General features: G+C 46.3%; 46 protein-coding genes and 1 riboswitch (1 of these 47 running past the window's edge). Of the genes, 14 read left to right on the top strand and 32 right to left on the bottom strand.

From position 1 onward, the window contains the following. The 3 genes from IRJ16_RS22040 to IRJ16_RS22030 all read right to left on the bottom strand — a co-directional run. A protein-coding gene (locus tag IRJ16_RS22040) for an ArnT family glycosyltransferase (protein WP_194114025.1) crosses the window boundary here: on the bottom strand, nucleotides 1-126 show its 5' end (the start). The gene continues 1,353 nt to the left of window position 1, outside the view; 126 of the gene's 1,479 nt are visible here — the first part of the coding sequence; the start codon lies at nucleotides 124-126; its stop codon lies off the left edge, out of view. A 158-nt stretch (nucleotides 127-284) separates the two neighbouring features. Then, entirely contained in the window at nucleotides 285-1,760 is a 1,476-nt protein-coding gene (locus IRJ16_RS22035; RefSeq protein WP_194114022.1) for an ATP-binding cassette domain-containing protein, read from the bottom strand. 50 nt (nucleotides 1,761-1,810) lie between these two features. Continuing rightward, on the bottom strand, nucleotides 1,811-2,035 hold the full coding sequence (locus IRJ16_RS22030) for a hypothetical protein (RefSeq protein WP_194114011.1): 225 nt from the start codon (nucleotides 2,033-2,035) through the stop codon (nucleotides 1,811-1,813). 587 nt (nucleotides 2,036-2,622) lie between these two features. On the opposite strand from IRJ16_RS22030, the gene IRJ16_RS22025 reads away from it, so the two are divergent. Continuing rightward, on the top strand, nucleotides 2,623-3,075 hold the full coding sequence (locus IRJ16_RS22025; RefSeq protein WP_194114009.1) for a PA2169 family four-helix-bundle protein: 453 nt from the start codon (nucleotides 2,623-2,625) through the stop codon (nucleotides 3,073-3,075). A 283-nt stretch (nucleotides 3,076-3,358) separates the two neighbouring features. Next, nucleotides 3,359-4,711 carry a GH1 family beta-glucosidase gene (locus tag IRJ16_RS22020; RefSeq protein ID WP_194114007.1) on the top strand — a complete coding sequence of 451 codons (1,353 nt, stop codon included), beginning with the start codon at nucleotides 3,359-3,361 and terminating at the stop codon, nucleotides 4,709-4,711. Between the two features lie 6 nt (nucleotides 4,712-4,717). Here the strand turns inward: IRJ16_RS22020 and IRJ16_RS22015 are convergent, their stop codons facing one another. Both IRJ16_RS22015 and IRJ16_RS22010 read right to left on the bottom strand, forming a co-directional pair. Then, the gene (locus IRJ16_RS22015; protein WP_194114005.1) at nucleotides 4,718-6,826 is read right to left on the bottom strand and encodes a tetratricopeptide repeat-containing sensor histidine kinase; all 2,109 of its coding nucleotides are present in this window, start codon (nucleotides 6,824-6,826) and stop codon (nucleotides 4,718-4,720) included. A 123-nt stretch (nucleotides 6,827-6,949) separates the two neighbouring features. Next, entirely contained in the window at nucleotides 6,950-8,131 is a 1,182-nt protein-coding gene (locus tag IRJ16_RS22010) for an acyl-CoA dehydrogenase family protein (RefSeq protein WP_194114003.1), read from the bottom strand. Nucleotides 8,132-8,309: 178 nt separating this feature from the next. Here IRJ16_RS22010 and folB point away from each other — a divergent pair, with 178 nt between their 5' ends. Both folB and IRJ16_RS22000 read left to right on the top strand, forming a co-directional pair. Continuing rightward, nucleotides 8,310-8,660: a dihydroneopterin aldolase gene (folB, locus tag IRJ16_RS22005; RefSeq protein ID WP_194114001.1), complete on the top strand. Its 351-nt coding sequence runs from the start codon at nucleotides 8,310-8,312 to the stop codon at nucleotides 8,658-8,660. 11 nt (nucleotides 8,661-8,671) lie between these two features. Continuing rightward, nucleotides 8,672-10,069, top strand: coding sequence for an FAD-binding oxidoreductase (locus IRJ16_RS22000; protein ID WP_194113999.1), 1,398 nt, complete (start codon nucleotides 8,672-8,674; stop codon nucleotides 10,067-10,069). A 96-nt stretch (nucleotides 10,070-10,165) separates the two neighbouring features. Here the strand turns inward: IRJ16_RS22000 and IRJ16_RS21995 are convergent, their stop codons facing one another. Further along, nucleotides 10,166-10,612: an acyl-CoA thioesterase gene (locus IRJ16_RS21995; protein WP_194113997.1), complete on the bottom strand. Its 447-nt coding sequence runs from the start codon at nucleotides 10,610-10,612 to the stop codon at nucleotides 10,166-10,168. Nucleotides 10,613-10,751: 139 nt separating this feature from the next. On the opposite strand from IRJ16_RS21995, the gene IRJ16_RS21990 reads away from it, so the two are divergent. After that, nucleotides 10,752-11,192: an Hsp20/alpha crystallin family protein gene (locus IRJ16_RS21990; RefSeq protein WP_194113995.1), complete on the top strand. Its 441-nt coding sequence runs from the start codon at nucleotides 10,752-10,754 to the stop codon at nucleotides 11,190-11,192. 274 nt (nucleotides 11,193-11,466) lie between these two features. Here IRJ16_RS21990 and IRJ16_RS21985 read toward each other — a convergent pair whose 3' ends face one another. The 5 genes from IRJ16_RS21985 to IRJ16_RS21965 all read right to left on the bottom strand — a co-directional run bounded on the left by IRJ16_RS21985 (nucleotide 11,467) and on the right by IRJ16_RS21965 (nucleotide 17,853). Further along, nucleotides 11,467-12,279 carry an enoyl-ACP reductase FabI gene (locus tag IRJ16_RS21985; protein ID WP_194113993.1) on the bottom strand — a complete coding sequence of 271 codons (813 nt, stop codon included), beginning with the start codon at nucleotides 12,277-12,279 and terminating at the stop codon, nucleotides 11,467-11,469. 307 nt (nucleotides 12,280-12,586) lie between these two features. Further along, nucleotides 12,587-13,345, bottom strand: a complete 759-nt coding sequence (locus tag IRJ16_RS21980; protein ID WP_194113992.1) for an energy transducer TonB — start codon at nucleotides 13,343-13,345, stop codon at nucleotides 12,587-12,589. A gap of 141 nt (nucleotides 13,346-13,486) precedes the next feature. Further along, nucleotides 13,487-15,142, bottom strand: coding sequence for a DNA repair protein RecN (gene recN, locus IRJ16_RS21975; RefSeq protein WP_194113991.1), 1,656 nt, complete (start codon nucleotides 15,140-15,142; stop codon nucleotides 13,487-13,489). A 157-nt stretch (nucleotides 15,143-15,299) separates the two neighbouring features. Continuing rightward, nucleotides 15,300-17,366, bottom strand: coding sequence for a M56 family metallopeptidase (locus IRJ16_RS21970; RefSeq protein WP_194113990.1), 2,067 nt, complete (start codon nucleotides 17,364-17,366; stop codon nucleotides 15,300-15,302). Between the two features lie 118 nt (nucleotides 17,367-17,484). After that, nucleotides 17,485-17,853 carry a BlaI/MecI/CopY family transcriptional regulator gene (locus tag IRJ16_RS21965; protein WP_194113989.1) on the bottom strand — a complete coding sequence of 123 codons (369 nt, stop codon included), beginning with the start codon at nucleotides 17,851-17,853 and terminating at the stop codon, nucleotides 17,485-17,487. A 204-nt stretch (nucleotides 17,854-18,057) separates the two neighbouring features. Here IRJ16_RS21965 and IRJ16_RS21960 point away from each other — a divergent pair, with 204 nt between their 5' ends. Further along, nucleotides 18,058-18,843 (top strand): TlpA family protein disulfide reductase, encoded by a 786-nt coding sequence (locus tag IRJ16_RS21960; RefSeq protein WP_194113988.1) that lies wholly within the window; start codon nucleotides 18,058-18,060, stop codon nucleotides 18,841-18,843. Here IRJ16_RS21960 and porD read toward each other — a convergent pair whose 3' ends face one another. The 4 genes from porD to IRJ16_RS21940 form a co-directional block, all read right to left on the bottom strand. Further along, the gene (gene porD, locus IRJ16_RS21955) at nucleotides 18,844-19,737 is read right to left on the bottom strand and encodes a type IX secretion system protein PorD (RefSeq protein ID WP_194113987.1); all 894 of its coding nucleotides are present in this window, start codon (nucleotides 19,735-19,737) and stop codon (nucleotides 18,844-18,846) included. Then, entirely contained in the window at nucleotides 19,734-20,933 is a 1,200-nt protein-coding gene (coaBC, locus tag IRJ16_RS21950; protein ID WP_194113986.1) for a bifunctional phosphopantothenoylcysteine decarboxylase/phosphopantothenate--cysteine ligase CoaBC, read from the bottom strand. The genes porD and coaBC overlap by 4 nt, the downstream gene beginning before the upstream one ends. A gap of 69 nt (nucleotides 20,934-21,002) precedes the next feature. Next, nucleotides 21,003-21,707 carry an NUDIX hydrolase gene (locus IRJ16_RS21945; RefSeq protein WP_194113985.1) on the bottom strand — a complete coding sequence of 235 codons (705 nt, stop codon included), beginning with the start codon at nucleotides 21,705-21,707 and terminating at the stop codon, nucleotides 21,003-21,005. Between the two features lie 64 nt (nucleotides 21,708-21,771). Beyond that, complete coding sequence (locus tag IRJ16_RS21940) at nucleotides 21,772-23,415, bottom strand: M28 family peptidase (protein ID WP_194113984.1); 1,644 nt, start codon at nucleotides 23,413-23,415, stop codon at nucleotides 21,772-21,774. Nucleotides 23,416-23,640: 225 nt separating this feature from the next. Between IRJ16_RS21940 and IRJ16_RS21935 the strand changes: the two genes are divergently transcribed. The 4 genes from IRJ16_RS21935 (at nucleotide 23,641) to IRJ16_RS21920 (ending at nucleotide 28,270) form a co-directional block, all read left to right on the top strand. Next, nucleotides 23,641-24,504 (top strand): pepsin/retropepsin-like aspartic protease family protein, encoded by an 864-nt coding sequence (locus IRJ16_RS21935; protein ID WP_194113983.1) that lies wholly within the window; start codon nucleotides 23,641-23,643, stop codon nucleotides 24,502-24,504. A gap of 105 nt (nucleotides 24,505-24,609) precedes the next feature. Further along, nucleotides 24,610-24,803, top strand: a riboswitch (cobalamin riboswitch). 181 nt (nucleotides 24,804-24,984) lie between these two features. Next, nucleotides 24,985-27,303: a 5-methyltetrahydropteroyltriglutamate--homocysteine S-methyltransferase gene (metE, locus tag IRJ16_RS21930; protein ID WP_194113982.1), complete on the top strand. Its 2,319-nt coding sequence runs from the start codon at nucleotides 24,985-24,987 to the stop codon at nucleotides 27,301-27,303. Between the two features lie 48 nt (nucleotides 27,304-27,351). After that, nucleotides 27,352-27,738 (top strand): acyl-CoA thioesterase, encoded by a 387-nt coding sequence (locus IRJ16_RS21925; RefSeq protein WP_194113980.1) that lies wholly within the window; start codon nucleotides 27,352-27,354, stop codon nucleotides 27,736-27,738. A 10-nt stretch (nucleotides 27,739-27,748) separates the two neighbouring features. Further along, the gene (locus IRJ16_RS21920; RefSeq protein WP_194113978.1) at nucleotides 27,749-28,270 is read left to right on the top strand and encodes a DUF4269 domain-containing protein; all 522 of its coding nucleotides are present in this window, start codon (nucleotides 27,749-27,751) and stop codon (nucleotides 28,268-28,270) included. Nucleotides 28,271-28,276: 6 nt separating this feature from the next. On the opposite strand, the gene IRJ16_RS21915 is transcribed toward IRJ16_RS21920, so the two are convergent. The 8 genes from IRJ16_RS21915 to IRJ16_RS21880 form a co-directional block, all read right to left on the bottom strand. Then, on the bottom strand, nucleotides 28,277-28,615 hold the full coding sequence (locus tag IRJ16_RS21915; protein WP_194113976.1) for a hypothetical protein: 339 nt from the start codon (nucleotides 28,613-28,615) through the stop codon (nucleotides 28,277-28,279). Nucleotides 28,616-28,676: 61 nt separating this feature from the next. Beyond that, the gene (locus IRJ16_RS21910; protein WP_194113974.1) at nucleotides 28,677-29,153 is read right to left on the bottom strand and encodes a very short patch repair endonuclease; all 477 of its coding nucleotides are present in this window, start codon (nucleotides 29,151-29,153) and stop codon (nucleotides 28,677-28,679) included. 843 nt (nucleotides 29,154-29,996) lie between these two features. Continuing rightward, entirely contained in the window at nucleotides 29,997-32,225 is a 2,229-nt protein-coding gene (locus IRJ16_RS21905; protein ID WP_194113972.1) for a DUF7133 domain-containing protein, read from the bottom strand. Between the two features lie 20 nt (nucleotides 32,226-32,245). Then, entirely contained in the window at nucleotides 32,246-33,025 is a 780-nt protein-coding gene (locus IRJ16_RS21900) for a ThuA domain-containing protein (protein WP_228080412.1), read from the bottom strand. 284 nt (nucleotides 33,026-33,309) lie between these two features. Beyond that, nucleotides 33,310-34,284 carry a polyprenyl synthetase family protein gene (locus tag IRJ16_RS21895; protein WP_194113970.1) on the bottom strand — a complete coding sequence of 325 codons (975 nt, stop codon included), beginning with the start codon at nucleotides 34,282-34,284 and terminating at the stop codon, nucleotides 33,310-33,312. Between the two features lie 145 nt (nucleotides 34,285-34,429). Continuing rightward, nucleotides 34,430-36,565, bottom strand: coding sequence for a ribonuclease R (gene rnr / locus IRJ16_RS21890; protein ID WP_194113968.1), 2,136 nt, complete (start codon nucleotides 36,563-36,565; stop codon nucleotides 34,430-34,432). A 256-nt stretch (nucleotides 36,566-36,821) separates the two neighbouring features. After that, nucleotides 36,822-37,736, bottom strand: coding sequence for a methionyl-tRNA formyltransferase (fmt, locus tag IRJ16_RS21885; RefSeq protein ID WP_194113966.1), 915 nt, complete (start codon nucleotides 37,734-37,736; stop codon nucleotides 36,822-36,824). Between the two features lie 89 nt (nucleotides 37,737-37,825). Then, on the bottom strand, nucleotides 37,826-39,124 hold the full coding sequence (locus tag IRJ16_RS21880) for an exo-beta-N-acetylmuramidase NamZ family protein (RefSeq protein ID WP_228080410.1): 1,299 nt from the start codon (nucleotides 39,122-39,124) through the stop codon (nucleotides 37,826-37,828). Nucleotides 39,125-39,222: 98 nt separating this feature from the next. Here IRJ16_RS21880 and IRJ16_RS21875 point away from each other — a divergent pair, with 98 nt between their 5' ends. Further along, the gene (locus tag IRJ16_RS21875) at nucleotides 39,223-40,443 is read left to right on the top strand and encodes an ABC transporter permease (RefSeq protein ID WP_194113964.1); all 1,221 of its coding nucleotides are present in this window, start codon (nucleotides 39,223-39,225) and stop codon (nucleotides 40,441-40,443) included. 162 nt (nucleotides 40,444-40,605) lie between these two features. On the opposite strand, the gene IRJ16_RS21870 is transcribed toward IRJ16_RS21875, so the two are convergent. The 6 genes from IRJ16_RS21870 to IRJ16_RS21845 all read right to left on the bottom strand — a co-directional run bounded on the left by IRJ16_RS21870 (nucleotide 40,606) and on the right by IRJ16_RS21845 (nucleotide 46,233). Beyond that, nucleotides 40,606-42,009 carry a porin family protein gene (locus IRJ16_RS21870; RefSeq protein ID WP_194113963.1) on the bottom strand — a complete coding sequence of 468 codons (1,404 nt, stop codon included), beginning with the start codon at nucleotides 42,007-42,009 and terminating at the stop codon, nucleotides 40,606-40,608. Between the two features lies 1 nt (nucleotide 42,010). Continuing rightward, nucleotides 42,011-42,550, bottom strand: coding sequence for an RNA polymerase sigma factor (locus tag IRJ16_RS21865; protein WP_194113961.1), 540 nt, complete (start codon nucleotides 42,548-42,550; stop codon nucleotides 42,011-42,013). Nucleotides 42,551-42,683: 133 nt separating this feature from the next. After that, on the bottom strand, nucleotides 42,684-43,127 hold the full coding sequence (locus tag IRJ16_RS21860) for a hypothetical protein (RefSeq protein ID WP_194113959.1): 444 nt from the start codon (nucleotides 43,125-43,127) through the stop codon (nucleotides 42,684-42,686). Nucleotides 43,128-43,190: 63 nt separating this feature from the next. Next, entirely contained in the window at nucleotides 43,191-43,994 is an 804-nt protein-coding gene (gene mazG / locus IRJ16_RS21855; RefSeq protein ID WP_194113957.1) for a nucleoside triphosphate pyrophosphohydrolase, read from the bottom strand. Nucleotides 43,995-44,144: 150 nt separating this feature from the next. Next, a complete protein-coding gene (gene mnmD, locus IRJ16_RS21850) occupies nucleotides 44,145-44,855 on the bottom strand; it encodes a tRNA (5-methylaminomethyl-2-thiouridine)(34)-methyltransferase MnmD (RefSeq protein WP_194113955.1) in 711 nt (236 codons plus the stop codon). A gap of 34 nt (nucleotides 44,856-44,889) precedes the next feature. After that, nucleotides 44,890-46,233 carry an MBL fold metallo-hydrolase gene (locus IRJ16_RS21845; RefSeq protein ID WP_194113953.1) on the bottom strand — a complete coding sequence of 448 codons (1,344 nt, stop codon included), beginning with the start codon at nucleotides 46,231-46,233 and terminating at the stop codon, nucleotides 44,890-44,892. A gap of 240 nt (nucleotides 46,234-46,473) precedes the next feature. On the opposite strand from IRJ16_RS21845, the gene IRJ16_RS21840 reads away from it, so the two are divergent. Continuing rightward, nucleotides 46,474-46,851, top strand: coding sequence for a hypothetical protein (locus IRJ16_RS21840; RefSeq protein WP_194113951.1), 378 nt, complete (start codon nucleotides 46,474-46,476; stop codon nucleotides 46,849-46,851). 66 nt (nucleotides 46,852-46,917) lie between these two features. Here IRJ16_RS21840 and IRJ16_RS21835 read toward each other — a convergent pair whose 3' ends face one another. Both IRJ16_RS21835 and lpdA read right to left on the bottom strand, forming a co-directional pair. Next, entirely contained in the window at nucleotides 46,918-48,981 is a 2,064-nt protein-coding gene (locus IRJ16_RS21835; protein ID WP_228080408.1) for a M13 family metallopeptidase, read from the bottom strand. A gap of 669 nt (nucleotides 48,982-49,650) precedes the next feature. Further along, nucleotides 49,651-51,036 carry a dihydrolipoyl dehydrogenase gene (lpdA, locus tag IRJ16_RS21830; protein ID WP_194113949.1) on the bottom strand — a complete coding sequence of 462 codons (1,386 nt, stop codon included), beginning with the start codon at nucleotides 51,034-51,036 and terminating at the stop codon, nucleotides 49,651-49,653. A 322-nt stretch (nucleotides 51,037-51,358) separates the two neighbouring features. On the opposite strand from lpdA, the gene IRJ16_RS21825 reads away from it, so the two are divergent. Continuing rightward, nucleotides 51,359-54,697, top strand: a complete 3,339-nt coding sequence (locus IRJ16_RS21825; protein WP_194113947.1) for a TonB-dependent receptor — start codon at nucleotides 51,359-51,361, stop codon at nucleotides 54,695-54,697. Nucleotides 54,698-54,732: 35 nt separating this feature from the next. Further along, a complete protein-coding gene (locus IRJ16_RS21820) occupies nucleotides 54,733-55,776 on the top strand; it encodes a DUF4394 domain-containing protein (RefSeq protein ID WP_194113945.1) in 1,044 nt (347 codons plus the stop codon). Nucleotides 55,777-55,959: 183 nt separating this feature from the next. On the opposite strand, the gene IRJ16_RS21815 is transcribed toward IRJ16_RS21820, so the two are convergent. Continuing rightward, a complete protein-coding gene (locus IRJ16_RS21815) occupies nucleotides 55,960-57,141 on the bottom strand; it encodes an AIR synthase related protein (protein WP_194113943.1) in 1,182 nt (393 codons plus the stop codon). Nucleotides 57,142-57,671: the final 530 nt, after the last annotated feature.

The following is a 57,671-nucleotide window of genomic DNA, read 5'->3' as shown; positions in this document are numbered from 1 at the left end:
AAAGGCGAGTACCGCGATGAACGGCGGCACCTCTTTATAGCCCCAATCCAAATGATCGGCCAAAACCAAGTGCAATAATTCATCGCGATGGAAACCGAAATGCGGCATCGCGAAAAGGTTCAGCACGATCTTTATCGTGCAAAAACATAATATTAGCCAGTTATAGTTAGTTCGGTTCCCGGATATCATGAGAAATGTATCGTCGTTAAATATAACGAATTACCGCTCAGATAATGCTACCAACAAAAACAAACAGATCTCCGCCAGTTACCCTTAGTGCGGCACTAATGGCATTCGATCACTTTGCCTTCTGCGAGTTTTAAAATATGATCAATGCTGTCGGGCAGATGCTCCTGATAATGTGTTACGTAGACAATTGTGATATTTGTGTCGCGGCAAATAGTATCGATCAAGCCTTTAAAATGAGCTACCTGGGTTGCATCCATGCCTTGGGTAGGTTCGTCAAGTATTAAAAGGGTAGGGCATTTGATCATCGCCCGGGCCAAAAGGCACAACCTTTGCGCACTTGTTGGAATGTTCTTTAAGAGATGTCGGGCATATTTTTCTATGCCTAATAATCTCATCCAAGCTAACGCCTGTATTACTTTTTTAGGGTCTGACGGGCGGAACAGCCCCATGGTATCATAATATCCCGATTCGATCGTGTGCAAGCAACTACTATCTCCCGGAAAATACTGAAATAGCTCAGGCGATATAAAACCCGTGCGTTTTTTAATATCCCAGATACTTTCTCCGGTTCCGCGTTTTCTGTCGAAAAGTATCATATCGTTAGCGTAGGCTTGCGGGTTGTCTCCATTGATCAAGCTAAGCAAAGTTGATTTGCCTGCGCCGTTAGGGCCAAGCAAAGCCCAGCGTTGCCCCTGTCTAACTTCCCAGTTGATGTTGCTTAATACCTGTTTTTCGCCATATTTAATGTTAACGTTTTGCATGTTAACGATGTGCTGATAAGGATCGACAGGGTATTTGTCTAACAAGCCGCTCAGGTCGGTCCGCTGTATCGGTAGTGGATCGGTTATTGATCGATTGGCATTAAAGTCAACACTGTTATAAAGTGTAATGCTGTTATTGGCAAGTAGCGCGACTTTTGAAACGATGGTAGGTATCTCGCTACTACTTGTGCTTATCACTATCGTTATCCCGGTGGCGGCTATCTGAGTTAAGATCTGGTCGAAATTTGCCCGGGTATCTGCATCCAATCCATTCAATGGTGCATCTAAAAGCAATAGCTGAGGTCCATTTAAAAGCGCTGATGCTAACATCAGCCGCTTGGCCTCTCCGTTAGAAAGTTTAATGAGATGTTTTTGGGTTAAGCATCTTAGGTTTAGCAGGTCAATGGTTCGTTCAAATGTCCAGTAGGTATCTAAGGGCGCAGATCGGGCTATGGTTTGCAAATGATCCTCAACAGTAAGCGCATCTTCAGAGTCGGCTGAATTGTAGCGTTGCTGATAATACAGATCTGTAGTATTAGACAGGTTGCGAAAATGGTGGGTAGCAGCAACCAAAGCAGTAAAGGTCTTGTTGCCGTTTGCCGGGATGTCGGCAAAATTACGAAGGATATATCCTTTACTTGGCTGAATATCGCCTGCAATTGCGTTGAGTAAAGTTGTTTTACCAGAACCTGCTGCGCCAACAATGGCTAAATGTTGACTTTGAAAGATCTTAAGATCAACATTATTTAAGACCGGATCATTGGATCGACCCAAATCAACCTGGGAGAATGTTAGAAGGAGGTTTGACATATACTTGCAACTCGTAAAAGTAAGTTACTCATATATGCCAAACAAGCTTTTTAAGCTGTACGTTTTAACGCTTGTGTTTCAGCGGCGATAGTAATGTTCTTTTTGTTCAAACGATTCCAGCCTTCAAAATCAAGAAGTGGGCCTGCTACCACATTTTTGCAAGTTTTATTAGGGCATTTTATCTCCCAACCTTTCTTGCCCTGATCAACAACAGGTCTTTCATTGCATTTTATGCAATTTTCACAAAAAATATTGGGTTGTATTTCGTAACTCATAATTTATTAGTATATGTCTTTCGAATGCCTTAATATTGGTAGATATTGCAAAGGTATTAAAAGTTTAGTTTGATGGATGGACACAATTTTAAAAACTGACGCTAAAGTCTTTTTTACAACAGTCTTGTTGCTGGTTTTCAACTGGTCATGCTAGTTTGATATACGCAATTTCCGTGCCTGTGGTTTCCCGTCGTGTTAAATTAAGGAATGGTTGTTGTCTTTAAGTTAATATTAAATTAAACACGATAATATTATGGGTGCAATTCGTTATACAATTTTATTATTGATCATTAGTATGTTAAGCAGCTGTCAGTTGATTGGCGACATATTTAAGGCAGGGTTTGCGGTAGGCATCATCGTGGTGCTGGTCATTATATTCATTGCTATTTGGTTAATATCTGCTTTTAAAAAGTAACCTTCGTTCTCCATTTTACTGTCTGTTTTGTCGCACAATTTTGTCGAAGTGTTGCTATTTCAGGTCGCTAGATTGTTTTCGGGTCAATAGTTTATTGAGTTTAATATTTTTCATTTAAATTAAACACTTCTACGGGGTCGATGTTGTTCAGGTGTACCAACATCAACATTTTATGGAAAATACCACCAATACAACTATCGAAGACCTGAACGATCTTATCCAGATCCACAACGACAGGATAAAAGGATATGAGAATGCTATGGCCGACCTTAAAGAGAGCGACGGTCAACTAAAAAGTATCTTTGTCGAATGCATCAGCGAAAGCCATCAGTTTAAATTGGCATTAGCTACAGAGGTTGCCGCCCTGGGTGGTGATATCGAAACAGGGACAACCTTGTCCGGTAAATTGTATCGCACCTGGATGAGTGTTAGAGATGCATTCGGAAAGACGAATAAGTCGGTTTTGGCCAGTTGTGAGTTTGGAGAGGATGCTGCACAGAAAGCTTACCTCACCGTTCTTCAGGACGAAGGGCTTCCTTCTTATTTACAGTCCATTATCATTAACCAGCAAAGCCAGCTCAAAGTAACGCACGACAAGATCAAAGCTTTACGCGATATGGAATAACATCAAGCCGCTCCCTAATACGGAGCGGCTTTTATATTTATAGAGTTAACATAAACATTACACGCTGGTTATTTGCAGTTAATGGCATCTGCTTAACTTAGTGATTAATAAATTATGAATGGTATGAAACTAATAGCTAAGATCATAAGCCTTATAGGTATCCTGCGTGAGCGCTTAGTATTGAATAGCATGCGTTCATCATTTATGCATTGATGTTTTGCCGGGTAGTGAGCACTATCCCGATAAAGATCAGTAATTTAGCACCGGCTTGCGGGCGCTGTAAATGGAAGATATATATATTAATAAAGCGTCTTTTGGCGACGATTTTTCATGGGGTGTTTCCACTGCCGCTTTCCAAACCGAAGGGGCGTGTAGTGAAGATGGTAAAGGCGCCTCTATTTGGGACGAATTTACCCATCGTAAGGGAAAGATCTTAAAAGGCGAAAGCGCCGATACAGCCTGCGAATTCTATCTTAACTATCAACGGGACATTGATCTGGTAAAACAGATGAACATCCCTAACTTTCGTTTTTCTATCGCCTGGTCGCGTATTCTTCCGCAAGGTGATGGCGAGGTCAATCAAGCCGGGATAGATCATTACAACAACGTTATCAATTACTGTCTGCAGCAAGGGGTCGAGCCATGGCTCACCATCTATCATTGGGATCTGCCCCTGGCACTCGAAAAGCAGGGCGGTTGGACAAACCGTAATATAATTGAATGGTTCATTAATTACGTAACTATATGCGCCAACAGTTTTGGCGACAGGGTTAAGCATTGGATGGTGATGAACGAACCCGCTGTGTTTACCGGTGCCGGTTACTTTTTAGGCGTACATGCGCCGGGCCGAACAGGGGTGAAGAATTTTTTACCTGCAGTCCTTTATGCGTCATTATGTTTAGCGGCCGGCGGTAAAAAGCTGAAAGAGATATTGCCTGGATCCGTAGTTGGTACTACATTTTCTTGCTCAGCAGTTGAACCTTACACTAGTAAACAGCGGGATATCAACGCCACCAAACGTGCCGATGCCATCATTAACCGTTTGTTTATAGAGCCGGTGATGGGCTTAGGTTACCCAATGGCAGATGTGCCTGTGCTTGAAGGTATAAAGAAACTTATGCAGCCCGGCGATGCGGATGCGCTTAAATTCGACTTTGATTTTATTGGCTTGCAATGTTACACTCGCGAGATGGTCCGCTTCTCGCTGTTCACCCCTTACATATATGCCACTTTGGTAAAGGCCGAAAAACGTAACGTGCCGCTAACGCAAATGGGGTGGGAGGTTTATCCGCCATCGATATATCAAGTGTTGAAACGTTTTTCTGCATATGCTCCAGCCAAAGCATTTTATATTACGGAGAACGGGGTAGCTTTTGAAGACCAATTGATAGACGGCGAAGTGAACGATACCCAACGTGTAGATTATCTGCAAAAACACATTGGCCAGGTTTTAAAGGCAAAGAATGAAGGCGTAAATGTTAAAGGATACTTTGTGTGGACGCTGACCGATAACTTTGAGTGGGCCGAGGGCTATCATCCGCGCTTTGGTTTGGTGCACGTAGACTTTAAAACCCAGCAACGCACTATTAAAGCTGCAGGTAAGTGGTACGCCAATTTTTTGGCCGGAAATGAGTAAGATATTTTAGGCTGATGCCTGAACTATCGGTGATACCACATTCTTTTTTAATCGCACAAAAAAAGTCGCGCCGCCATCGGGGTTATTCTCGAACCATAATTTACCCTGATGTTTTTCTACGATCTGGCGACAGATAGATAAACCCAATCCGAAAGACTTTTCACCCAAAGTACCCGGGCGTTTGGCATGCGTGAACATGTTAAATACTGAATCCTTAATTTCGACCGGAATGCCTATTCCCCGGTCGGCTACAGCTACTTGTATCTCTTTATCCTCGTCGGTAATTGTTACCCTGATATCCGAACTTACCGGGCTGAATTTGATGGCATTACTGATAAGATTACTCATTACCCGCCATATCTTGCCCCTGGTGATCAGTAATAATTCCGGGGTAGGCAAAGTGGTCAGGATGATCTTTTGATTTTTTTCGGCGGCTTTAAAACGCATCAACTCCACGCTGTTGCTGATCAATGAATTGATATCGACCGGCTGTGTTGGTAGTTCGCCCTCTGTAGTACTCGTAGTTGCTTCCAGTATCTCGTTGATCAGTTCTAATGAGTCGTGAGCCGTCTCTTTAATAACATCCAGAAACTCTTGCTGCTCATCGGTGTGTCCGCCCTCGTCAGACAGGGCATTGGTAAGCGAAGCGATACCACCTAAAGGGTTTCTAAGGTCGTGCGCCACGGTGCGTAGAATGCGGTCCTTCTCTTGTATGCTGCTTTCCAGATCGGTCAGGGTACGTTCCAAGTCAGTTTTTTGGATCAGGATCTGTTTGTTAAGCGAACTTACCATCAACATTTCCTGACGCGAACGTTTCCAGTTGCGATAAACCAAAAGGATGATCACCAGCGACATGGAAATAAATATGATGCCGGCATATTTGTAAATGCGTTGAGTGTTTTGCAGTGCTAATATCTGGGTCTGCTTTTGCATGCTGGCCAGCTGCTCATTCACGTTGGCTTCCTTCAGCGTGCGCCCTTTGATCAGCAACGAATCCTTTATCCGGTGGAATACCTTAGCATAAGGATAAGCTTTGCCCAGATCATTCTTCTTTTCATAATACCTGGTCATCAGCATATTCCACATACCCTCGCCATCTGCCGATGGTAAGCTGTCCAGTTGGGTACGGATAACTTTCAGCAGGTCAAAAGCCACATCGTCTTTCCCTTGGCCCATGTATAGCTGCACCATTTGTAATTCGGATAAATGGGCATCGTGGTTGTCATTCCCTTTTTTAAGGTTAGTAACTACTCCTTTTTTTAATAGCTCAATGGCCTTGTCTATTTCACCTTTGTTTTCGTAAATATCGGCCATGTTGCCATAAACTACAGCCCGGGCAACTTCTATAATATTAGCCCTGCCTTTGTATTTATCCGCATTTGTATCCAGATATTTAAGGGTCTCCTTGAAATAAAAGTCGGCACTGTCCAGCTTTTCCTGATTACGGTAGCTGAGCGCGATATTATCTAAAACCTCCTGCTGACGAAAGAACGATATAAATTCCTCTTTGCAGGCCTTGTTCTGCTCAAAACTTTGCTTAAAATAAGTGACCGCGAATTTATAGTTAGCTTGCTTGTAGGTGATCATACCCATGCGATAGGTGTATGATGACAGCGTGCAATTGTCCAAATTGTCATGAGCCAACAGATAGCCCTGATAATAAGCGGTGTACGAGTCGGAATGTCTCCCTAATTCGAACAACGCATCACCACGAGCGAAGTTGCCATCGGCCATAAAACTGATATAACTTTTTTTGTTAGTCATTTTACTTGCAGTGGCCAGCATGCTGTCGGCATACTTTAAGGCTTGCTCATAGTCGTGCGTGCCACGGTTATGATACATAAAATGAAAGCCGTAAATGCGATATTGATCGGTAAGGGTAAGGTTTGACAGCCCATTGGTGGCCGAATCAACATAAACGATGGCCTGTTTATCTTTGCCTAATTCAAGCAGGCGATTAGTAGAATCATAGATGGGTTTGAACGCTTTAGAGTGCTCAACGTCATCTTTTTGATCACTGTGGCACTGCGAAAAAAAGCCTATTGCGATAAGCGACCAAAGTATGGGGCGAAGCGAATAATTGAGATAAGCAAGTCTAAATGTGCGGAAGGGCATCCAGTGTAATAGTTATAACAAATATACCCCAATTACCTGTGACAAGCAAGATTTAACTCAAAAAATATTCTTTATAGTTGTGGTATTAAGCTGACCGTCCGATCTTTCTTTTAAGTAGATAGATCACTTAAAAGCGTCCAGTCCGGTAACATCATGCCCGGTAATGAGTAAGTGTATATCATGCGTTCCTTCATAAGTAACTACCGATTCCAGATTCATCATGTGGCGCATGATAGAGAACTCGCCGGTGATGCCCATCCCGCCCAGCATTTGGCGAGCGTTGCGGGCTACGCTCAATGCTGTCTCCACACTGTTGCGCTTGGCCATAGATATTTGGGCAGCGGTGGCGCGACCGTCGCTTTTAAGTACCCCTAACCGCCAATTGAGTAATTGGGCTTTGGTAATCTCGGTGATCATCTCAGCTAATTTCTTCTGTTGCAATTGAAACCCGCCAATAGGTTTGCCAAACTGCACACGCTCTTTTGCATAACGTAAAGCCGTATCATAGCAATCCATAGCAGCGCCGATAGCACCCCAGGCAATACCAAAGCGAGCCTGGTTCAAGCAACCGAGCGGCCCTTTAATTCCGGCCGCTCCGGGTAAAAGGTTTTCTTTAGGTACCTTTACATTATCAAACACCAATTCGCCGGTTGCCGACGCCCTTAAACTCCATTTGTTATGGGTCTCAGGCGTGCTGAAGCCCTCCATGCCGCGCTCAACGATCAGTCCGCGGATCTTGCCCAACTCATCTTTGGCCCATACCACCGCTATATCGGCAAAAGGCGCATTGGATATCCACATTTTAGCACCGTTAAGTATGTAGTGATCACCTGCATCTTTAATATTGGTGACCATGCCGCCCGGGTTAGATCCATGGTCAGGTTCGGTCAGGCCAAAGCAGCCCATTAGCTCGCCGTTGGCTAATTTTGGTAGATACTTTTGTTTCTGCTCTTCAGATCCGTAAGCATAGATCGGGTACATCACCAGCGAGCCTTGTACGGATGCAGTAGATCTTATGCCCGAATCGCCCCGCTCTATCTCTTGCATAATGATGCCGTAAGCGGTATAGTCTAATCCTGCGCCGCCGTACTCAACAGGGATGGTTGGCCCAAAAGCGCCGACGCCTGCTAAACCCGGTATCAAATGCTTAGGGAATTCGGCCCGTTGTGCATGATCTTCGATAATAGGAGAAACCTCCTTCTTTACCCAGTCTCGTACCGATTGCCGAATGAGTTTATGCTCATCGGTCAGCAATTCATCCATCAGATAATAATCAGGCGATTCAAAAAGATCTGCTTTAGGCATAGTTGGGTGGCGTTAATAAGCAAATCTAATAATTAACCGCAAAGTTTAAGTTTTCTTCTGTAGAGACACGATACCTCGTGTCTTCCGTTTGCGAGATCCATTAGCGTGGTTTGACATGCATAGGCTGAGACACGAGGTGTCGTTTCTCTACAAAAACAATTATTACCTTTGGAAATACATGATCACAGTCAGTTTACACGGTGCGGAGTTTTTCGCGTATCACGGTTTCTATCCTGAAGAGCAATTGTTAGGTAATAAGTTCATTATCGATATCTATGTCGACTTTGAAACAGATGCCGACCTGTCGGCTGATGAATTAAGTGATACGGTAAACTATGAGCAGTTATACAATATCGCTAAAGAGGAAATGGCCAAAACAGCCAAGCTTTTAGAGACCGTTGCACACAACATCACCAAGCGTATCCGGGACGAGCATCCCTATCTGCTAAGCATCCGTGTAGCACTAAAAAAACTGAACCCACCATTACAAGGCCGTGTAGCACACTCGGCCGTTACCATAACCGTATAACAAATAGACCTATGGGATATAATAAGATAACGCCCGAATTATTGGCAGCATTTACCGAAATAGTTGGCGATAAATTTATCATCACCTCCGGCGAGGAAATGGAACGCTACTGCCATGACGAGACCGAAGATCTCCGTTATTATCCCGAGGTAGTTGCCAAGCCTAACACGCCCGAGCAGGTATCGACGTTATTAAAACTCTGTAACGATAACCTGATCCCGGTAACCCCGCGCGGAGCAGGAACGGGTTTGAGTGGCGGCGCATTACCTATCTTAGGCGGATTACTCATCAGCATGGAGCGTTTTAACAACATCATCCAAATTGACGAAGACAATCTGCAGGCTACGGTAGAGCCCGGCGTGATCACCGAGGTGTTTATAGACGCTGCGGCCGAGAAAGGCCTGCTTTATCCTGTGGATCCTGCAAGTAAGGGAAGTTGTTTTATCGGCGGCAACGTATCTCATGGATCGGGTGGACCAAGGGTGGTTAAGTACGGCACCATTCGCGAATACATCCTTAACCTGCAAGTAGTATTACCTAACGGCGAGATCCTGTGGACCGGCGCTAATACATTGAAATATGCTTCGGGTTATAATCTTACACAATTGTTTATAGGATCAGAAGGGACTTTCGGTATCGTCACCAAGATCGTAGTGAAGCTTGTACCTAAGCCGGATCATAATGTATTAATGTTAGCCTCATTCGGTACTAATGAAGCAGCTTGTGGTGCAGTCTCAGCGATATTTAGAGCGGGTGTTGTGCCGTCGGCTTTAGAGTTTATGGAGCGTAGAGGAGTTGAATGGGTGATCGAGCACGATGGCATAGTATTCGATTTAAAGGATGACATCAAAGCATTCCTGCTCATCGAGATAGACGGTAATAATATGGACACCATATTTGATGCCGCCGAAAAAGTGAACGCAGTGCTGGAGGAATTCGAATGTAAAGACGTCCTCTTTGCTGATACATCCGCCCAAAAAGAAGAGCTATGGAAGATGCGCCGCACCATGGCGGAGTCTGTGAAATCGAACTCAGTTTATAAAGAAGAGGATACCGTAGTTCCGCGTGCGGCTTTGCCTAAGCTGATAAACGGTATTAAAGAAGTAGGCAGCCGTTATGGCTTCCAGTCCGTTTGTTATGGCCACGCCGGCGACGGCAACCTGCACGTAAATATTATTAAAGGCGACATGAGCGACGAGGATTGGAATACTAAACTAAAAGGCGGCATCCGAGAGATATTTGAACTGACCGTAGCCTTAGGCGGCACCATTAGTGGTGAGCATGGCATTGGTCTGGTACAAAAAGAATTTATGCCGCTGAAGTATTCGGAAGTTCACTTGAACCTGATGCGTGGCATCAAAGCAGTATTTGACCCCAACGGTATTATGAATCCGGGGAAGATATTCTAAGGTCAGTGGAACCGTGATCGGTTGATCAGTGACCAGTAATTACGCTTTTTAACTAATCACTGATTGACTGGTCACTATTCACTACGCCGCAGGTGGCTAATTCGTATTCGTTATCAACCCCGGCTCGTCATACTCTATCATCCGTTGGCGTTCGGCAGTCGGTATCCCGATTGGTTTCTTAGCGGTATAATCATAGCTCACACACAAGCTTTTGCCGGTGGTGCAGATCTCTTCGCCATGTTCGGTCACCTTTACTAACACGTGCATTACGTCAAAGCTACTGTTGCCGATACGTGATGTGCGGATGTAGCATTTGATCTGGTGGGTAATGGTGAGGGGTTTCAGGTAGTTGATCTCGGCTTTGCCTAAGATCACCCCCGACTTGCCCATGTCCCATTGAATGATCTCTTTCCAATAAGCCTGACGAGCTATCTCAAAATAAGTAAGGTATATGGTATTGCTTACATTCCCAAAGGCATCGATATCCGAAAAGCGGATGGGGATGGGGGTGCTATATCTGTAATCAGCTAAATTTTCAGCCATTTTATGTCTTTTTGTCGGTAGATGTTGGTTTGTGCAGACAAAGTGTCTGCTGTTTTGATGGAAAAACGCCTTGGTACGTGCGTTGATATATCAGCTACGAAAATAATAATAAGTATTATAACATTTAGGAGGATATAACATGACCTTAGTAAAATTTAACAACGGACACAAACAACATCCAGTAAATCCATGGTTCAGCGACGTTTTTAACGCTATCGCTAACGATTCTTTTATTAACGACAGACTTTTAACTAAAGTACCTGCCGTAAATATTGCCGAGACCGAGAACGAATTCCATATCGAATTAGCGGTTCCTGGTTTAAAGAAAGAAGACTTTAAAATCAGCCTGGATAAGGATGTGTTGAGCGTATCGGTAGAAAAGAAAGCTGAAACTACCGACGAGACCAAGAAATACAGCAAGAAAGAGTATAGCTACAAGTCTTTCGTTAGGTCATTCACCTTGCCTGAAACTGTCGATCATGCTAACATCAATGCTGAATACACTGACGGTATCTTAAAATTGATCGTAGCTAAAAAAGAAGAAGCTAAGATCCAGTCGAGAGAGATATCTGTAAAGTAAGGTGAAAGGAAAAAGGTTAAAGCCGAAAGGTTTAGAAACCTTAAGCCCGAGGCAACGCAAGGCTTAAAAAGAGCGTTTTTATAATAAGTTGAGTTTTTAGAGAGTGGTTGATGAGTGATGGAAAAGGCCGGCCTGCGCAAGCAGCCGGCCTTTGTGTTAATCCTCCCAACCCTCCCTAAAGGGAGGGCGTAAAAAGCAAAGGAGCATACTCGATATCGAATATGCTCCTTTGCTCTTTCGGACTTTCGGTCTTTCCGACTTCCGGACTCACAAACTACTTCTCCATCTGAGCGATAACATCAGCTGTTACGCCGGTGTGCGAGAAACCACCATCGTGGAAGAGGTTCTGCATAGTTACCATTTTGGTCAGATCGCTGAACAAGCTTACGCAGTAATCAGCGCACTGATCTGCACTCGCATTACCAAGCGGACTCATTTTCTCGGCATAATTAATAAAGCCGTCGAAACCTTTAACGCCTGAGCCTGCTGTGGTGCGGGTAGGTGATTGCGATACGGTATTGATACGCACATTCTTTTTAACACCATATTGGTAACCGAAGTTACGGGCAATGCTCTCCAGATAAGCCTTGTTATCGGCCATATCGTTGTAGTCAGGGAATACACGTTGGGCAGCGATGTAGCTTAGCGCTACTACCGAACCCCACTCATTGATCGCGTCCAGCTTCATGGCGGTAGCCAATACGCGGTGTAAGCTCAATGCTGATATATCGAAACCCTTGTGGGTAAAATCGTAGTTATTTTCGGTGTAGTGGATGCCTTTACGCACGTTCACACTCATACCGATCGAGTGTAGCACAAAGTCAACACCGCCGTTAAAATGTTCCTGCGTTTTGGTGAACAGGTTTACAAGGTCGTCGTTATTGGTCACGTCGGCACCAATAATTGGGGCATTGCATTCTTCGGCCAATTTGTTCAGCTCGCCCATACGCAAAGCGATAGGAGCGTTAGATAGCACGATCTGTGCACCTTCCTGAACTGCACGTTGTGCAACCTTCCATGCGATCGACTGCTCGTTAAGCGCGCCGAAAATAATGCCCTTTTTACCTTCTAATAAATTATAAGCCATACTCTGTTGTTGTTTTATAAAGCGGTGTAAAGTTATAATTAATTGAGAAATTGGGAATTGTTAATTTTTTGTTTCGTTTGACGAGTCTGACCAGATGCTGTAGAGCTTACACACAGATGTTCAGAGCGTTCATGTTCACGCGTGAACACGGGGTAGGCAATGTATGTAACTTGTTGATATTCAGTATAGAAAATTTGAGCCGTGAACACAGGTTTGATGAACATTTTTTATAACTAACTGATAGTCAACTATTAGTGGTGTTAACGGTAGGGCTTTTCCCGTGAACGATCGTGAACAAGCTTCTTAACTACTTTCCAACCAATTTAAATTCGAACGCTACCAACTTTGTGGTCTTTAAATATCTGCCATTCAAAATGCCCGGTTTCCATTTCTTTGCCCGTTTTATTGCGGCGATTACCCTGTCCTCGCATCCATAACCAGTGCCCTTAACGATCTTGAAGTTTTGCGGCGAGCCGTCTTTAGCTATCTCGAATTCTATTTCGACACCACCTTCAATGCCATTATTCGCAGCTTTTTCGGGATAACTAACGCTATGTTTGATGAATTCAATTAGTTTATCGATGCCTCCGGGGTATTCCGAGTCATGCTTATATATACCCGGCCCGCAATCAAAACAGGCCTCGTTACTGATCTCGTACTTGACCGGGAATTTTTTGCGATCACCTATTTTTGATGAGGTGATGAGGATAGGTTCTCCCTCATTGATATTTTTCGGCTGCTCCGCAGGTAAGGTGATAGAAATGAAACGACTCCCCTTATTATAAACCCAAGTCCCGTTCTGCACACCAATAACCAAAATGCTGTCCTGCCATCTTGCTCCCTTAAGTTGGAAGCGGCCATCTTTATCGCTCCTGGTAAAAAGTTCCAAGCCATCTAAATTCCTATTACGAGATAACAAAAGAACATTTGGTGCAGGTGCGCTATCGTTGTTGTAAACTATACCTCTCAAATGAATGGTATCTTGAAGTACGGTTATGAATTTCTTTTGAGCAAGACCATTCTTGCCCAAGATCATAATGAATATTAGGAGTAGGTTGTATTTCATTCTTCTATTATTTCATACTACCGGTGCACGCGTAACGTTGCATGAATATTGTCTGAGCTCAAATTTGTCGAATCGATTAATTGTTCGGAATTCTGCTTATTCTTAAATTCCGTAAATTATGGTTCAGACAAAATTCACCGATCACTGACCCAACAACTCCCTCGCATTCTGCAACGCACTTTCCCCAGGTTTATCACCACTCAACATCTTGGCTATCTCGGTAACACGTTCGGCATCCGTCAGGCGGCGCATACGGGTGCGGGTAATGTCTTCGGCGTTGTCTTTGTAAACAAAGTAGTGACTTTTGCCTTTGCTTGCCATTTGTGGTAAGTGGGTGATGGTGATCACTTGCAGGTTTTGCGCTAATTGCTCCATGATCTGCCCGACTTTGTGCGCTACCTCGCCGGATACGCCTGTGTCTATCTCGTCGAAGATGATCGTCGGCAGGGCGGTGTAACGCGCTATCAAAGATTTGATGCTCAGCATCAAACGGGATAACTCACCGCCTGATGCTACCTTGCTCATTTCAGCAAGTCCGTGACCTTTATTAGCTGTGAATAGGAATTTAACGAAATCGATACCGTTATCTCCTAAGCCTGCTGGTTGCGTCAGTTCTATCTTTAGGTTTGAGTTGCCCATACCCATTTCGGCAAGCGTCGCCAAAACTTGTGTCTCGATAGCCGGGATGGCTTTGGTGCGGTTGGCAGATAATTGCTCGGCTATAGTTTGTAGTTCTGCTTGTTCGGCTGCTATTTGTTTTTGCAGTTTTTCTACGGCCTCATCGCCGAAGACGGCTTGTTGTATCTTGTCCGACAGGTCGTTTTGTATCGCTAACAATTCTACATTGGTGCTTACGCGGTGTTTCTTTTGCAGGTTATAGATCAGGCTTAAGCGGGTATTCACTTCCTCGGCGCGGGCCGGGTCGGTCTGTGTTTGCTGCTCTATGGCTTCTATCTCGGTCGCGATATCTTTTAACTCGATGATAGTGCTATGCAGGCGTTGCGACAGTTCTTCGATCGACGGATTATATTTCTCGGTAACCGATAATTGGTGACCGGCCTCACGCAGTTGGAACAACGCGGCCGTGTCGCTCTCGTTCATCAGGTAATAGGCGCCTGAGAGGTTTCGCTTGATTTCGTCCGCATTGTTCAAGGCGTAGAGTTCCTTCTCTAACGATTCCTGCTCGTCTGCGGCAAGCGCGGCTTTTTCCAGCTCATCAAACTGGAACTGGAAATAATCCAGATCAGCTTTGGCTTTTTCGTTATCCTCGGTCAGTTGTTTTAATTGAGTATTCAGCTTTTTAAAGGCGCGGAACTTGGTCTGATAAGCTGACAACTCCTCCTGATGGCCCGCGGCAGCGTCGACAACCAATAACTGAAATTGCGGGTTACTGATCTCTAAGGTAGCATGCTGCGAGTGTATCTCGATCAGCTTTTCGCCTATGGCTTTCAACGTATTCAGATTGACCGGAGTGTCATTAATAAAGGCACGTGAGCGACCATCGGCACTGATCTCTCTGCGCAATACCGTCTCGGTTTCGTAGTCGAGGTCGTTATCCTCAAAAAAGTTCTTCAGATGGAAGCCGTCTATCTTAAAGGTACCCTCGATCACGCATTTCTTTCGCTGATCAAAAAAGTAACGGCTCTCTGCCCGCTGACCAAGGATCAGCGATAGCGCACCCAAAATAATGGACTTACCCGCGCCGGTCTCGCCGGTCAGTATATTCAAGCCTGCATCAAAACTGATCTGCAGGTTATCAATCAAAGCGTAATTAGTGATATTAAGCTGTTGCAGCATAAAATTATCCCTTGTTTGTTTTTCAGCGACTAAATTACAAATAATGGAATGGGATAGGAGAGGGGATGTGATAAAATTGTTAGCAATGCTTTGCCAATAAACAACAAAGCCCGGCAATGATCATTGCCGGGCTTTAAATACGGTATCTAAAGATCAGTTATGGCTTCTTCCTGATCACGGTATCTACCTCCGCTCTTGAGCGGGCGGCATCTATCTCGTGTTTAACGTAGCCTTTCACATTTCTGTTGATATTATTGCGTTGCACAGTGTCTACACTACGGGTACGTTTTAGGTAGCCTTTGCTATCGCGATCAACCTTTTGGCGTATAACGGTATCGGTTTGGTTATCATAATTGAATTTGATATCCATATCCTCGAACTGCTTGCCCATTTTTTTGCCAAATTCTTCCATCTTCTTTTGGAATTCGGGACTATCGAACTGTTTACCAAAGGCCTCCATCTTTTTCTTGAATTCGGGGCTATCGTAGTATTTTTCGATATCCTTGATGCTCTTTTTAAAAGCCGGGCTTTCGTAATACTTGGTCATTTCTTTAACCTTGGCTTTAAATTCGTCGCCTTCGTAATACTTGGCCATCTCCTCAACTTTTGCTTTAAATTCGGGGCTGTCATGGTGCTTTTGCAGATCGGTTATTTTAGCAAGGAACTCAGGGCTGCTGAACTCTTTGGCCATTTTAAGCGACTGCTCTACCAGTGCCTTCTGTTGTTTTTGAAATGCAGGCGAACTGAATTGTTTAGCCATGGCTAAAGACTTGGTCGCCAATTCTTTTTGCAGCTTCCTAAATTCAGGCGTGTTCATCTTGGCAGCCATTTCTTCACCCATTTTTTTAGACAAGGCAGCTTGCTTTTCCCAAACTTCGCTTGGGAAATAGTTGTCCAGCTTCATAGATGAGATAGAATCCATCTTGAACATCAGATTGGCAGGCTTGCCTATAAATTCCTTACGGTCTTTCTCGGGCAGTTCGCTCACCGAATTGTATTCCCTTTTGTTACCGTTCTCGTCCTCGATAACGATCTTGTATTTTTTGTTATTGATGATGGTGTCGCGGAAATCAGACTGCTTGTAGTTGCCGTCCTGGTAGCTAATGTTGATGCTCTTTTTACGTTTTTGTACCGACTGTACGGTATCTAAAGCAGGTTCGGGTGCGGTAAGTACCCTTACTACTTTTTTAATGGCCGGGGCATTTTTAATGACCACTTTACCATTTTTGATCTCGGGGTTCAGCCAGGCAATGCTGGTGATAGCGGTGGTGAGCGCCAGTACGGTTATGAGTACAGGGCGTATATTTACGGTTTGTGTTTTGGTTTTCATGATGCGTTCAATACGGTTTAACAACTTGTATTTTTTGGTAGACGCGGCAAGGGCCAGTTGCCATTGTTGCTGCTGGTTAGATTCCTCTAACTTCAGCAAAGCCTGGGCATAGCTCAAAGGGGAGCCGGTGCTGCTGATCACCACATCGTCGGCACAGTGTTCGCGCTCCTCGTTTATCCGTTTGCCTATTAGGGAAGCAAAAGGGTTAAAGAACAGCAGGATACCCATCACTTGCTGAATAAAATTCAACAAGTAATCGTTGCGTTTAACGTGGGCCAACTCGTGGAGCAGGATAGCCTCGATCTCGTCGGTCGATAGTTTACAGGTGATCGACACAGGCAACAAGATCATCGGTTTAATAAAGCCGGTAACACAAGGCACATCAACCCACTCGCTAAAAACAACTTTAACCTTTTTACTGATGTTGAGTTGCTTGGCCAGGTAGTTAACAATGTGCTCGTAACCGGAGTCGCTGATGTTTTGACGGATGCGGTAAATGCTGTTCCAGGCCAGCCCCAACTTTAGGGAGTTGAATACCAGTCCCACAACATAAACAGCAGTTAGATAGGGCATGTAAGCAGATATGGTAAAGTAAAGGCGGTTAGCCGGGGCCTTAACCTGGGCCATTATAACGGGTAGGTCCAATGGCGATACCTGCAATTTGGTGGTAGATAGCCACTCGTACTTGCCGCACTCTTTAAACAAGGTGATAACAAACCATATTAACGTAGCGGTCAGCGCGCCGTAGCTAACCTTATACTTAGTGGCCGCTGATGCCGCCGGAAAAGCCAGCATAAACAAACGTAATGCGATAAAGACGATTAACCCCTGCCACAAACTGTGGATGATGGTTATCCCTAAAACCTGACTGATGTTGTATAACAGATCTTGCATTGCTATATTATTTATATTGCCCTATCAAACTAAATACGCCCTCGCCACTTTCCAACCTAACTTACTATACTTAAAATCTAACTGATCAACCGCTCACCGGTTAACTGATCACCGATCACTATTCCTCAAACTGCTGCAGATACTTCTTAATAGCATCTATCTCGTCGCTTGATGCCCGGTGCTGACCTAATGCCTGTATCACCAGACCAGCGGTAGAGCCTTCAAAAACTGTCGATATGATCTTATCAAGTGCCGACTGCTGGGCCTGTTCCTGGCTGGCCAGTGCCTTGTAAACGTGGGTCTTTGAAGTTGCGTCACGCTCAACAAGGCCTTTGTCGTTCATGATCTGCATTAGCTTTAGCGTAGTGGTGTAGCCGGCATCTTTAGTTTTTGCCAGCTCCTCGTGCACATCCCTAACTGTACACGCGCCCCTTTTCCAAAGCACACTTAAAATTTCCAGTTCACTATCGGTCGCTTTAATATTCATCACGTTTCTCAGTTCTACGAAGTTTGTCGTACAAATATGTACGATGATTTTCGTATATCCAAATTATTTTTTACTTTTTTATAATAGATGCCTTGAACAGGCATTGTGTTACAGGGTTTTTGCAGATAATTTGAGATAATAAAATAAACTAACATGTTAGTTTATTGGCGGTATTTGATCATATTTGTTTCTCGACCAACCATTATGAAACGTTTTGCCATTTTATTGCTTCTGATAGCTAACACGATCTTAGTATCGCCGGCCTTAGCTCAAACCACCTTAAAGGTGATCTCACCGCCAAAAGATATCATTAAGGATGTAAATGCCGTGTTGCGATATTATCAAAGCAGCCTACGGTTTGATGGGGACGTGTTGGCCTACGATGTAAAAGGCAAGCCCATCACTAAAAGTGCGTTATTAAAGGCGGTATCTACAGGCAATTACCTGCCGTTAAAGGTATCGACCAATAAGGCCCTGAACGAGTACCAGTTGTACGACATGCGGGGTAAGGCAGGTGAGGATGTAAAGTCGATGGTGAAGCAGATCGGGCGTACCTGTTATGGCAAGGATCAGCTGATGAATAAAAAGTTCCCGGCATTTAAATATGTGGATCTGGCCGGGAAAACATATACCCAGCAAAACACCAAGGGCAAAATATTGGTGCTGAAAGCCTGGTTCATCTCTTGCGTACCCTGCGTAGCCGAAATGCCCGAGCTAAACAAACTGACCGAAGAGTTTAAAGACCGTAAGGACATTGTATTTGTAAGTATGGCCTTTGACAGCCGCGCCGCGCTTAAAAAGTTTATGAAGACCAAAGATTTTAAGTACGCCGTAGTGCCTGTCACCACATCTTATTTACAGGATGATCTGCACATTACCGGTTATCCTGCTCATTTTGTGATCAATAAGCAGGGCGTGTTAGTAAGCATGGGATACGACCGCCGCGATATGATGACCGCATTATACAGGGAGGCAGCCAAAAAGATCTGATCAATAACTTAACTTTTGATATTTCAACCCATTGGCCGGATCGGCAATGGTAAGGATGTTTAACGCCTGGCCTTTATCTGCCACCTCGGCAAAGTTAAAAATGTTGACCAGCTCATCACTCTTAGCCGAGAAAAATAGGGTAGGCCACATCGCCCCGATGCGTTGCCTGTCCAACCCCACCAGCGACGGTAATATGCCCGATATCACCTTCCGGCCTTGTGCCGAATTTTCGGCCATGGCATCCAAGCCCGTGCGGTGATAGTCGTAAATAAAGGCGCGTAAATTGGTGTAGATCTTGTTGTTCAGGTTCTCGGCCAACCAATAACGGTTGGTATTGCTATCGAAAGCTTTCCAGCCTTTAAACGAGGCCGACTGCGCGTTGGTAACAATATTCAGCGCTTGCGTAAAGTAGGGGCTACCACCGAATTTAGAGAACGAATCGTAATCCAGCCCGACGATGATGTAAGCATAATAAGCCATCACCGCGCTCAGGTTGTTCTGGAAATTTTGGTCGGTATAATCAATGGTCTGCCCTTCGGTATAAGTAAAATCAAAATCCTTATCGTTGGTACTGAGTAGGGTAGTGGTGTACGACGAATTGTAGATAGGCCGTTGCGATTGCACCTGCAACTCGCCGCTGAAGTTGCTATTACCATCCCAGGCCGTAACGTTCAGGATAAAGTTGCACGTGATACGCTCTTCGAGTTTGATCGGGTCTTGCGCCCATTTACGCCCGTTCAGGAACTCGCGCATAGCGGTCTCCAAAGTTTGGAATATGCGTTTATTGGTGGTCTGTATTTTGGGCGTGAGTATCTGTACGCGGGCGTTCAGGTCCTGCGCACGGACGGCTACCGAGCAGCAAAATAGGATCAGGTAAAGCGACAGTTTTTTCATGCGTTCATCAATTCAATAACCTTTTTGCAAATATCTATCGCCACCTCGTCTTTGTTCTTTAATTCAAAAACGGTGCTCATTAATTCCCGGTCGATCATAGTGATCTTATTAGTATCCGTCTGGAAACCCGCGCCGGCATCGTTCAACGAGTTCAGGATGATCAGGTCGAGGTTCTTGCTTTGCAGTTTGCCAATGGCGTTTTGCTCCTCGTTGTGGGTCTCCAAAGCAAAGCCAACCAATATCTGGCCGTCGTGTTTTACCGAACCTAAGGTCTTCAAAATATCCACCGTTTTTTTTAGGTCGATATTAAAACGGTCTTCCTGCTTTTTTATTTTTTTGTCGGCGACTATCTCGGGGGTATAATCTGCCACGGCAGCGCTCATCACGCAAGCTTTGGCATCAGCAAAATGCAGCTGACAAGCTTCAAGCATCTCAGCTGCCGAGGTCACATCGATCCGTTCAATCTTAAATTTACTTTTCTGAGCCGATGGTCCCGATATCAAGGTGACATTTGCCCCCAGTTCCGCAAACCGATCCGCGATTGCGAACCCCATTTTCCCCGACGAATGATTGCCGATGAAACGCACCGGATCAATAGCCTCGTAAGTAGGCCCGGCGGTCACTAATATCTTTTCACCCTTTAGCGGGAGTTTTTTTTTTATTTCGGTCGATATAAATTCGGCTATCTCTTCCGGCTCGGCCATACGGCCTTCGCCGTGCAAGCCGCTGGCCAACTCGCCTGTGCCGGGTTGGATTATGCCGATACCGAATTGTTTCAGGCGAATAACGTTCTCTTGTGTGGCGTGGTGCTTCCACATATCCAGGTCCATAGCCGGCGCAAAATATACCGGGCACTTGGCTGATAGGTAAACCGCCATCAGCAGGTTGTCGCACAGTCCATTAGCCATTTTGGCAATGGTATTGGCACTGGCTGGAGCGATGATCATCATATCGGCCCACAGGGCAAGGTCAACGTGGTTATTCCATTCGCCCGTCTCGGGTTTGTAGTACTCCACAAATACCGGTCTTTTAGATAGGGTAGAAAGTGTCAACGGGGTAATGAAAGCGGTCGCGTCGTCGGTCATAACAACCTGCACTTCGGCACCAGCCTTAACTAATAAACGCACCAGCAAAGCCGATTTATAGGCCGCTATGCTGCCGCTCACCCCTAAAACTATCTTTTTACCTTCAAGCATATCTAAAGCAAAAATAGTTTTTTATAATGAAACAGCGGGCTTTGCAACGGTTGCTTTATTTGGTGCCGGTCAGTCTTTGAAGAACCTGTCCGGATTAGGGATAAAATTCAGGAATGCCTCAAAGTTTTCCAGGTAGTTGCTTTGGTTAAGCTTATAGTAGAATGCCCCTTTTTTTGATGATAATTTTTCTTTCTCAGGCAATTTGATCAGCAGGTTGGTTGATAATACCTTACGGCTAAAATTCCTGTCATCTAACTTAGATTGATAGATACCCTGATATAATACCTGCAATTGCGGAATGGTAAATTTCTCAGGCAATAACTGAAACAGAATAGGGTGAAGGGCCGCTTTATAGCGCAATTGCTTTTTAGCCATCTTCACCATTTCGGTATGGTCAAAGATCAGCTCGGGTAATTCGTTCAGGCCGAACCATTCGGCGTTGTGATCGGTAGTGATCTGCTTGGCGTATTTATTAATATCGATAAGTGCGAAATAGGCGACTGATAGTGTCCGCTCTACAGGGTCACGATCAGGCTTGCCGAAAACGTGCAACTGCTCAAGGTAAACATTCTGCAGACCGGTCAATTGTTGCAGGATGCGGTTGGCGGCATCATCGGTGGTTTCGGTGCGTTTCACAAAGCCGCCCATTAAACTCCAATGGTTCTTCATGGGTTCCATGCCGCGTTGTATCAATAGCAGTTTAATGGTGCTGCCGTCGAAACCAAAAATTATACAATCTGTCGCTAATAAAAATCGCTCCTGCTCCGGGTACATTTAGGTTTTATTGGTGGTACTATAAATTGGTACCACCAATATATGCTGTTTTTTGCACGTAGACCTAATTTTTTTCAAAAATATCGCCTTTATTCCATGTTGGGCGCTCGGTAGTGTTGGCAATAATGTAACCGATGAGGAAGTTAAGCTGGGCATATTTGCGGCCGGCATCAAAGTCGAACATACCGTTAATATCGTCCTGTGGTTTGTGATAATATTTCTCGCGCCAAACTTTTACCAGGTCGTTCAGGTTGTTTTTGCCATCCGGGGTACGCGCGCCATATTTAATGTGCAAAGCCGGAATACCCTGAACCACAAAGCTATACTGATCGCTCCGCACAAAACGGTTCTGCTCCGGTTCGGGATCAGCCTCCACGGTCAGGCCCATATAAGCAGATGCTTCGTCGACCACTTTTGCAAGCGATGAATGCTCGGCACCCAAAGCGGTAACTGACAACAATGGCGCAATAATAGTGGGCATATCCGTATTCACATCAGCCACCATCGACTTGACCGGAATAGTAGGGTGACTTGCAAAATAACCCGAACCCAGCGTGCCCAATTCCTCGCCGGTAACGGCTACGATGATGATCGAACGCTTCGGTTTCACTTTCAGATTATGATAAACCTTGGCGATCTGCAATAAACTCGACACGCCCGAAGCGTTGTCGTGCGCGCCATTATAGATCGAGTCGCCCTGAACCGGGGTGCCAACACCAAGGTGATCCAGGTGAGCACTGTGAACCACGTATTCATTCTTCAATTTCTTGTCCGATCCTTCTATTTTACCAACGATGTTAAAACCGGCCACGTCCACATAATTGAAATCGGCAGCGGCGCTGATCTTTGATGTGGTGGGGAACGACACGATCTTACCTTCTTTTAACGACGGCAGCAACTGACTTGCATCCTTGCCCGCTGCCGAAGCCAACGTCCGTAGCGTTTTATAACCCACCGCGGCCAGCATTTGCACACCGCCAAAGTAAGTACGTGATACTACCGGTTGGCCTTTGTCATCCATAATACTATAGGTACCGCGACGGCCCGGGTTAGCCAACGTTCCACGGGCCGTAGAATCGCCGGTAGCAAGGATAACGCCAATAGCGCCGTGAGCAGCGGCATTCTTTTGGATAGTATTGAAGTCCATATTGTGCGACGCATTAGATGACGGGAAGCTTGTAGGCGCACCACGAACGATGACCACGATCTTGCCTTTAACGTTCATGCCGGCGTAATCATCGCGGCCCATTTGTTTATCGGTGATGCCATAGCCAACGAAAGCTAATTCGCCCGACGAGCTTACATCCTTATGGACAGGATCCGGATAAATAAAAATATCGGTATTGTATTTAAGGCTGTCGGCCTTCCCGTTAACGATCAGCGATGCCGAACCTGCTTTACCTGCAAAGGTGCGGCGTAAGCGAACGGCCTGTGTCCAGCCGCCGTTTTCGCCTGCGGGTTGTACACCGTAACTTTTTAGCTTATCGATCACAAAGTCGGCCGCCATTTGAAAACCCGGCGAACCCGGCGCGCGACCAAGCAATTTATCATCGGCCAGGTAAGTAATAGCGGCTTTCATGTCGTCGCCACTGGCGGCCTGCATAGCCTGATCCACACCCTCGCCATACTTTTTTGTTTGCGCGTGCGCGTTAGTTAAACCCAAAACAAGCGCACAAGCCGCGCCCGCAGTCATCAACCTTAATTTCATAATACAGTTAATAGTTATAAGAAGCCAAGATAAATATTTAAGGAGGAAATGAAAGTAACTTGATCGTTATATGGGGGAGGGGCGAACGTTAAAGGTTTAAAACTAAATAAGTAGTTTTTTTAATAAATTAACTATATCTTTAGTCGAAATATGAGAGCATATATTTTACTTCCCCTTATCGTTTTGTGCATTTGTTCGTTCAAACCATCGCCGTCTCTGTTCACAATGATCAACCTTGGTAAGACGGTTCCAACTGATACGGTGCGTTTCGATATGGTAGGCAACCATATTGTGGTTGAAGCGATGGTTTTTGATTCGATAAAAGTGAAACTGATCTTTGATACCGGGGCAGATGGGCTATATATCGATTCCACCTTCGCTAAGCGGCACGGCCAGATCACCGGCAACCTGAAAGATCCGGATCCGGCAGAACGGGTTAAATACGCCAGGTCACTTGGTTTGTTAAGGTCTAAATTGGCAGCGATCAAGGTCGGTAACATTAATACTACTTTGCGCCCTGCGATCATTGATCTGAAAGGAACGACCATAAAACATGCAGACGGATTAGCAGGTTTAGATCTGATGGCTAAATATGTGATGGAAATAAATTACAAACAAAGGTTTATCGTTTTTCACAGCCCGGCAACATTTAAAGCGCCGGTCAAAATGCCTCAGATACCGATCACCCGCACCGGATTTAACCGCTATTTATTGGATCTGGAATTTGATAAGGGCACTGAACTGAAGGTGAAAGGACAAGCCTATTTAGACTTGGGCTATGGGCCAAAACAGATCGGGATCGGTAGCATCATGGCCGAAAAAAATGATCTGATAAAAGCACTTAAGGCAACAGCAATGGAAGTGAAAGGCCGATCTTTAACAACTGAAAAAGTTACCTATTATTCAGCATCCATGCGTTCGGTTAAAATTGGTGATCTATTGATAGATACGCCAAAGATAAGATTGATGCGTTCTACAGGCAAAGGCAACAGCAATACCAGTTTGAGCTTTGTGGGCAACTACATTTTTTCGAGGTACACCACAGTCTATTTCGACTTTCAGGGCCGTAAGATCTATCTGGATAAGTAGGGGAGATGAATGGCAAATGTTGGTCAGGATGCGCCACAAGGCTTTTTGATCTACATTTCTCGATCCTATTCCCTACCTTCGTCCCCGAAATAAGTTCTTTACTTTTCTTCATCAACCGGTATAGGTTTTACTTAACGTGAATTAATAGGGAACCGTGTGCAAATCACGGACTGTCGCGCAACTGTAAGTAACACAACCAAGTTTTTGCCCATTAGATGCCCACTGTCCGCTTAACAACGGATGGGAAGGGCGGCAAAAATGTTACAAGTCAGGAGACCTGCCTGTACCGAATTGACAATGCTCTCGCGGTATGGGGCAAAGGTCAGGTCTGATGCGCATTCTAAAAAAACATAGGTGATCTTTTACGGGGTGGCCTGTGCCTGCTTGCGCCTGCCTTTCTTTTATCCCGTCCGCACGATCGCATTGCGAAGCTGAGCTAAGCGCTTTTAACCGAATTATTTATTTAATTTTTTAAAAGACATGTTAACGCAAAACCTGGGTTACCCGCGCATTGGTAACCAACGCGAACTAAAAAAAGCCTGCGAAGCCTATTGGGCAGGCAAAAGCGGACTGAAAAACGTGATGACCGCCGGTAAAGCCATCCGCCACCACAACTGGCAACTGCAAAAGGATGCCGGGATAGACCTGATCCCGAGCAACGATTTTTCGTATTATGATCAGGTGCTGGACCATTCCCTGCTGTTTGGCGCTATTCCCAAACGTTATAATGAGGTGATCACCAAAAACGGCGGCGAAGAACTGGATTTGTACTTTGCCATGGCCCGCGGCTATCAAAAAGATGGGCTGGATGTAACGGCGATGGAGATGACCAAATGGTTCGATACCAACTATCACTACATTGTACCCGAGTTTTATAAGGATCAGCAATTTAAGCTGTTCTCTACAAAGGTGATCGATGAGTTTTATGATGCCAAACAATTAGGCATTATCACCAAACCTGTGCTGATCGGTCCGGTATCGTACCTGTTGCTGGGTAAAGAGAAAGAAGCCGGGTTTAGCAAGATAGACCTTTTGAGGAACCTGTTGCCGGTCTACATGGAGGTCATCACCAAATTAAAAAATTTAGGTGCCGAGTGGATCCAGTTCGACGAGCCATTCCTGGCCATGGATCTGACCGAAAAAGAAAAACAAGCTTTCCGCGAGGCCTATAAAGCTATCCGTGCGGAGTTCCCTTATTTAAAGGTCTTGCTGGCGACGTATTTCGAGGCACTTGGCGATAATACCGCGTTGGCGACATCATTACCAGTCAATGCCCTGCATATCGATCTGGTCCGCGGGCCGCAACAGTTGGATGAAGTGATCGCGCAATTATCAAAGGATACTATTCTGTCTTTGGGTGTGCTCGACGGTCGCAATATCTGGAAGAACGATCTTGAAGCATCCCTGCAGTTCATCAATAAAGCAATAACCGCTATCGGAGCTGATAGAGTTTGGATCGCACCATCGTGCTCGCTGATCCACTCTCCCTGCGATCTGGATAATGAAAAGAAAGAGGATGTGCTGACGTCCGAGATCAAACAATGGCTGTCCTTCGCCCGCCAAAAAGTAGATGAGGTGGTTACGCTTAAAAAGCTCGCATCGGGGCAGCCCTCCAATTCGGCTTTGCAACAATTAGAGGCTAACAAAAAAGCACAGGCCGAACGCCGCAGTTCTACGCTGATCCATAACCCGCAGGTGAAAGAACGTGTGGCGGGTATCACAGACGCTGATTCGCAACGAGCTAACAGCTTTGCCACGCGAAAGATCGTTCAGCAGGATCTGTTGCAGTTACCGTTGTTCGCCACTACTACTATCGGCTCGTTCCCGCAAACGGCTGAGGTGCGGAGTTGGAGGGCATCGTACAAAAAAGGTTCGTTAACTGATGAGCAATACGACCGACTGATAGCCGACGAGACCGCCAAAGCTGTAAAATGGCAGGAAGAGATCGGTCTGGACGTTTTGGTGCATGGTGAATTTGAACGTAACGATATGGTAGAATATTTTGGCGAACAGCTGGATGGTTTTACCTTTACGCAGAATGGTTGGGTACAAAGCTACGGCAGCCGTTGTGTGAAACCGCCGGTAATTTATGGCGATGTTTCGCGCCCGGTGGCCATGACGGTAAAATGGTCGGCCTATGCGGCTTCGCTCACCCAAAAATGGATGAAGGGTATGCTGACAGGCCCGGTGACGATATTGCAATGGTCGTTCGTGCGGAATGATCAGCCACGGTCGGCAACTTGTACGCAGATCGCACTGGCCATTCGCGATGAGGTGGTGGACCTGGAAACCGCCGGTATTAAAATTATCCAGATAGATGAGCCTGCTATTCGCGAAGGTTTGCCATTACGCAAAGCCGACCGCGAAAATTACCTGTACTGGGCGGTAAAAGCCTTCCGCATATCGGCCAGCGGTGTGCAGGACGATACGCAAATACATACGCATATGTGCTACTCGGAATTTAACGATATCATTAGCAATATTGCCGATATGGATGCCGATGTGATCACCATAGAAACATCACGCTCGCAAATGGAACTGCTGGATGTATTTGCCGACTTTAAATACCCTAACGAGATAGGGCCGGGTGTGTACGATATCCACTCACCGCGAGTGCCTAACCGTGCCGAGATGGGCCACCTGCTTAAAAAAGCAGCAGCCGTGATCCCTGAAAGCCAGCTATGGGTAAACCCCGATTGCGGCCTGAAGACCCGCGGCTGGGACGAGACCAAAGCCGCGCTGATAGAAATGGTTGCTGCCGCCAACGAGATGCGCGAGACCGTTAAGCAAGAAGCATAATAAACCAGATCGGGGCGGTAAATGCCGCCCTGATCTTTATACACATACATGACCTTAGAAGAAAGAATTGCCCGCTCCGAGACACGCATTTTTAAGACCGTGTTCCCTAATACCACCAACCACTACGATACGCTTTACGGCGGTACCGCCATGCATTGGATGGATGAGACCGCTTTTATAGCCGCTACCAGATTCAGTCGCCAACGTATGGTGACCGTTAGCAGCGATAAGATCGACTTTAAAAAGTCCATCCCCGCCGGCACGATCATCGAATTGGTAGCCCGTGTAGGCCACGTAGGCAACACCAGCCTGAAAGTAGATGTAGAGATCTATATAGAACAAATGCACGCCGAAGGCCGCGAGTTAGCCATCCACGGCAGTTTTACTTTTGTGGCTATCGATGAAAATAAAAAGCCGGTGAGGATAATCAAGTAGACGATGTTCCATGAATTTTAAGGACATCACTTATCTATCTCAAGGCTCGGCAGAGCAGCAACGCATCTATAAATTGCTGGTGCAGACGGATATCTTGGAGTCCTTAAAACAGTATGACCCAATTGTGGTCGGCACTTTTCCTTTAGATATTCAAGTAGCAACAAGTGATATCGACATCCTCAGTCAAGCCAATGATCTTGAACAGTTGGCGCAGCAGATGACGGATGCGTTTGGGAAGGAGGATGAGTTTAAGATCAATAGGGTAGCTGCCTTAGCTGGTCCGGCAATAGTCGCAAGTTTCAAAATAGCAGGGCAGGAGTTCGAACTATTCGGGCAGGACGTACCCTCCGATCTGCAGATGGGCTACCTGCACATGGTGAAGGAATACGAGATATTACAAAAGTTCGGCGAAAAGTTTAAGCAGCAGGTGATCGCCCTAAAAGCATCAGGCATAAAGACCGAGCCTGCCTTTTGCCAATTACTTGATATCGACGGCGATCCTTATCTGAACTTACTAAAATACGAAGTTTAATTTGCGCTACTGCACATCAGGTTGACGCGAAGCCTTACTTAATTGTCTCCAGGCGTTAAATACCCCGAAAAGGATAAAGCAGACAATGAACACATATACCCAGATAGAAATATCGTGGCCGAAAATGATAATATATAAATAAGGGATGCTGAACCCAGCCCCGGCACACATTAGCGACTTGGTGACGGGTTTCTTTTTACGCAGGTTCTTAACCGTCCAGGCCAGGCAGGTCACAAAGATCACTTTGCTGGTGAAATATAGCGGACCCAATATCCAGGGGTTCACCCCGTGATCCTCGCCCAGGCTTTCAAGCCAATTGCCAAATGCGGTAAGGTAATCGTTCATTGCGGATGCAAGGTAGAAATAAAAGCGACAAAGTATTTATCAAAATAAATTACGCATACGGCTACGTCAGCGCCTGCCGGGCATTCACCTTTGCCACAATGTTATCCGCGGCAGCCTCGGCGTCTTTTTTTAACTCGCATTCCCACACAGTGATCACCTGCCAACCAAGGTCGGTAAGCTGATCCGCTTTAGCTTTATCACGCGCCACGTTACGGCCAAATTTATCAGCCCAAAATTCGGTATTATGTTTAGGCAGCGGATGGGCGCAGATAGGGCATCGGTGCCAAAAACAACCATGAACAAATACGGCCACCTCACGCCCCGGGAAAGCGATATCCGGCCGACCGGGAGCTTTTTTCCAGTTCAGTCGATAACCACGCAGGCCTTTGGTCCAAAGCAGTTTGCGTAGCTTAACCTCAGGGTCGGTGTTCTTGGCCTTAATGGCGCTCATCACCTTAGAAGTGGTCGCGCTTTTAGGTACCGGCGAGCGTTTATCGCGTACGTATTCTTTAATCGCTATTGTTTTGCTTTTGGCCATTGTGTAAAGATACGAACGGATGGGGGATGGGTTTGTTTAAGGTTAAATGCTTTGCGAAGTTCGAAGATGGCAGGTATATTTACTTATGGCGTTTAGAGTTAAAAATGCTCCTATAAGCATCAGTAGGGTGGTAACACCATTGGGCGAAGTGAAATGCGGACTCAATGGGAATCCGTCAAGCTGTGAGATCTCAGAACAGGTTAAGTACGAAAACGGTTTTTCCACGATCATGGTTATGCCCAACTATGAAGTCGAGTTGATCAGTTTTCAGCCACCGTGTGATCGTCCTCAGAGTCAGTATGTAACTATGTCAACTGGGTGGCTTTGGCGTATTCAAAAGCTTACAGATGCGGTTGACCCAATTGAGCTATATTGTAGGTTCACTCCCAAAAGGAATCAGGAAATAGTCTACGATACCGCATGTGTAGAGTCATTAGATGCCGTAGAGATATACGATAAGGATTGGCGAATACATATCGGGACAGAGGATGGTGAAGCATTGCACTACAGGGCTTTAAAAAATGACGGCTTCCCATCAAGGCTTAACGATATTGTTAGCGTTGATAGGTCTATTGTTATCAGAAATCAGTTCGGTTTTAATAGTTTTCTTCCTCATTTGAATAAGGGAGAGCATTTACACATGCACTTGTTATGGCTTACGGCGGTCAAGTTGACGAAAATGTTGATACATGGTTAGCAGTAGATGTAACAAAGAGTAAGATCGAGAATTGGGTAGGTGTTTAAAACCCGTTTAGAAGTAGAGTTTAGTGAGAGATAATCCCTAAAAACCACAAAAAGCCGCTCCTTTGCAGAGGCGGCTTTTGATGATGCGGTGTATAGGTTTTATTTAGCATTCAATTCGTCCATGGTCCAGTTGGTGGTGCGGCCCTGGGTTTTCTCTCTTACTTTTTTAACGTCGGCTGCCGTGACTACTTTGGCTTTGTTGCCCAGGTCGTTACGGATAAAGCTGATGACGGATGCAATGTAGGCGTCGTCATTATGGCCGAGGGCAGGCATCACGTCAGGGTAAGTTTTACCGTCGACAGGACCTTTTAAGCCATGCAGTAATATCTTGATCAGTTTTTCCGGATCACCAACTACGTCTTTATTATTAGCCAAAGCCGGGGCAGGGGTGCTGCTGCCTACGGTGATGCCCTTGCCGTCGCTGCCATGGCAGGTTTGGCAAAGCTGTTTAAAGATCACGCCGCCATCCAGAACCAATTTCTTTTCGGCATCGGCCATGGCGCGGGCGTTACGAGCCGAACGTTCGCGGTCGGCTAACAGGCGTTCGTATTTAGCTTGCGACGCTACGAAAGCCGCGTTACTTGCCGGGGCTTTGCGCAGATAGGCCACCACATCATCCGCCTTTTGCGACTTGATGAAACGGGAGGTCAAGGCTACTTGCATACGCACGTTGGCGTTCGGATCTAATTTTAACGGCTCTATTTTGGCCATTACCTCGTCGGTATTTTCAGGCAGGAAGTCCTCACTTGCCCAAATTGCCGTTTTGCGCACCTGAGCGTCCGCATCATTAAAAGCGTAGAATAAAACATCTTTGTTTAGCGCGCCCATACCATTCAGTGTCCACAAGGCGTGGATACGCGCCATTGGCGACAGGTTAGTTTTAACCATCGACTCTAATGGAGGCACTACGCTTGCATCCTTGCGTAATACCAGTAGTTTTTGGGCGGTCTCTCTCCACCAGCCGTTGGCGTTGGCTAATTCGGGAACCAATTCTGCCGATGACCTTTTCAATAGGTCCGGGCGTTTTTTAGGGTCTTTAAAGCCATCGTAAACTACTCGGTAGATCCTACCGCGCCCGATATTTTTATCCAAACCTTTCTTTTGGATCTGCGGGCGTAGATAGCTGTCGCTACGTGTCCAGTTGCCCTCCTGAATAATGCCGTGGTACATATCCACAATATAAAGCGCCCCATCCGGGCCGGTAGCCGAGTTGACCGGGCGGAAATTCAAGTCGGCCGAGGCCATAAATTCTTCTTTTTGATAGGCGTTCACCAACGTGATCTTGCCATTAGTATTTACCACCTTGGCCCTACGCACCAAACGGCCCACCGGTTCGCATATGATCAGGTCGCCTTTCAGATCGGCAGGTAATTTATCACCACGATAGATCGACTGGCCATTACAAGCCGTAAAGTGGTTAAGTGTGCTGTCATCCTTACGGTAACGCTGCGGGCCGCCCTGCACATCCGGCGTAGACACGATAGGCCATACCGCCTGAAACTCGTCATTGAACTGATCATTAAAGTTAAAGCTGCCGTAATGCGGCGGCTGCTGAAAGTTAAAAGCAGGATTCTCGCCACCGGCAGATGAAAAGTAAAGTTTACCATAATCATCGTTAGCCAAACCCCACTGCCCGCCTCCCGACTCGATCATCGGTTGAGGGATCAGCTTATCGTTCATAAAACGGTAGCGGGTAGCATCAACGGTCACGTAAATGCGGTTATCCAGATTCCAAAGCAGCCCGCTGCGCTGGTGCTCCAGGTTGCGGGTATCGGCTACATCGGTTTTGTAAACGATCTTTTTAACGTCGGCTTTGCCGTCGCCATTGGTATCCTCGTAGCTGTAAATATTCTCGTTATAGGTCTCGTTCACTAACAGACGACCGTCCAGCGGTAATATCATGCGTGGCAGCAGCAGGCTATCGATAAAGATGGTCGCCTTATCCATCTTGCCATCGCCATTGGTATCCTCCAAAAGTTTGATGCGGCTAAGCGACTTATTCTCGCCCGTGCCGTCAATATCCTGCATGTAGGTATTCATCTCGCAAACGAACATCCGTCCGTTGCCATCCCAGGCAATAGCCACAGGTTCGCTCACCATCGGCTCGCTCGCTACCAATTGCAGGTGATAGCCTTTAGGGAGGTAGATATTCTTCATACTCTCCTCGGGTGACATCGGCGCAGGGTTAGGCTTACGGTTGACGGCTATTTTGCCGTCCGCATCACGCTGGACCGGATTGTTTTTAACGTAACGGGGCGTGCTGCAGGTGTACAATATGGCCGCGCCCAACATCATGCCGCCAAGCGATAGGGTCTGTTTCTTATTCATGTAATGGTGATATCGATAGCTTAGTTTTTAGGTGCTTTTTTTCCCATGGCGTATTTAATGCCGCCGAGGATGTGTTGCAGATATAGCGGGTCGGCAAAAGACTCGTCGGTATGACCCAACTCGGTGTAGAATGCCCGGCCGCCGTCATAGTCATGATACCAGGCCATCGGGTGCTCGTCGCCCATTTTGAGGTCGTCGCTAACATCATAACTTCTCTCGTCTATATTGATCAGCACGTGCACATTTTTAGGGGCGGCTTTAAAAGTATACCACTCGTCCACTCGTTCCCAAATAGTAGGAAGATGTTTAGTCGCTATGTGTTCTGCGTCTACGATCATAAGATCTGCTTTTTGTGTTGCCGGGTGGCCTTTAAAGTAAGCGCCTATCAAACGTCCATACCACGGCCAATCGTATTCGCAATCAGCCGCAGCGTGGATACCCACAAAACCACCTCCACCTTGAATGTATTTTGTGAATGCTGCTTCCTGCTCAGAGTTGAGCACGTCGCCGGTGGTACTGAGGAAAACCACTGCAGCGTATCGTTTTAAATTGTCGGTAGTGAATTGAGAAGCTTCTTTGGTTTCATCTACATCGAATTTGTTCTCGGTCCCCAGCTTTTTTATGGCAGGTACACCTACCTCGATAGAGTTATGATGAAAACCTACGGTTTTTGAAAAAATCAGGACTTTCGGAACGGGTTCCACCGTTGGAAGTGTTGGCGAAGAGGTTGACCGACAACACATCCCGCACAAGCCCGCCATTATCGCGATACCGCGAATGGTTTTGGTAACGTTTTTCATGTTTTGGTTTATGAAAGTTTACAAAGGTTAACATTTTTCCGATTATGCAATCGATTGCAATGTTTAACAATAATAAGGAAATTGGTTTGATATTTCCAAAATTGTTTTGTGGATGTTACAAAGAATTTCGGCTTGATGAGCTAACCACAAAGTGCACAAAGGTGGGAAAACAAAAGGTCACAAAGCTTTGCACTTAGTTATGCAAGGCTTTGTGACCTTTGTGAAAATCTTCGTGTCCTTAGTGGTTAAAATGCCCACTGCAAACTAAAAACTGCCAACTGAGCCTAATACTCCCTCACCAATAAACTATCTGCAAAAGCGCGTAAATATTGCTTATGGCTATCGGGCAGGTCCAGTTCATCAAGTGTGGCGAACGAACGGCCGGCGTAGATCTGGATGGTTTCAGTGGCCAATTGGCGGATGTTGAGTTTATTGTAAATGGCGGTTACGGCGGCTACTTTTTGTTGCGGGTCCGGGTCGACGGTGTCGAGCCAGTTCTGTAGTTCGGTGGCGGTGATGTCGTCGGCCAATTCTTGGGCGCGGATGAGCAGGAAGGTTTTTTTATTGGCCAGGATATCGCCGCCTACTTGCTTGCCGAATTTTTCGGGGTCGCCGTATATGTCAAGGATATCGTCTTGTAGTTGGAAGGCTACGCCTAATTGCTCGCCGAAGGTGTAAAGGAGCGAGGCATCCTTTTCAGTCGCGCCGCCGATAAGGGCACCGATCTTTAGCGCGCCGCCTAATAACACCGAGGTTTTCAGGCGGATCATATTGATATATTCATCAGCCGATACACGGTCGCGGCTTTCGAAACTCATGTCGTATTGCTGCCCTTCGCACACACCGGACGCGGTCTCGTTGAAGATGTCCATCACCGGGCGCAGAATCGCATCGTCGACCTGTAGCATCAATTTATTAGCTTCTACCATCATGGCGTCGCCGGATAGGATGGCTACGTTCTGGTCCCATTTTTCGTGCACGGTGATCTTGCCGCGACGCAGGGGGGCTCTGTCCATAATATCATCATGCATCAGCGTGAAGTTATGGAACACCTCAATAGCCAAAGCTGCTTTAATGGCTTTGTTCACGTCGCCGCCGAACAGGTCGCAGGCCATTAGCAACAGGGCAGGGCGCATGCGCTTACCACCCAGCGACAGGATGTAGCTTATAGGTTCGTACAGGTCGGGCGGTTGGGAGGGGTATTTAGTCTCCGCAACTGCTTTGGATATAATACTTTGTAATTCGTTAAGATCCTTCATTAATACAATATGGTGTTGTCGTCACCTTTCTACAAGTCATGCCGAACTTGTTTCGGCACCCCATCATGCAATTCAGTTTGCATATCTCTCACAAGCTGATCACCCGTCCCGTGGGTTCCCGAAACAAGTTCGGGATGACCTGCCACTATTTATCCAGCACCAAAGAAAAATCTATCTGTTTTTTGGTCAGATCCACATTTTTTACTTTGATGCGCACCTCGTCACCTAACTGGTAAACCTTCTTTTTACGCTGACCGATAATGGCGTAATTTTTCTCGTCTAAGGTATAAAAATCGTCACTAATATCTCGCAAGCGTATCATGCCCTCGCATTTATTTTCGATGATCTCTACATACATACCCCACTCGGTAACGCCCGAAATGATGCCGTTATAGATGCTGCCGATATTATCTTGCAGGTATTCAGCCTGTTTGTATTTGGTTGATGCACGTTCGGCGTCGGCCGCTTTTTTCTCCATAGCCGAACTGTGCGAACATAGTTTTTCGTAAGCCTCTGCATCAGCACTCTTGCCGCCGTTCAGGTATTCGAACAACAAACGGTGCACCATTACATCGGGGTAACGACGGATCGGCGAGGTGAAGTGCGTATAATGATCAAAGCCTAAACCATAGTGGCTTGCACTTTTAGTGGTATATATCGCCTTGGCCATGCTACGGATAGCGAGGTGGGTCAACACGTTCTGTTCTTTTTTGCCCTCAACATCGGTCATCAAAAAGTTAAGCGACTTGGCGATCTCCCTGCCCGATTTCATATTGATCTTATACCCGAACCTTGCGGCAAACGTAGCGAAGTTACCCAACGTTTCCACATTAGGCTGATCGTGTGCGCGGTAAACAAAGGTATATTTCTTTTTGCCTTTGCCCAGTTTGCTTACGTACTCTGCCACCTTGCGGTTAGCTAAGAGCATAAAATCCTCGATCAGTTTGTGGGCGTCTTTACGCTCTTTCACATAAACACCGATCGGTTTGCCTTTTTCGTCCAAGGTGAATTTTACTTCTTTGGTCTCAAAGCTGATAGCACCGTGTTTAAATTTCTCATCACGCAGTTTATGGGCCAAAGCGTTCAACTGCAGTAGTGCGTCGCTGTTCTCGCCGGTGCCGGCCTCTAATATTTCCTGCACCTCTTCGTACGAGTAACGACGATCGGAGTGGATCACCGTTTTGCCATACCATTCGGTAACGATATGCGCTTCGGTATCCAATTCAAAAACCGCTGCAAAGCATAACTTATCTTCCTTAGGACGCAGTGAGCACAACCCATTAGATAATCTTTCAGGAAGCATCGGGATCACGCGATCTACCAGGTAAACCGACGTCGCACGCTCAAAAGCTTCTTTATCTAATGCTGAGTCAGGTATAATATAATGCGCGACATCAGCAATATGTACACCTACCTCAAAGTTGCCGTTATCAAGCACACGGTAAGATATCGCGTCGTCAAAGTCCTTGGCATCAACAGGGTCGATAGTAACTGTCAGCGTATTACGGAAATCGCGGCGTTTGGCGATCTCTTCGGGAGTGATCACATCAGGTATCGCTTCTGATTCATCCTCAACCTCTTTAGGAAAGGATGTCGGGAAACCGTATTCGGCCAAAATGGCGTTCATCTCGGTATCGTTCTCGCCTTGGGCACCTAATACTTGTTTGATACGGCCGATAGGGTTCTTAGCGTCCGTTGGCCAATCGGTAATCTCAGCTACAGCTTTGATACCATTCTTGGCACCATTCAGTCCTTCTAAGGGGATGAAGATATCGTGCATCATCTTACGGTCGTCGGGCACAAAAAATGCGAAACGCTCAGATAGTTTCACGATACCGGTAAACTCGGTCTTGTTTCTTTTAATGATCTCGATCACCTCGCCCTCTTTGCGTTTGCCTTTGCTTTTAGCATAAACGTAAACTTTCACGCGGTCGCCATGCAGGGCGTTCTTTAATTTGCGCGGCGCGACGAAGATATCGTTCTCTTCGGGTTCGTCGGTTACGATAAAGGCCGAGCCGTCGTTGGTCAGATCTACTTTGCCTTCTATGAAGGTCTTCAATTCCAGCAGTTGATATTTACCAGGTGACACTTGTTTAAGCGTGCCGGCAAAAGTTTCGTCTTTAAGTATTTCGATAATAGCTTCACGCGCGTCGTCGCGTATATTAAGTGCAGCAGATATCTGCTTGTAGTTCAATGGTTCATTTCCATTCTTCTCAAAAACATCCATCACCATTTGGGTGAGGACCGTCTTGAACGAAGAATTACTTTTCTTTTTAGACATAGGTATTTCTTGTAATTATTACGAATGTACGTAATAATACGGGTAAAGGTTATAACGAGGGAATTGGGGGGATGTTTTGGGGGAGGGGGTTGAACCAACGGTTGTTCCTAAATCCCTGCTTGGGGAGTGGCGCGTTGGGCGGTGTTAAAATGGCAGGGAGGGGTTGGTCAGCTTTGCATTGTGGCTAACCCCTCCCTGCTTGCGCTCGTGCCTTACGCGCCCCTCTCCAAATAGAGAATTAGAATAGTTTGCGTCTCTACAACCTCACACCTCTCAAAAACTCTTCAACACCCATGCGTTTCTTACCCTCTAACTGCACATCGGTCACGCTGATAAAACCATCCTTGCAAGCAAACTTCAGGAACGTTTTATTATCGGTCAAAAAGGCTCCTGGCGATATGCCCGGCTCGGTCAGTGTTTTAGTGGTAGCGAATACTTTTAATGTTTTACCATTCAACGTGGTGAAGGCGGTTGGGTAAGGACTTAAGCCGCGGATGCGGTTGTATACCACATCAACCGATTGGGCGAAGTCGATATTGCAATCGTCCTTAAATATCTTGGGCGCGTGTTTAATATCGCTCAGGTCAAAACTCTCTTGCGGGTGCTCCTGATATTTGCCGCATTCTACCGCTTTTACGGTTTTTACTAACAGTCCCGCACCTTTATACATCAGGCGGTCGTGCAGTTCGCCCGCTGATTCATCGCCCGTAAGGGTGACTTTTTCAGTAAACAGGATATTGCCGGTGTCGATATCCTGTTTCAAGAAGAAGGTGGTTACGCCGCTCTCTTTTTCGCCGTTAATGATAGCCCAGTTGATTGGGGCAGCACCCCGATATTGTGGTAGTAAAGATCCGTGTAGATTGATGGTCCCTTTGGGTGGCATAGACCATACCGCTTGCGGCAACATGCGGAAGGCAACCACAACTTGCAATTCGGGTTTTAAAGCTTCTAACTCCGCTAAAAACTCGGGGCTTTTCAACCTTTCGGGTTGAAGTACGGGTATACCACGCGATACGGCGAATTGCTTTACCGCCGACTCGCTCAGTTTTTGGCCGCGGCCGGCGGGTTTATCAGGTGCGGTAACCACACCAACAACGTCCGCGCCCGAATCTAATAATGCCTCTAACGATGCTACCGCAAAGTCGGGCGTACCCATAAATACTATTCTCATAAGTGTAAGCCCTCCCAACCCTCCCTAAAGGAAGAACTATTTTTAAAGCCCTCTCCCTCGGAGAGAGTTTGGGAGAGGTGTTGTGTAATTTATTTATACAGCAGATATTTCTTCCTCATCAGTTTGAACTGACTCAGTTTAGGCTCCCAGCTTATACGGATCTGTTCCTCCGTTTGGCCAGCCTCTATCTGTTTACGCAATTCTTCGGACCCTGTCAGCTTAGTGAAATAGGCGTTGAAGAATTTACTTTTGTCCGGACTTTGCTTGTAAAGCGTAATGATCCACGACAGGTTCAATTTACCACTTTTAAATAGCTTTTCAAGGTCATATTTACGTAGATCTATGCCGTAGCAGGTCTGTCCCTTCAGCGGCGGGTTGTCGCTTACGCCCGCGATCGGCTGCGGGGTGAACGCGAATTGGTATTGTCCTTTCAATGCCGGGCCACCTGCCACCTGGAAAGGGAATTGCGTACCACGACCGAGACTCAGCGTAGTCCCCTCAAAAAGGCAAATGCTCGGGTATAATATCACCGACTGGTAAGTGCTCAAATTAGGCGACGGGTTCACGGGGAGCCTATACCGCATGGCGTGGATATAATTAGCTACCTTGATCACCTTGATCTTACATTTTATGCCACCTTTCAGCCAGCCTTCGCCGTTGATCATTTGGGCATACTCGCCCAAGGTCATACCGTGACTGATCGGTATCGGGTGCATCCCCACAGACGAACGGAAAGCGGTATCCAACACACCACCGTCCACCAAATAGCCGTTAGGGTTTGGGCGATCCAGTATCATTAGTTCGATGTTGTTCTCGGCGCAGGCCTCCATTACGTAGTGCATAGTGGTGATATAGGTGTAAAAGCGCGCGCCAACGTCCTGCATATCAAATATCAACACGTCCAATCCTTTCAAGTCATCGGGGCGGGGTTTGTGTTTACGGCTACCGTAAAGGGATAGGGCAGGGATGCCGGTTTTTGGGTCGATGGTATCTTCCACTTTACCGCCGTCGGCCGCATTGCCGCGGAAACCGTGCTCCGGACCGAAGATCTTTTTAATGTCTACACCAAGACTTACCAAACTGTCTACGCTAAAAGTATTCTTTTTGCCAATGACCGATGTTTGGTTGATAACCATGCCCACTTTTTTACCTTTCAGGTAATGGATGTAAAGCCAGGTCTGGTCGGCGCCGGTCATTAAGTTTTTAGCGGTTGGTACTTTGCTGTACCTCAGGTCGTCGCCGTCGCCGTAAACGTCATCGTCTTTTGATGGTGTTACCGGGTTTAAATGCGGCATTGGTGTGGGCGCGGGTTTCACCGGCATTATGGGCTGTGCCTTAACGCCTAAAACCATCAATATAGGTAAAAACAAAAGTGTGCTGATCTTCATTCTTGTGGTGTTAAATAAGCAGATCGTTAACCCGAAGCAAAATAACGCCATTTCGGGCTTAATTCTGCATCTTTGTTAAAATACAAATAATACACCACTTGAGTTTTTCCACCTTCATCGCCGCCCGCATCAGCTTCAGATCAAAGCGCACTTTTTCGCGGTTGATCGTTCGTATTGCCATTATTGGTATTATGCTGGGCCTAAGCGTAATGATCCTCACCATTGCCATTGTAAAGGGCTTTAAGCAAGAGATACGCGGCAAGGTGCGCGGTTTTGGCGGTGATATCTCCGTGATCAAATACGATCTGAACACATCGTACGAAAACTCATCCTTCAGCACCAGTCCGTCGGTCATCCGGCAGATCAAGGCTAAGCCATTTGTCACCGGCGTATCGGCAGTTGCTACCAAGGCGGGTATCATCAGGGCCAATAACGAGATAGAGGGCGTGTTGCTGAAAGGTGTGGATACCGATTACGACCGCCGCTTTTTTGCCGAAAATATGGTATCGGGTAAGCCGATAGATCCCGCCGATACATCGGGCAAGGATCAGATCATGATATCCACTTACACGGCCACCCGCCTTAAACTAAAAATGGGCGACAGCTTTGTGATGTATTTTATGATGGGCGATCACCCGCGTAAGCGTAAGTTCTTTATCACCGGTATTTACGATGCCGGGGTTGAGGAGGTTAACAAGACCTATGCGGTAGGCTCGCTGAAAGTTATACAACTCCTGAATAACTGGAAACCGGGCGAGGTTGGCGCTTATGAAGTGCGTGTAGCCGATTTTGAAAAACTGCACCGATCCAATAAAACCATCAGGGACGTGATCCCGGTAGATCTGCGGTCGATCACCATTTTAGATACTTATCCGCAATTGTTCGAGTGGCTGCATTTGCTGGATGCCAACACCAATGTATTGATCGCTTTAATGCTGGCTGTGGCGGTGATCAATATGATATCGGCCCTGCTGGTAATGATACTGGAACGCACCACCATGATCGGCTTACTGAAAGCCCTGGGAAGCAACAACTGGAAGATACAGGAGATATTTTTGTACAACGCAGGCTATCTGATCGGTCTTGGGTTGTTATTAGGCAATCTGCTGGGGATAGGCCTCAGCTTGCTGCAATACCATACGCATGCCTTCAAACTCGACCCGGCATCTTACTACATGAAATTTGTACCGATACAATTAGAATGGGCCGATGTATTAGCGTTGAATCTTGGTACGCTGGCCGTATCGCTGCTCATCCTCATCCTGCCATCCATGCTGGTAAGCCGCATATCGCCGGTGAAGGCTATTAAGTTTAAGTAGGGTCAGTTAATTAGAGGTTAGTTAATTAGATATCAGGTGAGAATTTACGAGAACCCACATTCCTCTAAAACCTAATACGATCGCCTGCATTCCTCTCTAATCTCTAATCTCTAATCTCTAATCTCTAATCTCTAATCTCTAATCTCTAATCTCACATCTCCTTCACTGCTTTTTTGCTCCCGAAAAATTGAACCTCAGATTGACACCGCCGGACCCGAATTTGATCTGCTCTAAACCTAAGCCACCCAAAGGGTATTTAAGGAATGGTTCGACCACCAATCGGTGGTTTTTACCCAGCGGATAACCTACACCGAAAGAGACGTTCAACGTTTTGGCCAGGTAGAACTCGCTAAAGGTAGCCTGGGTGGTTTGTTTTTCGCTAACATTACCGTTGCTGAATTCGGATACGTAGGTCTCATTCAAAAAAGTACCCGAACTAACCCCCGCCGAAATAAAAGTGTCGTTCTTTTTAGGGTCGAACTGATATTTTAAGTTCAGCGGTATATCTACCCCTATCAGGCTGGCACGGTAGTTTTTAGGGATCCGTGCTGTGTAAGATAATCCAGACCCATATGCGTTGCTGTTGTCGGCATAAGCATTACTAAGGCCAACTTTTAGCGCAGTCGCATAAAGCTGGCTGCCCTTGTAGGTGTCGTAATTGTAGTTTAACGAGTTTTGGGCAATAGCTATACCCGTGGTCAGTTTAATGTGGTTTGTGATGTTAACGTCCGAGCTTAGCCCTGCGCCCACGTTAACCCGGTTCTCGCTGCCATCGGCGTAGTTAAAGAAAGTGCCTGCGTACAGGCCGATCACCACTTTTTTATCGGCTTTAGTGTTTTTCTTTTCCTTATCGATTACCGGTTTGTCCATAGCCAGCATCCGCGCCATAGCCTCGGCCGAATTGGTGATCACCGGTTTGGTATCGGTTTTAGTTTTATTATCAAACACCTGATCAACGCCGGTATTACCCGTAGCTATTTCCTTTGTTTGTTCTGCTACAGTGTTGTTTTGTTTGGGTTGGTTTGCGGCAATGTATCCTTCTTTAACGGGTTGGGTAGGCTTCTCTTGCGCGTTGGCCTGCTCATCGGTCGCATTCGACTGCGCCGCCGGCTTATTGCTTGCGATGTTACCTGTCTTTTCCCTGCCGGAAACTGGCCTTGTATTTTTTGCAGTATAACGCGCAGGTGACTGAGCGATCTTACCTGTGGCATCGGTCGGCTTAACTGCAAATGGTGTTGAGCTCACCGGGGCACCCTCAGTGGTTTGCTTGCTATCGGCAGGCTTTATCGCTTGCTCAACCTTTTCGGTCTGCTTTAAAGCAGGCGCGGTGTTTTGCGCAACCTGTTGTTTAGGCTGATCTTTGCCCGTGCCGAACCATAATCCAATACCTAGTAACACCACCGCGGCAGCGGCATACCACAACCAGGCCAGGCTACGCTCTTTAGCCTTGGCCGGGAACTTTTCGCGCAACAACAACCAGCCTTCGTCGGCTGATGGGTCTTCGAGATCGTCGAAGACCTCCCTGATGCGATCGTTAAGTTGCTGATGTAGTTTATCCTCGTCCATGTTATATCGCAACTATTAATTTCCTTAATTTCTCTTTGGCCCGCGCCAGATATACCCTTGCCGAACTGGCCGGGATATTCAACTCGGCCGATATCTCGTCATGGCTGTAACCATCTATCTCGTACATGTTAAAGACCGTGCGCTGGATAGCGGGTAGGGCATCCAGCAGTTTCAAAATATCCTGTGCATTAATGTTCTCTATGATGAACGTGCCCGACCGTATCGGCGCCGCGTCATCCAGATCGGTGGTCAGCTGGTGTTTTAACTCGCGGCGGCGGCTGTCAATGGCTGTATTTACAATGATGGTGCGCAGCCAAGCTTTAAAAGGCCTGTCGGTATTGTAATTGCCTATGCCGTTAAAAACCTTTATAAAGGCATCGTTCACCGCCTCCAAAGCATGGTCGCGCGTTAAGCAGTAGCGTAACGCCACGCCCATAGCAAAGCCATAGTAATGCTTGTACAGCATTTCCTGGTGCTTAAGACTGCCTTGTTTGCAGTGGCCTATCAATTCAGTTTCGGCCACGCTTGCGGGTGGATGCATTAATATTTGAGTACAGGTACTGATATCGCTTGTCTGTTTTGCTATAGATTACGCAAACAGGACCGATAACGTTACAAGCGATGAAAAAATAATAGTAAAAAAATAAAGCCATCTGGTAGATGGCTTTTAATGACTATAGTTTGGAGTACCTTAAGTTGTAGTAAAAACCCAGTGTGTCTTGCACGGCCTGTATCTTTAAAATGTCGCCATCATAACCGTAGCGGTAACCGCTGGTGAGGTGGGCTTTTTTGCCGTCGGCGGTAGCCATGGTAAAGTCGTTAAACCCAATGTAAAATTCATCTATGGTGTAGGTGCCATAGCTGCCGGCATGCACGGTAGTAGTGTCCCCGGTCACTTTAAATTTTTTTAAATAAGCATCAAGCGATAACTCCAGATTGCACCTCACGGTATCATATTTTTTGGTAGTACGACTGTAATGCACCCGCATAAACTGTCCTTTAAAATTGCCGTACGGGATAATAAGTTGCGCGGCATTCTCGTCCGGCTTTTTAACGCAGCCGGCGGCAAGCATGGCAATAAACGGAGCAAAGCATAACAGTGTAAATATTTTTTTCATATCACAGTTCATAATTGGGCATACGGGTAAAGTTAGCTAAACGTTACAAGGGGCTATAATATTTTATAACTTTTTAGCTTCGTTCCAAAAAACATCCATTTCGGCCAGGGTCATATCCTGTAAAGCGCGGCCTTGCTCAACGGCTTTACCTTCCAGATACTGGAAACGTTTTATGAATTTGCGATTGGTCTTTTCCAGCGCGTCCTCAGGGTTGATGTTGATGAAGCGAGCGTAGTTGATCAATGAGAACAGCAGATCGCCAAACTCTCCTTCAGCTTTTTCCTTATCGATAGAGCTATTCTCCACCACATTAAATTCGGCCTTGAACTCCTGCAACTCTTCCTCTACCTTTTCCCAAACTTGCTCCTTACGTTCCCAGTCGAAGCCGATACCACGGGCTTTCTCTTGTATGCGCGATGCTTTTACCAATGCCGGTAAGGATGCAGGCACACCGCCCAATACCGACTTATTGCCTTCCTTCAGTTTGATCTTTTCCCAGTTGCGTTTTACGTCGGCTTCGTCGTTCACTTCGGTGTCGCTGTAAATGTGTGGGTGGCGGTTGATCAGCTTATCGCAGATGCCATTCAGTACCTGCGTAATATCAAAGTCTTTGGTCTCGGAACCGATACGGGCGTAAAACACCAGGTGCAGCATAATGTCGCCCAGTTCCTTGCGGACCTCCTGCATATCGCCGCTCAGGATAGCGTCGGACAGTTCGTAAGTTTCCTCGATGGTGAGGTGGCGTAAGCTTTCCATGGTCTGTTTCATGTCCCATGGGCAGTTCTCGCGCAAATCGTCCATAATGCGCAGCAAACGTTCGAAAGATGTAGCGGGGGTAAGACCGGTATCCGGAGGTATAATAGCCATGTGGTAAAGGTAGGGATTAAGTCTTGAGTTCTGAGTCGAAAGTCTTAAGTTCTAAGTCTTAGGTGAAATTCAAAAGTAAAAAGGGAAAGACCGAATGGTCGCTATTACCCTTGGACCCCCACTTAAGACTCCCAACTTAGAACTTTCGACTTAAGACTCCCGACTTAAAACCGCCCTCAGCATCTCCCTCTTCCCAGGCGCGCCGGGTGCTTTCTCTACTTTCAGGCTCAAGGCTTTCAGCATACGTTTTAAATTACCGGTGATGGCGTACGTTACGAATATGCCGCCCGGCCTCAGGAATTTGACCGTGTGAGCGATAGCTTCCTGATTCCACATTTCGGGTTGATGAATGGCAGCGAAGGCGTCGAAGTAGATGACATCGTAAAGTTCGTCGCTGGTAAAATCGGTCAGTTTAGTGTGGGCGGTTTTTAACTGGCAGTGCTCATTCACCTGAACTAAATGGTTGATAGATGACGGGTACCAACTTTGAAAATTCTCCCAGGTAGATGGTGATACGTATTGATCATATCCGGTCTGACCGAGCATATCAGTACTCAACGGATAAGCCTCGATACCGGTGTATTCCAGTTGGATATTGTTTTTGGTGCAAAAGTCGGCGGTCACCAAAAAGTTGAGGCCAGTGCCTAAACCGACCTCTAAGATCGATGCTTTATCACCCCCGGTCAGTTCCAAAAAATGGCGCAAGCCCGAATTGAGGAACACGTGGATACTCTCCTGCAAGGCCCCATGTTTAGAATGGTAATTCTCGCCAACCTGCGGGTTCCAGATGGTTTTAGAGCCGTCACCAGTGGTGACGAAGGATAGGCCTTGGCCCGGATCGATATTATTGTTGTCGCTCATAAAGCCTTTTACCTTTCGCCTTTAACCTTTTACCTCAATGAGACTGTAAATACTCCGTAACCACTTCACCCATATCATAAACCGGCACATTGGTGATCTTGGCCGCTACAATACTGCTGCCTGCTGCCGAACGGTAACCGGCCGCGCAATGAACTACAATGGCTTTATCGGTCGGGATCTCGTCCAAACGCTCTCGCAGTTCGGGTAGTGGGATGGTCAGGGCGTGATCAAAAGCTTTGCCGCTGTTGATCTCGGTCCAGTTACGGGCATCTATTAGTGTATAGTTTTCGGGGTTGGCTTCAAAAGCTGTCAGGTCGAACGCCGGAGAGGTTGCCGTTGTCAAACCCTCAGGGACTATTTGGGCTGATAGGATATTTTTCTCGTAACCGATCTTAGCCGTTTTGCGGATCACCTTTTCCAGGCTTTCAGCGTCGGTAGCCATCAGGTAAAACTGCTCGTCGGGGTTGATGATCGATCCCAGCCAGGTCTCAAATTTGCCGCCATCTTGCAGGTTGATAGCTCCCGCAATGTGGCCTTGCTTAAATTGAGCCGCCTGACGGGTATCAATGATCACCACGCCTTCTTTAAAAGTACGGTGATCCACACGCGGAACGGCCAGTATATTGGTCTCAAAGCTATCGGCTCCCTGTTTGTTCAGCTCCACATCGTAACCAAAGTATCGCGGGGCGAAGGGTTGGTCGGCGGTCAATAGTTCAACAAATTGTAGTTCGTCCATCAGTTGCAAGGCGTAGTTCTCGCGTATCTCCCTGCCAATGGTACTGCTTAGGTCCGGACTCATATTTTTACCACAAAGCGATCCCGGGCCGTGTGCCGGATATACAGTCACATCATGCGGTAGCTTCATCAGCTTTTGACGGGTGCTGTGATACATCTGTTTAGCCAGGTCCTCTTTTTGGGCGGTGATATTACCGGCGCTTTCACGCAGATCCGGTCGACCAACATCGCCAACAAATAAGGTATCGCCTGTAAAGATGGCGGTCTGCTTACCGGTCTCGTCCTCTACCAAAATACAGATCGAATCAGGCGAATGGCCGGGGGTATTTATCGACGTTAATTTAATGTCACTCAGTTGGATAACGTCGCCGTCATCAAAAGTGTTATGCGGATATTCGGCACCTACCAGTTTGCTCACGTAAATGGTAGCCCCGGTGGCCTGGTGTATCTCCAGGTGCGAGCTTACAAAATCGGCATGGGGGTGGGTCTCTATCACGCCAACAATGTCTGCAAGCTGCAGCGTAGCAAAATCGTAGTAGGGCTGCGGGTCACGGGCAGGATCGATCACGATCATGCTGCCGTTGCGGATAACCGCGTAAGAGGCATGCGCCAAACCCGTATCATAAAATTGATGTATGATCATTTGGCGGCAAAGATAGCGGTTTAGTTAAAAGCGGTGAAATAGGGTAGGTGGTTTAATTGTCAAATGTGAGGGGAGAGGGATATAAGGCTTAGTAAGTGCAATCGATAAATTTATTATTTTGCAAAAAAAAACATGAAGAAATTTTTACTTATAATCTTTTTAATTCCCTTTCTGGCGGCCGCCCAAAATTGCAAGACTATAGAGAATAGTGTCACAGGCAAAACAAAAAAAATAGGATTATTGAGATTCTCTCCCCAGAATTTCCCGACTGTGAATTTGATCAACGAGGGTGACGGAAATTATAACTTAGGCTATGCGATGAAATGCTCATCGGCTCGGGTATTGCCCGAAAGCATTTATCTGATCTTAACTTTTGATGACGGCGTAACTAAAAAGATCAGCATCAAACAAACATCAACCGACCATCTGGATGAGCAGAAAGAGTTTTACGTTTTCCTCTCGCCCATTGCACTCGATGATCTGCTATACTTCAAAAACCACTTGTTAACTTCATTTCATGCCAGCCTGACCGGAGATGATCAGCTTGAAGGTATCATAACCCTGCCGAAAAGTGCAGGAACGATCGTATCTCAAACAGCGGCTTGTGTGACCGAGTAATAAAAACAAACAAAGCCCCCAACTCTCGTCAGGGGCCTCGAAAAATATCAAACCGAGAAACCGGAATTACCAGATCCTGATCCTGTCCTCGGGCTTTTTGTAAAGCTTGTTGGTTGGTTTAATATCGAAGGCATTGTACCAGGCATCGATGTTGGTCAGCGGTGCGTTGGTGCGGTATTCTTCGGGCGAGTGCGGGTCGGTCTGGATACGTTGCGCGGCCGATTCCGGGCGTTGCGAGCTTCTCCATACTTGTCCCCACGACATAAAGAAACGCTGATCTGGCGTAAAGCCGTCTATCTTCACATTGCTTTGGCCTTGCTTGGTCTTTTTAAAGGCAGCGTAAGCTACGTTCAAACCGCCAAGATCGGCAATGTTCTCGCCTTGGGTCAGTTTACCGTTCACGTGGATAGTATCCAGCACAGTAAAAGCATTGAACTGCTCGATCACTTTGTTAGAGCGCTCCAAAAATTTGGCAGCATCCTCTTTGGTCCACCAGTCGCGTAAAGCGCCGTCGGCATCGTATTGGCGACCCTGGTCATCAAAACCGTGGATCATCTCGTGACCGATAACGGCACCTATACCGCCGTAGTTCATGGCATCATCAGCATCAAAATCAAAGAAAGGCGCTTGCAGGATGCCCGCCGGGAAGGTTATCTCGTTACGGGTTGGGCTGTAGCTGGCGTTAACGGTCGGCGGGGTCATGCCCATGCGGGTCTTGTCTACCGGTTTGCCTAGGCGATTAACGTTCTCGTTATAACGCCAAACGCTAATGCGTTTTAAGTTGCCATAGTAATCGTTACGGTTGATGGTCAGTCCGTTGTAAGTTTCCCATTTATCAGGGAAGGCGATCTTCACCGAGAACGACTCTAATTTTTTCAGGGCGCGTTTCTTGGTCTCGGCGCTCATCCAATCCAAAGCCTGGATGCGCTCGCCTAAGGTCACCTTCAAGTTGTTTACCAGTTCCAACATCCGTGTTTTAGCGGCCTGCGGGAAATGCTTCTCCACATACAGCTGCCCTAACAGGTCGCCAAGGCTACCGTCTACCAAACTGGCCATACGCTCGTTACGCGGGGTTTGTACTTTTTGGCCGCTCAGTGTGCTGCTATAAGCAAAGCTGGCGTTAACGAACGGCGAGCTTAACGAACCGGCATTGCCACGCAACAGGTTCCATTTCAGCAACACCTGTATATCTGCCGGTGAAACAGCGGTAAGCAGGCTATCCACCAGTTTCACCATCTTAGGCTGAGACACCAGCATGCTATCCTGACCGGTGATCTTAGAATCGGCTAAGATCTGGCGGAAGTTAAGGTTGGTGAACTGCTTGCTGAATTCATCGATGTTCACCTTGTTGTAGTTGCCGTTAGGATCGCGCAGTTCTACACGACTTTTTTGCCTTTCGGCCATCTTTTTTTCCAGGTTGTAAACGGTATTGGCATTCTTGTCGGCATCCGCTTGCGATACGCCGGTCAGCACGAACAGGTCGGCTACGTATTTTTTGAACGCGGCTTGTATCTTCAGGCTGCGGGCATCGTTTTTCAAGTAGTTGTCACGGTCGGGCAAGCTGGTAGAACCCGCGCTCGCACTTACGATGTAAGTATCCGGGTGTTTAGAGTCCTGGCCAACGCCAACACTTACCAAACCACCGCCAAGTCCGTTAACACGCTGATAGCTCAATTCTTTAACAATGGCTGCCGGAGTACTCAAAGTACCAAGGCGCTCCAGATCGGCACGGATAGGAGCGTAGCCACGCTTCTCGATAGTCAGGGTATCCATGGCGCTGGCATACAGATCGCCTACGCGTTGTTTAACGCTGCCCGGGGTTTGCTTGCCTTTGCCGGCATCCACCAAAATGGCTTGTACGTTCTTGTTGTTGTTATCACGCAGTACGGTAAATGTACCATAGCGTACCTCTTTAGCGGGGATAGGGTTGCTTTTTACCCAGTTGCCGTTAGCGAAAGTAAAAAAGTCATCGCCGGGAGGGACGGTCTTATCCATGTTCTTATCCTGGATAAAGCGGCCGCTGATGGGCTTAGGCGACGAATGCTGCGCCATAGCCTGCGTGGCCGTGAGCACACCGGCTGTAACACATACCGCGCCGGCGGCCATCAATTGTTTAAATTTATTGGTCATCGTTTTTTCTTAGGGTGGTAAATATATCGTTTTACGAAATTGGGTGCAAGTGCGAAGGTCACCCGAAAGCTGAGCTATTCAAGATCGTTACGTTAGTTCAGGAATTGTGATAATATTTTTAGTAATTTGTTTGCGAATACTAAAAGTGTTTTGTATATTTGTGTGTGTCCGTTCGGGATGCAATTTAACGGGTTTCGGTTCTGAAGGTCGTTTTCTACAAATTCATTTTAGTCGTTGCTGTTTTTATTTGCTGAGGTCGGTGGGTGGATCTTTTAGCATATCTCTTTGCGGCGTCCTTGTTTTTCTTTCTGTTATTCGGGTTTGGGGTCGGATGGGTTGGTGGTATTCGTGGTGTTGGTGGTTCGGGGTGTTCTTTGACGTGTTATTATTTTGTCTGAACCGGATTTGGGGGAATTAAGGAATTGGCAGGAATTGGGATGCTTTCTGTAGAGACACGATACATCGTGTCTGGCATTTGCAAGGTGGACCTGCATAGCTTTGGCGTCACAGACGCCGGGATCATGTTAAGCACGCGTCACAGACGCGCGCAAGTGATAGGGGTAAATTAAACAAAAAAACGGCCCCGGATAATTCCGAAGCCGTTAAAATATACTAAATGGTCAGTTAACCAAGCCTGATCACTGATCGACCGGTCACTGATCACCAAATTTACAAGTGTATCACCTCGCCATACGCATCAGCGCAAGCTTCCATAATGGCTTCGCTCATGGTTGGGTGCGGGTGTACCGCTTTGATCATTTCCATACCGGTAGTTTCCAATTTACGGGCCACTACGATCTCGGCTATCATTTCGGTCACGTTAGCACCGATCATGTGAGCACCAAGGAACTCGCCGTATTTGGCATCAAATATCACTTTAACGAAGCCGTCTTTCGCACCGGCAGCGCTTGCTTTACCCGAAGCCGAGAATGGGAATTTACCTACTTTCAGTTCGTAACCGGCAGCTTTAGCAGCTTTCTCGGTCAAACCAACTGAAGCGATCTCAGGCGAGCAATAAGTACAGCCCGGGATATTGTTATAGTCGATAGGCTCGGGGTGGTGGCCTGCGATCTTCTCTACGCAAGTGATACCTTCGGCAGATGCTACGTGAGCCAAAGCCTGGCCTTTGACGATATCGCCGATGGCGTAAACGCCTTCGATATTGGTTTTGTAGTAGTCGTCAACCAACACCTTGCCTTTGTCGGTCTTCACGCCAACTTCCTCAAGCCCAATGCCTTCGATGTTGGTAGAGATACCTACGGCAGATAATACTACCTCGGCCTCTAATACCTCAACACCGTTAGCGGTCTTGACGCTAACTTTGCAAAGTTCGCCGCTGGTATCAACAGACTCCACATTAGAGCCGGTCATGATGTTCATACCCTGTTTTTTCAGGATACGGGCCAGTTGTTTAGAGATCTCTTCATCCTCTAACGGAACGATGTTATCCAGATACTCTACCACGGTAACTTTGGTACCCATGGTATTATAGAAGTAAGCGAACTCGATACCAATAGCGCCCGAACCTACCACTACGATAGATTTTGGTTGCTTAGGCAAATTCATGGCCTGGCGGTAACCGATGATCTTTTTGCCATCCTGTTTCAGGTTAGGCAACTCGCGCGATCGGCCACCGGTAGCCAGGATGATATGTTTGGCGGTATAGTTCTTTACGGTGCCGGCGTTGCTCACCTCTACAGTGCCTTTGCCTTTTAACTTACCGAAACCAACTATCACGTCGATCTTGTTCTTCTTCATTAAGAACTGAACGCCTTTGCTCATGCCATCGGCAACACCGCGGCTGCGTTTTACAACGGCCTCAAAATCGGCCTCGCCGCCTTGTACTTTTATACCGTAATCGGCAGCATGGTTAAGATATTCAAAAACCTGGGCGCTTTTTAACAAAGCTTTGGTAGGGATACAACCCCAGTTAAGGCAGATACCACCAAGCGACTCGCGCTCGATAACGGCGGTCTTTAAACCTAATTGAGAAGCGCGAATGGCGGCTACATAACCACCCGGCCCGCTTCCAACAACAATAACATCGTAATCCATAGTGTTGATCTATATTGCTTTTAAAATTGCAGCCAAAGCTAAACAAAAAGCCCGAAAAGCCAAAGGCGGAAGGCCTTACGCAGAATTTTGACAAACCAATAGATATGAGAATAGAAAGCGCTTTTTTTTATCGTTAAAAATACAATTATTGCGATCCACGCAAATAATGTTACTAAAACGAGTAGTGTACCAACACATCTGATACTGAATGTGTAAAAGATCTAGCATTTATTAACATTAACTTAACAAAGCGTTGGAGCGGCTTTTGTATCTTTGTGGCAAAATATATAGGTATATTAAATTCACTAAACAAACAACAAGCATGAGAAAACAATTACTTGTACTTATCGCTGCTTTTTTTGTTACCGCCAGCGCATTTGCCCAGGTAACTACCAGTAGCATGACAGGTACGATCAAGGACTCTAAAGAGACCCTGATCGGTGCTACCATCAAGGCTACCTTCCTGCCAAGCGGAACGGTGTATGGAACAGCTACCAGAGCTGACGGTCGTTTTGCCATACAGAACATGCGTTCTGGCGGTCCTTACACCGTAGAGGTTAGCTTTATCGGTTATCAGCCGCAAAAATTCGAGAATGTAACCCTTAAACTGGGCGAGCCTTACGTATTGAACGTGACCTTAGCGCAGACAGGTTTAACCTTGAACGCGGTGAACATCGTAGCGAACAACCCGCAGTCTGTTTTAAATTCAGATCGTTCAGGTTCTACCACTAACTTAGGCACTCGCGAGATAATGACCTTGCCAAGTGTTACCCGTAACATTAACGATCTTACCCGTTTAACCCCGCAGGCAAGCAGCAATGGCCAATCTATCGGTGGTGGTAACTATCGTCAAAACAACATTACTGTAGACGGTGGTAACTTTAACAACCAATTTGGCATCGGTACTAACTTACCTGGTAACGGTAACCCGATCCCTTTGGACGCGTTAGAGGAGATATCAGTTAACATGAACCCAAGCGACGTTCGTCAATCAGGTTTCATCGGTTCTGCTATCAACGCTACTACCCGTTCTGGTACAAATGAATTTTCGGGATCGGCTTATTATTACTTCCGTAACGAGAATCAGGTTGGTACAAAAGTACGTTCTTACGCAGAATTGGTACCTGCAGCACAGGATGTAAAGATCATGGGTGCGCGTATTGGTGGCCCGATCATCAAAAACAAATTATTCTTCTTTGCTAACATCGAGAAAGGTGAGCAGCCTGGCGCTACTTCATCTTTCCGTGCTTCATCTGCAGCAGAGCCTTTCCCGGCTACAACCGGCGTTAACCGCCCTACAGGTGCCGAGCTGGACGAGATCAGCAAGTATCTAAGAGATACTTACGGTTACGAGACCGGTGGTTATCAAAACTATGGTTACAAAACCGAGCGTTTGAACATTGTTGGCCGTTTAGATTGGAATATCAACGACAAGAACAGGTTTAACGTGCGTTACAGCCGTTTAGAAAGCAAGACCCCATCGTTCTTGAGTACTTCAACAAACCCGCTGACCGGTACAGTTTATCCAGGTGGTGGTAACCGTGGCGATAACAACGCTTTGGCTTTCCAAAATTCTAACTATTTTACCGAGAATAACTTCTACTCTTTATCAGCAGAGTTGAACTCGAATTTCCTGACCAAATTTGCTAATACTGCCAGGTTTACCTACAATAACCAGAACGAGCCACGTAGCAGCGACAGCCAGATATTTCCATTTGTGGATATCTTGAAAGATGGTCGCCCTTTCACTTCGTTCGGTTACGAGCCTTTTACTTACGGTAACTTACGCGATGTACAATCATACTCTTTTGTTGATTACGTACAATGGACAGAAGGTCGCCATAACTTATTAGCAGGTGTTCAGGCAGAATTTGCTAACACCAGAAATGGTTTTCAACGTTTTGGTACCAGCTATTATATCTATAACAGCTTCGAGGATTTTAAATCTGCAAATAACCCGGATCCGGCTTTGCGTGTAAATCCATTAGCTTATGCGCGTACCTTCTCTTTAAGCGACGGTTACAAACAAGCGTTCCCTACATTTAAAACACAAAACTACTCGGTATACGCACAAGACGATTGGAACGTGAGCGATAAGTTACGTGTATCGTTAGGTGTACGTGGTACTTTATACTCTTACACGCAAGATGCGCTGACCCACCCATTGGTAGCCGGCTTAAACTTTGCTAACGGTGAAAAACTGAACACCGGTGCTTTGCCTAAATCAGCATTTTTGATATCGCCTCGTGCAGGTTTCAACTATGATGTTAAAGGCGATCGCAGCATTCAATTGCGTGGTAGCGCAGGTATCTACTCTGGTGGTATCCCTAACGTTTGGATCGTAAGCCAGGTGAGTGATGCAGGTATGGTGCAGTTCTCGCAAGTTATCCAGGGTCAAAGCTCAACACCTGGTCCGTTCAACCCTAATATTGACGCTTACTTACCAGCTACCCCTCCGGTTGCAGGTACCTCTATACCAAGCGCATTATCATTTATCAGCCCCGACATAAAAGCTCCGCAAACTTTTAAAGCAAGTTTAGCCGGTGATTTTAAATTAGGTTACGGTTTCACCGGTACCATTGAGGGTTTATATAACAGAGACTTCAGAACAGTTAAATTCCGTAACCCTAACTTAGTTGAGCCACAAAGGCTGAACGTAGAAGGTTATGCTGATAACCGCATGATCTATCCTAATGCTGTTGGCGAAAAATACATCAACGTGATCAACTCTGCAGGTCAATCGGTAGCTAACAATGCAGGTAACGCAAGCCAGTTAGGTACTTATGTGTTAGACAACGCTAACTCTGGTTATTACTGGTCTGTTATGGGCCGTATCGAAAAACAATTCGGTCGTGGTTTTTCAGCTTCATTAGCTTACATTCGCAGCGAAGCTAAAAGCTTGTTCGATGGTACAGGTGATCAGCCTTCAGGTTCGTGGTTAGGTACTACATCGGTAAACGGATCAAACAACGTAGAAATGGGTTATGCCGGTTTTGTTGTTCCTAACCGTATAGTTGCCAGCTTAACTTACCGCAAAGAGTACTTGAAACACTTAGGTACTTCGGTAACGTTGTTCTACGATGGCTCTAATCAAGGTCGTGTGTCTTACACTTACAGCACAGACTTTAACCGTGATGGTGCTAACGCCGACCTGATCTACGTGCCAAAAGATCCAAGCGAGATAACTTTCACTCCGTTCACTGCTGGTACTGCGCCTAACGCGGTTACTTACACGGCACAACAACAAAGTGATATCTTCTTCCGCTACATCGAGCAAGATCCTTACTTATTATCGCGTAAAGGCAAATATGCCGAGCGTAACGGTGGTTTGTTGCCATGGTTCAACCAGTTAGATGCTAACTTCTTCCAGGATATATTTGTGAACCTGGGTAATAAAAAACGTAACACTTTACAGTTCAGCGTTACTGTCGAGAATTTGTTGAACTTTATTGACAAGGATTGGGGTGTACGTAAAACGATCACTCAAGCGCAAGTATTGGTGCCAACCAACCAGGCCAGCTTAACTCCGGGTGGTTCTACCAAACCAACCTTCAGGTTGAACTTTGACGGTAGCCAGCCGAACGCGGTAGTTACCCGCGACGTGGTTAACTTCACTTCTACTTACAGAATGCAGTTTGGCTTACGTTACATCTTTAACTAATTAATTAGATAAAACAGATCATTTATATTATATATATGAACAAAAGATCAATTAAGACAAACATCCTGATGGCAGGGTTATTGTCTGTAGTGGTAGCCTCGTTCAGCTCTTGCCAAAAAGAAGAGTTCGTTTACAACGAGAACACTGTTACCAAGCCAAGCATCACTTTTGTAGCGCTGACCAGTTCATCGTCTACCACGCCAAGCGCGCTGATCCGTTATAACTCAAATGGTGTTACTGTAGCAGCGCAAGCTGCTACCAGCATCACTGGTTTGCAAACAGGCGAAAGCATTGTAGCTATCGACTACCGCCCGTCAAACAAATTACTTTACGGTTTGGGCAGCACCGGTCGTTTATATTCACTGACCAACGCCGCCGGCGCTTATGCTACTGTTTTAGTAGGTGCTATCACACCGGCCCTTAGCGGTGGCGGCGTAGCCGCTTTCGACTTTAACCCGGTTGCTGATCGTTTAAGGATCATCACCACTACAGGCTTAAATTACCGTGTTAACCCTGCTGATGCTACCGCCATTGTTGACGGTGCTATTAATAACGTGGCCAACGCGGTAGTTACAGGTTGCGCTTACACCAACAGTGTAAGCCCTGCGCCAACTACTACCGAATTATTTAGCCTTGACGTTGCATCACAGCGTTTATATAAGCAAGATGCTAACGCCGGTACTTTAACTGTAGTTGGTTCTTTGGGTAACACACCAATGCCGGTAAATACCCCTGGTTATTCTACGGCTTATATCACTAACATTAACAATGCAAGATTAGCGGCTGTAGGTGGTTTTGATATTTCAACTTCGGGTGTTGGTTTAGCGGTGTTCTCACCTAACAATCAACCTGCGATCCCTGTTGGTGGTATCGTAGCTGCGGTTGCGGCTACGCCTACTGCTCCTGCTGTTGCTGCTAATCCTGGTAGTGCAGTGAGCGCGATAACTAATAATCCATCGACTTTATTTAAGATCGATCTGCAAACAGGTAAAGCTACCGATCTTGGCGTTATCGCTATTATCGGTGCGTCTAACGAAGCTCCTGCTGCAAACATCATTGGTTTGGCTATCCTTCCGTAACCGGAAATATCAAACTGATATAAAACAAAAAAACCCAGACGATGAGTCCGGGTTTTTTTGTTTTATATCAGTTTGAACTTAGTTATTGTTGATGAATTTAAAACAATGGTTCAGGCAAGTGGTTCGGCTTTAACCTTTAACCTTTAACCTTTAACCTTTAACCTTTAACCTTTAACCTTTAACCTAATTATAAACGAACTCGCCAAACTCTGATGTCACGGTCACTTGCTTTTTATCAGCAGCCTCTACACGACCAATGATCTGCGCATCCACATTAAAGCTTTTTGATATAGCGATCAGGTCAGCAGCGATCTCTTCAGGAACGTAAAGTTCCATGCGGTGGCCCATGTTAAATACCTTATACATCTCTTGCCAGCTGGTGCCCGATTCTTCCTGGATCAGTTTGAACAGGGGAGGAACAGGGAATAGGTTATCCTTAATAACATGCACATCGTTAATAAAGTGGAGTACCTTGGTTTGCGCGCCGCCACTGCAATGCACCATGCCATGGATCTGTGCACGATATTTATCCAGCATTTGTTTAATAATAGGCGCATAGGTACGGGTAGGGGATAATACCAGTTTACCTGCGGTGATGGTCTCGCCGTTGCCGATATCGATCAGGTCGGTCAGGTTCTTACTGCCCGAGAATACCAGATCCTGCGGAACGGCCGGGTCAAAGCTCTCCGGGTAGTTATTGGCGATACCTTTATTAAACACATCATGACGGGCAGAGGTTAATCCGTTAGATCCCATGCCACCGTTATATTCGGTTTCGTAAGTCGCCTGTCCGTATGATGCCAGGCCAACGATCACGTCGCCGGGTTGGATGGTATGGTTAGAAATAACATCCTCACGTTTCATGCGGCAGGTAACGGTCGAGTCCACGATCACGGTACGTACCAGGTCGCCAACGTCGGCAGTTTCACCACCGGTAGAGTAGATGCCAATGCCGGCTGCGCGTAGGTCGGCTAATACTTCTTCGGTACCATTAATAATAGCAGCGATAACTTCGCCGGTGATCAGGTTCTTATTACGACCGATGGTTGATGACAATAGTATATTATCTGTAGCGCCTACACAAAGCAGATCGTCCAGGTTCATGATCACCGCATCCTGCGCAATGCCACGCCATACAGAGATATCGCCTGTTTCTTTCCAGTAACTATAAGCTAAAGACGACTTGGTGCCGGCACCGTCGGCGTGCATAATGTTGCACCATTCGGCATCGTTACTTAATATATCGGGGATGATCTTACAAAAAGCCTGCGGGAAAATGCCTTTATCGATGTTCTTAATAGCGTTGTGTACATCATCTTTGGATGCCGATACACCGCGCTGATCGTATCTGTGAGAAGAATTCATAGGCAAATATACAGATACCCGCTAATTATTGATGGATAAATTGCCGGTAAAGTCAGCCCGAATGATGGTATGATGCTGAGACCTATTATATATAGTATATATATACAGTGGGCGGATCTTTAAGGTATCAGGACGTTTGTTGTGCTTTTTAGCCGGTCAAAATAACTAATATAGATGATATGCAAGGCCTATTAATAAGGAGTAACAATTTAGTCTATTGTACATAGTATAAGTGTGACAAGGTAATATCCGGTGTGCCTGGTGTTATCACCTCATTTTTTAAGGCTGAATTGCAGTGTGTTATAAGTACAATAAGGATAAATGTTGCAAAGCGTTTGGATAAGCCGTTTTGATCCGTACCTTTGCAGCCCCGCAAATAAGGAAAGCGGGATGTTATTTGAAGTATTAAGTGCAACGTTTGAACGATAAAAAAGTTCAAATAAAATTTCAGAAAAAGAAAAAGGTTGTTACCTTTGCAGCCCCGCAAATACGAAAAGCGGGGACGTTCTCTGAAAGGAAAAAGGAAGAAA

Origin of the sequence: Mucilaginibacter myungsuensis (genome assembly GCF_015222005.1) — a bacterium.
Lineage (GTDB): Bacteria > Bacteroidota > Bacteroidia > Sphingobacteriales > Sphingobacteriaceae > Mucilaginibacter > Mucilaginibacter myungsuensis.
This window is presented reverse-complemented; position numbering and strand designations above follow the sequence as displayed.

What these genes read in the sequence shown, in the direction of transcription:
- IRJ16_RS21980 (WP_194113992.1), bottom strand. Translation starts at nt 13,345, where the DNA reads ATGAAATACAACCTACTCCTAATATTCATTATGATCTTGGGCAAGAAT.
- IRJ16_RS21820 (WP_194113945.1), top strand. Translation starts at nt 54,733, where the DNA reads ATGAACAAAAGATCAATTAAGACAAACATCCTGATGGCAGGGTTATTG.
- IRJ16_RS21895 (WP_194113970.1), bottom strand. Translation starts at nt 34,284, where the DNA reads ATGAAGGATCTTAACGAATTACAAAGTATTATATCCAAAGCAGTTGCG.
- coaBC (WP_194113986.1), bottom strand. Translation starts at nt 20,933, where the DNA reads ATGCTTGAAGGTAAAAAGATAGTTTTAGGGGTGAGCGGCAGCATAGCG.
- IRJ16_RS21965 (WP_194113989.1), bottom strand. Translation starts at nt 17,853, where the DNA reads ATGAATATTAAAGCGACCGATAGTGAACTGGAAATTTTAAGTGTGCTT.
- IRJ16_RS22000 (WP_194113999.1), top strand. Translation starts at nt 8,672, where the DNA reads ATGGGATATAATAAGATAACGCCCGAATTATTGGCAGCATTTACCGAA.
- IRJ16_RS21905 (WP_194113972.1), bottom strand. Translation starts at nt 32,225, where the DNA reads ATGAATAAGAAACAGACCCTATCGCTTGGCGGCATGATGTTGGGCGCG.
- IRJ16_RS21860 (WP_194113959.1), bottom strand. Translation starts at nt 43,127, where the DNA reads ATGAAAAAAATATTTACACTGTTATGCTTTGCTCCGTTTATTGCCATG.
- porD (WP_194113987.1), bottom strand. Translation starts at nt 19,737, where the DNA reads ATGAAAAAACTGTCGCTTTACCTGATCCTATTTTGCTGCTCGGTAGCC.
- IRJ16_RS21865 (WP_194113961.1), bottom strand. Translation starts at nt 42,550, where the DNA reads ATGCATCCACCCGCAAGCGTGGCCGAAACTGAATTGATAGGCCACTGC.
- IRJ16_RS21910 (WP_194113974.1), bottom strand. Translation starts at nt 29,153, where the DNA reads ATGGCCAAAAGCAAAACAATAGCGATTAAAGAATACGTACGCGATAAA.
- IRJ16_RS21825 (WP_194113947.1), top strand. Translation starts at nt 51,359, where the DNA reads ATGAGAAAACAATTACTTGTACTTATCGCTGCTTTTTTTGTTACCGCC.
- IRJ16_RS21935 (WP_194113983.1), top strand. Translation starts at nt 23,641, where the DNA reads ATGATCAACCTTGGTAAGACGGTTCCAACTGATACGGTGCGTTTCGAT.
- lpdA (WP_194113949.1), bottom strand. Translation starts at nt 51,036, where the DNA reads ATGGATTACGATGTTATTGTTGTTGGAAGCGGGCCGGGTGGTTATGTA.
- IRJ16_RS22010 (WP_194114003.1), bottom strand. Translation starts at nt 8,131, where the DNA reads ATGCCTAAAGCAGATCTTTTTGAATCGCCTGATTATTATCTGATGGAT.
- IRJ16_RS21925 (WP_194113980.1), top strand. Translation starts at nt 27,352, where the DNA reads ATGACCTTAGAAGAAAGAATTGCCCGCTCCGAGACACGCATTTTTAAG.
- folB (WP_194114001.1), top strand. Translation starts at nt 8,310, where the DNA reads ATGATCACAGTCAGTTTACACGGTGCGGAGTTTTTCGCGTATCACGGT.
- IRJ16_RS21960 (WP_194113988.1), top strand. Translation starts at nt 18,058, where the DNA reads ATGAAACGTTTTGCCATTTTATTGCTTCTGATAGCTAACACGATCTTA.
- IRJ16_RS21845 (WP_194113953.1), bottom strand. Translation starts at nt 46,233, where the DNA reads ATGATCATACATCAATTTTATGATACGGGTTTGGCGCATGCCTCTTAC.
- IRJ16_RS22020 (WP_194114007.1), top strand. Translation starts at nt 3,359, where the DNA reads ATGGAAGATATATATATTAATAAAGCGTCTTTTGGCGACGATTTTTCA.
- IRJ16_RS21990 (WP_194113995.1), top strand. Translation starts at nt 10,752, where the DNA reads ATGACCTTAGTAAAATTTAACAACGGACACAAACAACATCCAGTAAAT.
- IRJ16_RS21815 (WP_194113943.1), bottom strand. Translation starts at nt 57,141, where the DNA reads ATGAATTCTTCTCACAGATACGATCAGCGCGGTGTATCGGCATCCAAA.
- rnr (WP_194113968.1), bottom strand. Translation starts at nt 36,565, where the DNA reads ATGTCTAAAAAGAAAAGTAATTCTTCGTTCAAGACGGTCCTCACCCAA.
- IRJ16_RS22015 (WP_194114005.1), bottom strand. Translation starts at nt 6,826, where the DNA reads ATGCCCTTCCGCACATTTAGACTTGCTTATCTCAATTATTCGCTTCGC.
- mazG (WP_194113957.1), bottom strand. Translation starts at nt 43,994, where the DNA reads ATGGCTATTATACCTCCGGATACCGGTCTTACCCCCGCTACATCTTTC.
- IRJ16_RS21970 (WP_194113990.1), bottom strand. Translation starts at nt 17,366, where the DNA reads ATGCAAGATCTGTTATACAACATCAGTCAGGTTTTAGGGATAACCATC.
- mnmD (WP_194113955.1), bottom strand. Translation starts at nt 44,855, where the DNA reads ATGAGCGACAACAATAATATCGATCCGGGCCAAGGCCTATCCTTCGTC.
- metE (WP_194113982.1), top strand. Translation starts at nt 24,985, where the DNA reads ATGTTAACGCAAAACCTGGGTTACCCGCGCATTGGTAACCAACGCGAA.
- IRJ16_RS21945 (WP_194113985.1), bottom strand. Translation starts at nt 21,707, where the DNA reads ATGTACCCGGAGCAGGAGCGATTTTTATTAGCGACAGATTGTATAATT.
- IRJ16_RS22030 (WP_194114011.1), bottom strand. Translation starts at nt 2,035, where the DNA reads ATGAGTTACGAAATACAACCCAATATTTTTTGTGAAAATTGCATAAAA.
- IRJ16_RS21900 (WP_228080412.1), bottom strand. Translation starts at nt 33,025, where the DNA reads ATGAAAAACGTTACCAAAACCATTCGCGGTATCGCGATAATGGCGGGC.
- IRJ16_RS21995 (WP_194113997.1), bottom strand. Translation starts at nt 10,612, where the DNA reads ATGGCTGAAAATTTAGCTGATTACAGATATAGCACCCCCATCCCCATC.
- IRJ16_RS21870 (WP_194113963.1), bottom strand. Translation starts at nt 42,009, where the DNA reads ATGGACGAGGATAAACTACATCAGCAACTTAACGATCGCATCAGGGAG.
- IRJ16_RS21835 (WP_228080408.1), bottom strand. Translation starts at nt 48,981, where the DNA reads ATGACCAATAAATTTAAACAATTGATGGCCGCCGGCGCGGTATGTGTT.
- IRJ16_RS21940 (WP_194113984.1), bottom strand. Translation starts at nt 23,415, where the DNA reads ATGAAATTAAGGTTGATGACTGCGGGCGCGGCTTGTGCGCTTGTTTTG.
- fmt (WP_194113966.1), bottom strand. Translation starts at nt 37,736, where the DNA reads ATGAGAATAGTATTTATGGGTACGCCCGACTTTGCGGTAGCATCGTTA.
- IRJ16_RS21985 (WP_194113993.1), bottom strand. Translation starts at nt 12,279, where the DNA reads ATGGCTTATAATTTATTAGAAGGTAAAAAGGGCATTATTTTCGGCGCG.
- recN (WP_194113991.1), bottom strand. Translation starts at nt 15,142, where the DNA reads ATGCTGCAACAGCTTAATATCACTAATTACGCTTTGATTGATAACCTG.
- IRJ16_RS21920 (WP_194113978.1), top strand. Translation starts at nt 27,749, where the DNA reads ATGAATTTTAAGGACATCACTTATCTATCTCAAGGCTCGGCAGAGCAG.
- IRJ16_RS21880 (WP_228080410.1), bottom strand. Translation starts at nt 39,124, where the DNA reads ATGAAGATCAGCACACTTTTGTTTTTACCTATATTGATGGTTTTAGGC.
- IRJ16_RS22025 (WP_194114009.1), top strand. Translation starts at nt 2,623, where the DNA reads ATGGAAAATACCACCAATACAACTATCGAAGACCTGAACGATCTTATC.
- IRJ16_RS22035 (WP_194114022.1), bottom strand. Translation starts at nt 1,760, where the DNA reads ATGTCAAACCTCCTTCTAACATTCTCCCAGGTTGATTTGGGTCGATCC.
- IRJ16_RS21915 (WP_194113976.1), bottom strand. Translation starts at nt 28,615, where the DNA reads ATGAACGATTACCTTACCGCATTTGGCAATTGGCTTGAAAGCCTGGGC.